Consider the following 57,671-nt stretch of genomic DNA (forward strand, 5'->3'; position numbering starts at 1 on the left):
GCCGTGCCGGTGGTCTCATCGAGGTCGACGCCGCGCCAGGTCAGGGCCTTGATTTCGTGGTGAACCACCCGTCCGAGCCCGTGCACCGCCGCCTGGTGTGGCGCGACCGCATCGCCGCCGTGCACGTCCAGCGCGCCCCGGCTGACCGTCAGCAGGCGGACCGGTCGCGTCCCCGGCAGCGCCTGAACCGTCAGCAGCAGGCTGTCGAAGCCGAGCTCGATCGAGCGCCGCAGTCCGGCATCGTCGGTGGCCGCCGCCCGGGTGCTCCAGGCGTGGACCACGTGCACAGGTCCATCGCCCGGCAGCCCGGCGAAGATTTCTCGGTAGTGCTCGGGCTTCGCGATGTCGATCGTCAGCCGCCGCCCCTCGCGCTTCAGCTCCGCGCCCGGGACCACCTCGACCACCGGCACTCCCGCCGCCTCGGCGAAGTCCGCGAGGCCTTCGTCGCCAGCGAAGACCACCAGCGGGCCGTCCAGCGGAAGTCCGTTCGGCGCCGCGCCGCTGACGTCACGCCGCCAGGCCGGCACGTACGCCAGCTCCGCCGGCCGCGACCGCCGCGGCCGGTCGGCGGGCGCATCAGGGTTCTGTTCCGGCCAGAAAGCCGTGCGCTGGAACGGATACGGCGGCAGGCTGACCGTGCGTCCGCCCGCGGGCCACACCACCGGCAGGCCCTGCTCCCACAGCCGGGCCCGCGTCCCGGCCATGTGGAGCCGCACCTCCGGCGCACCGGCGGCGCCGGTCCACGCGGCGGGCAGTGTCCCGACCACCGCCGCGCCGCCGGCCCCGGTGAGGTTCTGGCGCACCAGGCCGCCAAGCGTGTTACCGGCGCCGAGTTCGACAAAGACGTCGACACCCTGCTCCACGCAGTACCGCACACTGTCGGCGAACCGGATCGGGCTGACCAGGTGGTCGCCCCAGTAGTCGCCCGACGCCGCCTGCTCGGCGGTCAGCGCGGTCCCGGTGGTGTTCGACACGATCGTGGTCACCGGGACGGCGCGCGGCACCGAATCCAGCAATGCGGCCAGCTTGTCGCGCACCGGGGCCAGCAGCGAGGAGTGGAACGCGTGCTCACTCCGCAGCGGACGGCACGCCACCCCCGCCCCGCGCAACGCCTCGGCGAGCACCTCGACCTGGTCCTCGGTCCCGCTGACCACGGTCATCGTCGGCCCGGTCAGCGCGGCCACGTCGACCCGCGCCCCGCTGTCGGCCAGAGCGGTCCGCACGCGCGTCTCGTCGGCGGCCACCGCCAGCATCCGGCCGGCCCGCGCCGTCGCGATCAGGCGCGCACGCTCGACCACCACATGCAGCGTGTCCTCGAGGGTCAGCACCCCGGCCAGGCACGCCGCGACGTACTCGCCGAGGCTGTATCCGACCAGCACGTCCGGCCGCACGCCCCAGTCCTGGAGCAGCTTCGCTAGCGCGTATTCGACGGCGAACAGGTAGGGGTGCGAGAGCTCGGCGTGTGCGAGCGGGTCGGGGGCCTCGGCATCGGCATCGGCATCGGTGGCACGGCCGAGCAGCGCAGCCAGGTCGTTGGACGCGGCGGCCGAGGAAGCCTCGGAGAACATCAGCGGGCGAAGATCGACCCCGCAGCGCTCCTCGGCGATGGCAAGGCACTCATCAATCGCAGCGGCGTAGACGGGCTCTGATTCATAGAGGTCGCGACCGAGTCCCGCGTACTGATCTCCGGTACCGGGCAGCAGGAAAGCGACCTTGGGCCGACGCTTGGATTCGACGCCGACAGTGAGAGCCGACAGCTGCCGGATCGCGTCCTCGCGATCCAGCGCGACGATCCCGCTCCGGTGATCGAGCCCGGCCCGGCCGTGCTGCAAAGTGTGCGCCACATCGGCCAGCTCCAGGTCCGGCCGTTCAGCGAGAAACGCCGCCAGACCACCAGCACGCTCGGCCAAGGCAGCCGCACTCGCCGCCGACATCGGCAGGGTCACCACACCCTGACTGGTTGCGCGCGCCGGCAGCGGGTCCGCAGGTCGACCGTCAGCCCCCTGACCGTCCGCCTCCCCCGCCGCCGGCGCCGTCTCCACCACCACGTGGGCGTTCGTCCCGGACCAGCCGAACGAACTCACCCCGGCCACCACCCGCCCCTCGGGCAGTGCCACGGCCGCGGCCAGCGGCCGCACCGTTCCGTCCCCCGGGATGGCGTCCGAGGGATCGTCCATGTTGCGGTTCGCGGGTGCGGTGCCGTTCTCCAGCACCAGCACCGTCTTGATCAGTCCGGCGACACCCGCCGCCGACTGCGTGTGGCCGATGTTCGTCTTCACCGCGCCGACCAGCAGCGGCTGCTCGGCGTCGCGCGAGGCCGCGAACACGTCGTGCAGCGCCGACAGCTCGATCGCGTCGCCGAGCTTCGTGCCGGAGCCGTGTGCCTCCACGTAGGCCACCTCGGCCGGGGCGACGCCGGCCGCCGCCTGCGCGCGCCGGATCACGTCGACCTGCGCGCCCCGGTTCGGCGCTGTCAGACCATTGCTACGCCCGTCCTGGTTGACCGCCGAACCGCGCAGGACGGCGCGGATCCGGCGGCCGTTGGCCAGCGCCGTGGACAGCCGTTCCAGGACGACCAGGCCGCCGCCTTCGCCGAGCACGTAGCCGTCGGCGGAGGCGTCGAACGTCTTGCAGCGTCCGTCCACCGCGAGCATCGAGGTGGCGCAGCCCTGCACGAAGGTGTCGGGTCGGATCACCAGGTACGCGCCGGCGGCGACCGCCGTGTCGCACTCGCCGCGGCGCAGCGCCTCGCTGGCCAGGTGTACGCCGACCAGCGAGGAGGAGCACGCCGTGTCGATGGTCAGCGTCGGGCCGCGCAGGTCGTACTGGTAGGCCAGCCGCCCGGCCGCGACGGAGGTCGAAACCCCTTGCCCGAACAGCGGATCGGCGGCGACCGCGGGCCCGGTCCGCTCCATCTCCAGCCGGCCGTACTGCACGGTGTCCATCAGCCCGACCATCACCCCGGTCCGGCTCCCGGCCAGGGCCGCCGGGGTGGTCCCGGCGTCCTCCAGCCCTTCCCACATCAGCTCCATCAGCAGGCGCTGCTGCGGGTCCATCCGGAACGCCTCCTGCGGAGACAGCCCGAAGAAGCCGGCGTCGAAGCCCGCGATGTCGTCCAGGAAGGCGCCCTGCTTGGTGTAGACGCCGCCGACCGTGCTGCGGTCGGGGTCGTAGTACTCCTCGATGTCCCAGCGCGCCTCCGGCACGTCCGAAACGGTGTCCCGGCCCTGGCTGAGCAGGGACCAGAAATCGTCGGGCGTCCGCACGCCGCCGGGATACCGGCAGGCCATCCCGATCACGGCGATCGGCTCGTGCCGATCGCCGTCCGCCTCGGCCAGGCGGCGGCGCGCCTCGGCGAGGTCGACGGTGACGCGCTTGAGATAGGCGCGCAGTCTGTCCTCGGTCACGGTGCTGGGGCCTTTCCGATCGCGGGCAAGGAAGTCGGGGCGGGCAGGGGATTCCGGGCGCGCAGGGGATTCGGGGCGGGCAGGGGATTCCGGTCGGCGGCGGCCATCACAGCTGGCTGTCGATGAAGGCGAAGAGCTCGTCGTCCGAGGCCGCGTCCATCGCGATCTTGTCCGGGGCGGCCTCGCCGCCCTCGGCGCCGGATCCGAGCCGGTTCAGCGCGCTGTGCAGGATGGCGGTCACCTTGGCGCGCATCGCGTCGTCGTGACCGACCAGCGAGCGCTGCACCTCGTCCAGGGCCGCGCGCAGGGTGTCGTCGGGCGACGGCGCGGCCGGGGCGAGCTTGCCGTGCAGGAAGTCGGCCAGGGCGTTGACCGTCGGGTGGTCGAACGCCAGCGTCGCCGGCAGCCGCAGCCCGGTGGCGCCGCCGAGGCGGTTGCGCAGCTCGACCGCGGTCATCGAGTCGAAGCCGAGTTCGCTGAACGGCCGGTCCGGGTCCACGGCCTGCGGTCCGGGCGCGGCCAGCACCGCGGCCACGTGCGAGCGGGCCAGATCGGCCAGGAACTGCCGCCCCTCCTCCGCGCCCATCCCGGCCAGCCGCGCGGTGAGCCCGCCGGCCGCCGCCGAGGGACCCGCCGCCGCGGCCCGACGACTCGCGGGCACCAGAGCCCGAAGCACAGCGGGCAGGACGCCGTCGGCCTGGCTCGCGCGGAGCCCGGCGGCGTTCCACACCGCGGCCACGGCCAGCGGATCGGCCGCCGACAGCGCCGCGTCAAACAACTCAAGACCCTGATCGCCGGTCAGCGGCGCCACCCCGGAGCGGGCCAGCCGGGCCAGTTCGGCCTCGGTCAGCTCGCCGGTCATCCCGGTCGCCGTGCCCCACAGGCCCCAGGCCACCGACACGGCCGGGAGCGCGACGGCGCGGCGCTGCGCGGCCAGGGCGTCCAGGACCACGTTGGCCGCCGCGTAGTTCGCCTGCCCCGCATTGCCGAGCACACCGGCCAAGGAGGAGAACAGGACGAACGCCTGGACCGGCAAGTCGGCGGTGAGCTCGTGCAGGTTCCACGCCGCGTCCACCTTCGGACGGAAGACACGGTCCACGCCTTCGGCCTTCAGGGCTTCCAGCCGCGCGTCGTCCAGGACGCCCGCGGCGTGCACGACGCCGGTCAGCGGCGCCTCGGCCGGGATCGCGGCCAGGACGGCGGCCAGCGCCTCGCGGTCGGCGGCATCGCAGGCCACGATCTCGGCCTCGGCGCCGGCCGCCGCCAGCCGCTCAACCAGTTCCGCCGCGCCGGGGGCCTCCAGGCCGCGCCGCGAGGTGAGGATCAGGCGGCGGACCCCGTGCCTGGACACCAGGTGCTCGGCGACCAGGGCGCCGAGACCGCCGGTGCCGCCAGTGATCAGGACACTGCCAGAGCCGAAGGCATGCTCGACAGCGGTCTCGGAAGTCCGGGGCGCCACGCGCGGCACCAGCAGCTCGCCGTCGCGCACCGCGATCTGCGGCTCGTCGGCGGCGATCGCGGCGGCGAGCAGACCCCAGCCGGAGAAGCCCTGCGGGACGTCGGCCAGGACGAATCGGCCCGGGTGCTCGGACTGCGCGGCGCGGACCAGGCCCCACACCGCACTGCCAGCGATGTCAGCGGCCTGCGGTCCGACCGCCTCGGAAGTGACGACGACCAGCCGGGTGTCGGCGAACAGCTCGTTCTCGCTGCGCGTCAGCCAATCGCGCAGGATGTCGAGGGCGTGCAGGGTGTGGGCCCGGGCGGCATCGGGAAGCGTCCGGCCGCCCCCGGCGATGCGCACGGCCACGAAGTCCGGTGCCTCGGTCGCGCCGTCCAGCTCGGCCAGGTCGTCCACCACGCGCCAGCCGAGGCTGTCGTCGGCGCTGACCGCCAGCGGCGTCCAGTCCACCCCCGACAGCGCCACCCGGTTCTCAGACCGGGTCCGCAGCGCCTCGGCCGCGATCTTGCGCACCCGCAGCGACTTCACGGCGAACACCGGCCGGCCCTCGGGGTCGGCCGCCGCGATCTCGATGTCGTCGCCGGCGACCGTGAGCCGTACCCGCAGCGCGGACGCCCCGGCGGCGTACAGACGCACGTCACGGAAGATGAACGGGAGCATCAGCTCACTGAATCCGCCAGTCAGCGGCACCGGCTGCAAGGCGGAGTCCAGCACCGCCGGGTGGATGCCGAAGCCGGAGACGTCCAGCTCCTCCGGTGCGGCAAGCTCGGCGAAGATCTCGTCGCCCTGCCGCCACACCGCGGTCACACCGGCGAACGCGGGCCCGTATTCGTAGCCCGCCGAGACGAGATCGGTGTAGCGCTGCGCGACATCCATGCCCGAACCGGACGCGGACGGCGGCCACTGCGCGGCCCACGTCCAGCCGCCGACCGCCGCGATGCCGCTCCCGACCGAGCCGACGGCGCACCGCTCCCACTCCGAACCGGACAGCGCGTATATACCGACACTGCGATGCCCATCGGCGTCTGCGGTGCCGACCACCACCTGCAGATCCACACCCCCCGAATCGGGCAGGATCAGCGGGTTCTCCAGGGTCAGCTCCTCCAGATGCCCGCAGCCCGCCGCGGCAGCCGCTTCCAGGGCGAGCTCGACGAAACCGGCGCCCGGGAACAACGCCGCGCCCTCGACCACGTGGTCGTTCAGCCACGGAGCCGCGGTGCGCGAGAGCCGTCCGGTCAAGAGCAGGCCGCCGTCGGCCAGGGAGACCACCGACGTGAACAACGGATGCGCGGAGGCGCTCATGCCGGCGCCGGACGCGGCCCGCTCCGTGCTCTCGATCCAGTAACGCTGGCGGTCGAAGGCGTAGGTCGGCAGATCGACCCGGCGCCGCACCGGCCCCAGCAGATCGGTCCACGCCACCGGCGCGCCAAGCACGTAGGCCCCGGCGGCGGCGAGCAGGAAGCGCTGCCAGCCGCCTTCGTCGCGGCGCAGCGAACCGGTCGCCGCGCCGGCCGCGCCGGCGTCCTCCAGGATGTCGGCGATGTCGCCGACCAGCACCGGATGCGGGCTGGCCTCGACGAACAGCGGCGTCCCGAAGTCCTTGAAGGCCGCGACGGCGTCGCGGAAGCGGACCGGGTTGCTCAGGTTCTCGTACCAGTACGCGGCGTCCAGGCGCGCGGTGTCGATGAACTCCGCGAACAGCGAGGAGCACATCGCGATGTCCGTGGACACCGGCGCGGTTCCGGCGAGCACTGTCAGAAGTTCGTCGTGCAGAGCCTCGACGTGCGGGGTGTGCGAGGCGTAGTCCACGCCGACCCGGCGGGTGCGGATGCTCTCGCCGCAGGCCTCGACGAACTCGTCCAGCGCGTCCGGGTCGCCGGCGACCACGCCGCTGGCCGGACCGGCGTACACGGCCAGCCACAGGCGGCCGTCGAACGCCTCCAGACGCTTGACGATCTCCTCCGGCGGCAGCGCGACGGCGAGCATCCCGCCGGTCCCGCTGAGCCGCAGCAGCGAACGGCTGCGCAGCGCCACGACGCGCGCCGCGTCCTCCAGCGACAGCGCGCCGCAGACCGCGGCGGCCGCGATCTCGCCCTGCGAATGCCCGATCACCGCGGCCGGCTCCACGCCGATCGACCGCCACAGCCCGGCCAGCGACACCATCACGGCGAACAGCGCGGGCTGGATGACTTCGGTGCCGTCCAGTGTCTGGGCGCCTTCGGCGCCGCGCAGCACGTCCACCACCGACCAGCCGGTGTGCGGGGCCAGCGCGGTGTCGCAGCGCGTCATCCAGTCCTCGAAGACCGGGTTCGCGGCCATCAGTTCCACGGCCATGCCGGCCCACTGCGAGCCCTGGCCGGGGAAGGTGAACACCGGGCGGACGTCGGCGGCGGCCAGCCCGACGGCCAGCGCCGGGTGCGGGGCGCCGTCGGCGAGCGCCGCGAGCGCGGCGGTCAGCTCTTCGCGGTCGGCGGCGACCACGACGGCGCGGTGTTCCAGGGTGGTGCGGCGGGCCAGGGCCGGGCCGGCGGCGGCCAGGTCGGTGGCGTCGGCGGCGCGGGAGAAGACTTCCAGGCGTCCGGCTTGGGCGCGCAACGACTTCTCGGTGCGGGCCGACAGGACCCAGACATACGGGTCCTGCTTCTCGACGGTCGCCGTCCCGGTCTCAGGGTCGGCGTTCGCCTCCGCCGGTTCGGCGTCGCTGGGCTGCGGGGCCTGCTCGATGATGACGTGCGCGTTGGTGCCGCTGATGCCGAAGCCGGACACCGCCGCGCGCACCGGCCGGTCCACGGCCGGCCAGGGCCGGGCCGCGTCCAGCAGCCGCACCGCGCCGCTGTCCCAGTCGATCTGCGAGGAGGGGTTCTCGGCGAACAGCGACGGCGGCAGTTCGCCGTGCCGCATCGCCATGACCATCTTGATGATGCCGGCGACCCCGGCGGCGGCCTGGGTGTGGCCGAAGTTGGCCTTGGCCGAGCCGAGCAGCAGCGGTTCGCCGTCGCCGCGGTTCTGGCCGTAGGTGGCCAGCAGGGCGCGGGCCTCGATCGGGTCGCCGAGCGGAGTGCCGGTGCCGTGCGCCTCGACGACGTCGACGTCGCGGGCGTCCAGGCGGGCATCGGCCAGCGCCTCCCAGATCAGGCGCTCCTGGGCCGGGCCGCTCGGGGCGGTGAGGCCGTTGCTGCGGCCGTCCTGGTTGACCGCCGAGCCGCGGATGACGGCCAGGATGGCGTGGCCGTTGCGCTCGGCGTCGGACAGCCGCTCCAGGATCAGGACACCGACGCCCTCGGCCCACGCCGCACCGGTGGCGCCCTCGGCGAACGGCTTGCAGCGGCCGTCGGGGGCCAGCGCGCCCTGGCGGCTGAACTCGACGAAGGAGTCCGGCGTGGCCATCACGGTGGCGCCGCCGGCCAGCGCCATCGTGCACTCGCGATTGCGCAGCGCCTGCGCGGCCAAGTGGACGGCGACCAGCGAGGAGGAGCAGGCGGTGTCCAGACTGACGGCGGGGCCGTGCAGGCCGAGGGTGTAGGAGATGCGGCCGGCCAGCACGCTGGGCAGCGCGGAGGTGAACAGCGACGCCTCGACTTCCTGCGGCACCGCGCCGAGGAAGCGGGTGCAGTAGAAGTCGAACATGACCCCGGCGAACACGCCGGTCCGCGAACCCCGCAGCGCCATCGGGTCGATCCCGGCGCGCTCGCAGGCCTCCCAGACCGTCTCCAGCATCAGCCGCTGCTGCGGGTCACTGGTCAGCGCGGCGCCGGGGCTCATGCCGAACAGGCCGGCGTCGAAGTCGGCGGCGTCGTAGAGGAAGCCGCCATTGCGGGTGTAGGACTTGCCGAAGGCGTCGCGGTCGGGATCGTAGAGCCCTTCGACGTCCCAGCCCCGGTCGGCCGGGAACTCGCCGATCGCGTGCCGGCCGGTGGAGACGACGTCCCACAGGTCCTCGGGCCCGGCGACTCCGCCGGGGTAGCGGCAGCCCATGCCGATGATCGCGATCGGCTCGTGCCGCGCGCGCTCGGCGTCGACTCGCTGCTGCTCGGTCTCCGCGAGCCGCCGACGGGTGTCGGTGAGGTCGCGCGTGACCCGCTTCAGGTAGTTGCGGAGCTCTTCCTCTGTGGCCATGTGACCGGACCTTTCGAAGGCTGCGGATGCTTAGAGTTCGTTGTCGATGAAGGCGAAGATCTCTTCATCGCTGGCGTCGTTGATGCGCTGTTCGACGCTGTCGGTGCCCGGGCCGGCGATGAGGCGCGTCAGCGTGGCGCTGACCAGCTCGGTGAGCGCCGGATCGGGCTCGGGCTGCGCGAGCAGAAGCGCCTCGACACCGGCGAGTGCGGTACGCAGTGCGTGGTGCGGATCGGGCGCGGCCGGCGCGAGCTCGGTGAGCAGGTGCGCACCGACGGCGGCGACGGTCGGATGGTCGAAGGCCAAAGCCGGCGGCAGGCTCAGGCCGGTCTCGGCCTCGAGCCGGTTGCGCAGCTCGACGGCGGTCAGCGAGTCGAAGCCGAGCTCGACGAAGGCCCGATCGGGATCGACGGACGCCGGTCCGGCGTAGCCCAGGACGGCGGCGACGTGCGAGCGGACGAGGTCGACGAGCGCCTGCGCGGCCTGCGCCTCGGGAAGCGCGGCGAGGCGGGTGCGGAGGTCGGTGGGCGAGGCGGTCGCGGTGGCGGCAGCGGCTTTGCGGCGGGCCGGAACCAGGGACTGCAGGATCGGGGGCAGGGTGCCGGATTCGGCACGGGCGCGGAGGCCGGGGAGGTGGAAGGCGGCGGCCACGAGATCAGATGTCTTGAATGCACCGGAGTCAGAGGTGACCTCAGCGAGTGCGGCGTCGAGGAGCGCCAGACCATCTGTGGTGCTGAGCGGGGCCAGGCCCGCGCGGCCGAGCCGCTCCACATCGAGCGTGCCGGTCATGCCGGTGGTGTTGTCCCACAGACCCCAGGCGACCGATATCGCCAGGAGTCCTTGGGCGCGCCGGTGGGTTGCGAGTGCGTCGAGGGCTGCGTTGGCGGCGGCGTAGTTGGCCTGGCCGGCGTTGCCGAGCACGCCCGCCAGCGAGGAGAACAGCACCAGTGGTGTGTGCGGCGCGAGCTCGTGCAGGTGCCAGGCTGCGTCGAGTTTCGGGCGGAGCACCGTGTCGATGCGGGCGGGGGTCATGGCGGCGAGGGTGGCGTCGTCGAGGGTGCCTGCCGTGTGGATGATCGCTGCCGGGTGCGGGTGGTCGGCCAGCAGTGCGGCGACGGCTTCGCGGTCGGCGACGTCGCACGCGGCGATGGTCACCTTGGCGCCGAGCTCGCGCAGCTCGGCGGCGCTCGGTGCGTCGGCGCCGCGGCGCGAGACCAGGATCAGTTCGCTGACGCCGTGCCGCTCGACCAGGCGGCGGGCGACCAGGGCGCCGAGGCCGCCGGTGCCGCCGGTGATCAGGACCGGGCCGGCCAGCGCCACCGTGGCTGCGGATCGCGTCTGCCGGACCAGGCGCGGGACCGAGACTCGGCCGTCGGCGACGCGCAGCTGCGGCTCCTCGCACGCGGCGAGCAGACCCCAATCCGCGAAGCCCTCCGGCACGTCGGCCACGACGAACCGGCCCGGATTCTCCGCCTGCGCCGCACGGACCAAGCCCCACACCGCGCCACCGGCCAACGAGCCGTCGAAGGCCCCATGCGTCAGGAACACCACGCGGCCACCGGACTCCGCAGCCTGGTGGATCGCCGCGAGCGCCGAAGAGGTGGCCTCGCGGACAGCGGTCAGAGGCTCGGCGATGGACATCGGCAGCTCTACTGCCACACAAGTAGCGTCGAAGTCGCCGCGAGCACTCGGCGTGGCGTCAATCCACTCCACGCCGTACGCCGTCGTACCAACAGCCATCGCGCCGGCCGGCACCGCGCGGACCACCACGGCGTCGATCCCGAACACCGGATTGCCCGCCGGATCCGCCACCGCGACCTGGACCTCGTCGCCGCTCACCGCGAGCCGCACCCGCAGCCCCGACGCGCCCGCACCCGAAGCCGCCAGACGCGCGCCCCGGAACAGGAACGGCACACGCGGCTCGGCCTCATCGGCGGTCAGCAGCATCGCGTGGAACGCCGCGTCCAGCAGCGCCGGATGCAGCCCGAAGCCACTCAGGTCCAGGCCCTCGGGCGCCGCGATCTCGGCGAACAGCTCGTTGTCCGCGCGCCACACCCGTGCTGCACCCCGGAACGCCGGTCCGTACTCGTACCCGAGGTCGGCCAACCGGTCGTAGCCGCTCTCGACGTCGATCTCCGACGCCCCGGCCGGCGGCCAGGAAACGGCCCATTCGCAGGACCCTGTGGAGCTGGAGGCACCGGAGCCCAGCCGTCCGCTGGCCCGCCGCGTCCACACCTCGTCGTCGGCATCGCGTGTGTACACCCGGACAACGCGTTCGGCGTCCACCGCGACCTGCACGAACAAGACCCCGGACGCCGGCAGCATGATCGGCGCCTCGAACACCAACTCCTCGACGCCCTCACACCCCGCACGCTCGGCAGCCACCAACACCGCGTCCAGCACCGCCGTACCCGGCACCAGCTCGCTCCCGGCCACCCGGTGGTCGGCCAGCCACGGCAGGTCCGCCACGGCCAGACGCCCGGTCAACACCAGCGCGCCGTCATCCCCGACCTCGACCGCCGCGCCGAGCAGCGGATGCGTCAGGGCCCGCTGGCCGACCGACTCCACCTCCGCCTCGCGCGGACGCGGCGGCAGCCAGTACCGGGTGCGGTCGAAGGCATAGAGCGGCAGGTCGAACGCCGGAACTCCGGCAACGGATCCGAGCAGAGCGGTCCATTCGACCCCGAGGCCTGCCACGCACCCCTGCGCCAACGCACCGACCAGCGCCTCGACCTCCGCACGCTTCCGATGCTGCACCGCCACTACCGGCACCCCGGCCGCGCTGGGACACCCCTGCGCGAGCCCGGCCAGCACCGCGTCCGGCCCGACCTCCACCAGCACGCCGGCGCCCTGCGCGACCAACCCGTCCACGGTCCCCTCGAACCGGACGGTCTCGCGCACCTGCCGCACCCAGTACTCGGGTTCGTCCCACCCCGGCCCGTCAGGGCCCAGATTCGTCGCGTGCGCCAACCGGGGCGCGGCGAACGCGACCCGGGCCAGCTCCCGCCGGAACGCCTCGAGCATCGGCGCCATCAGCGGCGAGTGGAACGCGTGGCTGACCGCCAGCCGCCGCGTCCGCCGCCCCGCCGCCGACCACTGCTCGGCCAGCCGCAGGCACGCCTTCTCCGCACCGGACAGCACCACCGAGACCGGACCGTTGACGGCGGCCACGGCCACCGCGTCCTCCAGCCCGTCCAGCGTCGGCGCCACCTCGTCGTACGAAGCTTCGACCGCGACCATCGCGCCGGGCTCATCAAGGCCCTGCATCAGAGCCGCGCGCACCACGACCAACCGCGCCGCGTCCGCCAAGGAGAACACTCCGGCCACGTACGCGGCCGCGAACTCCCCGATCGAGTGCCCGGCCACGAAATCCGGCGTGACACCGAAGGACTCCAGCAGCCGGAAGGCGGCGAACTCGTACGCGAACAAGGCCGGCTGCGTGTACCGCGTCTGATCGATCAGCGCGGCTTCGGGGCTGTCCGGGGCGGCGAAGACCACATCCTTCAGCCGACGGTCGAGATGCGGATCCAAGGCATCGCAGACCTCGTCGAAGGCCCGAGCGAAAGCCGGGAACGCCGCGTAGAGCTCGCGCCCCATCCCCGCACGCTGCCCGCCCTGGCCGGTGAACAGAAACGCCGCCGGCGCATGGTCCGGCGCGAGCCCGGTGACCACGTCCCGGTTCGGCCGCCCCGCCAGGTGGTCGTCGAGCGCCGCGAGCAGCGCGTCGCGGTCGTCGCCGAGCACCACGGTGCGGTGCGGGAAAAGTGTGCGCGTCGAGACCAAAGCCCGCGCGACGTCGCCGGCGTCATGAGGCTCCGCCTCGAACGCACGCAGCCGCTCGGCCTGTGCCCGCAAGGCGCCGGAGCTTCGAGCACTGATGACCCATGCCAGCGGACGCGTGTGTCCCGGCACCGGCCCCTCACCGCCCGAAGGCTCCGGCGCGTCCGCCGCATCCGGTGCCTCCTCCAGCACCACATGCGCGTTCGTCCCGCTCAGCCCGAACGCCGAGACCGCGCACCGGCGGGGGCCACCCCGCCGCGTCCACTCCTGCTCGGCGGTGACCAGGCTGAGCGCCTCCGACTCCCAGTCCACATGCGGGCTGAGCACGTCGGCGTGCAGCGTCGGCGGCAGCACCCCGTGCCGCATCGCCATGACCATCTTCAGGATCCCGGCGAGACCGGCGGCGGCCTGGGTGTGTCCGAAGATGGACTTCGAGGCTCCCAGCCACAGCGGATCGTCCGCCTTGCGTCCCCGGCCGTACGTCGCGGCCAGCGCGCTCGCCTCGATCGGATCGCCCAGCGGCGTGCCCGTGCCGTGCGCCTCGACGGCGTCCACGTCGGCGGTGTCCAGGCCCGCGTCCGCCAGCGCCGCCAGGATGACGCGCTCCTGCGCGGGGCCGTTCGGCGCGGTCATCCCGTTGCTGCGGCCGTCCTGGTTGACCGCGCTGCCCCGGATCACCGCAAGGATCCGGCGGTTGTTGCGCTGCGCGTCCGAGAGCCGTTCCAACAGCAGCACGCCGACGCCCTCGGACCACGCGGCACCGGCGGCGTCGGCGGAGAACGGCCGACATCGGCCGTCCGCGGACAGGGCGCGCTGCCGGCAGAACTCGATGAACGAATCAGTGGTCGACATCACGGTGGAGCCGCCGGCCAGCGCCAGCGAGCACTCGCCGTCGCGCAGCGCCCGCATCGCCAGGTGGACCGCGACCAGCGAGGAGGAACAGGCGGTGTCCAGCGTCAGCGCGGGGCCCTCCAGCCCGAAGGTGTAGGAGAGCCGGCCGGCCAGCACGCTCGGTGCGTTGGCCAGCAGGAACGCCCCCTCGAGCTCAGCCGGGGCGGCGTTGATGTAGCGCATCGCGTAGTCGTTGTGCATGGTCCCGGCGAAGACGCCGGTCTTGCTGCCGCGCAGCGCTCCCGGCACGATCCCGGCCCGCTCGAAGGACTCCCAGGCCGTCTCCAGGAACAGCCGGTGCTGCGGGTCGGTGGCCAGCGCGCTGCGCGGGTTCATGCCGAAGAACTCGGCGTCGAAGTCCGCGGCGTCGTGCAGGAACCCGCCGTGCCGGGTGTAGGTCCGGCCCTGCGCCTCGGGGTCGGGGTCGTAGAGCCCGTCGGTGTCCCAGCCGCGGTCCGTCGGGAAGCCGGTGATCGTGTCAGTGCCCGAACGCACCGTCTCCCACAGCCCCTCCAGGGTGCTCACCCCACCGGGGAAGCGGCAGCCCGCGCCGATGATCGCGATCGGTTCGCGGCGCGCGTTCTCGGACTCCTCCAGCCGCCGCCGGGCCTCGGTGAGGTCGACGGTGACGCGCTTGAGGTAGTCGCGGAGCTTGTCCTCGGTCGTCGCCATGCGCGTGCCCTTCCGTCAGACCCTGGGCGGTTCGGAGAACTGCCGGTCGATGTACGCGAAGATCTCCTCATCGGTGGCCTCGGCGGCCGGATCCAGGACCGCGTCGGCCGGAGCCGGCGCGGCGGCCTGCTCGCCGGAGCCGGAGCCGGTCGCCGGGCCCAGCCGGTCCAGGCCGCTGCGCAGCAGGGCGACGAGCTTGGTGCGGGTGGCCTCGTCGGTCCCCGGCAGCGCGGCCTGCATCTGTTCCAGCGCCTCGCGCAGCGCGTCCTCCGGCGCGGCCTGGGCCGGGGCGAGCTCGGTGTGCAGGAACGCGGCCAGTGCGGCGACCGTCGGATGGTCGAAGGCCATGGACGCCGGCATCCGCAGACCGGTCTCGGCGTCGACCCGGTTGCGCAGCTCGACGGCGGTCAGCGAGTCGAAGCCGAGTTCGGTGAAGGCGCGGTCGGCGTCCACGGCGTCGGCGGAGGCGTGGCCGAGGACCGCGGCGGCGTGCGCCCGGACCAGGCCGGCCAGCAGCTTGACGCCGTCAGCCTGGGACAGGCCGGCGAGGCGCGACGTCAACGTGTTCTGCGATCCGGTGACGGCACCGGCCGGAGCCGAGGCGGTAGCCGCGGTCCGGTTGGCAGCGGCGGCGGTCGGAGCCGAAACACGGCGAGCGGTGGTGCGGACCAGGCCCTCGAAGACCTCGGGGATCGCGCCGCCGCCGTCGACGCGGGCCCGCAACGCTGCCAGGTCCCAGCGGGCCGCGACGGTCAGCGACGCGTCGGAGCTCAGGGCACTGTCGAAGAACGCGAGCCCCTGATCCGTGGGCAGCGTCGCGACGCCAGTACGGGCCAGGCGGGCCAGATCGGCGTCGGTGAGAGCACCGGTCATGCCGGTGTGGTCGGCCCACAGGCCCCACACGATGGACACCGCAGGTCGGCGCTGGCGCCGGCGCGCGGCGGCAAGGGCGTCCAGGAAGGCGTTGGCCGCCGCGTAGTTGCCCTGCCCCGCGGTGCCTACGGTTCCGGCGACCGAGGAGAAGAGCACGAACAGCGCGTTCGGCGCGGTCTTTTCGGTGAGCTCGTGCAAGTGCCAGGCGCCACCTGCCTTGGCGGCCAGCGCCTCGTCGAGGTGGGCCGTGGACAGTGCGGCGACCGGGGCGTCGTCCAGGACGCCGGCGGTGTGCACGACACAGGCCAGTGGCTGGTCGGCGGGGATCGCATCCAGCAGCGCGGCGACGGCGTGGCGGGAGGAGACATCGCAGGCTGCGATGGTCACCGACGCACCGAGGGCGGTCAGCTCGGATTCCAGCTCGGCGGCGCCCGGGGCGTCGGCACCGCGCCGTGAGGCGAGGAGCAGGTGCCGCACGCCATGCGACTCGACCAGGCGGCGAGCCACGAGAGCGCCGAGGCCGCCGGTGCCGCCGGTGATGAGGACGGTCCCGGTGGTGAGATCGATCGTTGCTTCGGATGGGTCGGTGCGGACCAGGCGCGGGGTGCTCACCACGCCATCACGGACCTTCAGCTGGGTGCGACCGGTAGCCAGAGCTGCGAGGGCCAGCTTCCAGGTCCGCTCATCGGTATCGGCGACATCCACGATCGCGAAGCGCCCGGGATGCTCAGTCTGTGCCGAGCGCACCAGACCCCACAGTGGCGCGGCGGCCAGACCGTCGTCGGTCCCGTCAAGGGCGCCCGAGGTCGTGAAGACCAGCCGGCTGGCGGCGAACCGCTCGTCGGCGACCCAGCCCTGGATCAGGTCCAGGACCTGGTACAGCCCCTCGTGCACCGAGTACGGGAGATCGAAGGGATCCACGTCCGGCCGATAGGACACGAACACCGTCTCAGGGACCTGACCCGCCGTCATGTCCGGCAGCGAGGGCAGGTCGTAGCTGAGCGTCGCCTCGGCGCCGAGCCCGGCCAGCACGGCACGCAGCTCGTCGGCGGCGGCGTCGGCGCCGACAACCGCGACCCGCTGCCCGGCCAGCTCGGACTCCGACACCGTCAGCTCGTTCCACGCCACGGCGTACGAGGCCGGGCCGCTCGCGGTCTGGCGGCGCGGCATCCGGCGCAGCGTCAGCTCCTCGACGCCGAGGACCGGCTGTCCGGCGCCGTCGAAGGCGACCAGCGAGTACCGGTCGGAGCCCAGCTCGGCGACCCGGACGCTCAGCGCCTCGGCGCCCCGCGCCGCCACCCGCACCCCGGCGAACGCGAACGGCAGCAGCAGCATGTCGTCGTCGCCGACGCTGTCGCGGACCAGCGGATGCAGGACCGCGTCGAGCAGCGCCGGATGCACCATGAACCGTCCGGCATCGGCGCGGACCGCTTCAGGGAGCGCGACATCGATGAAGCGCGTGCCCTCGGCCGTGACGACGCGCGACAGGCCCTGGAATGAGGGTCCGTATTCGTAGCCGCGGTCGACGAGCCAGTCGTAGATGCCCTCGAGGTCGGTCTCGGCGGCATCGGCAGCCCGGCCCTCCCAGGACGCCGCCGGCGGCTCGGCAGCGGTATCCGTATCGGCGAGCAGGGTGGCCGTGGCGTTGCGCGTCCACTCGTCCTCGTCGCCGGCGCGCCGCGAATAGACGCCGAGGGTCCGGCGGCCGCGTTCGTCGGCGTCGCCGACCGTCAGCTGAATGTCCACCGCTTCGCCGTCGCTCAGCACCACCGGCGCCTGAAGCATCAGCTCGTCGATCCCGCCGCTGCCCGCCACGTCGGCGGCCTGAAGCGCCAGCTCCACGAAGGCCGTGCCGGGAAGCAGGACGTCGCCGTCCACGGCGTGGTCGGCGAGCCACGGCGTCGCGGCCGTCGAGAGCCGTCCGGCCAGCACCAGTCCGTCGCCCTCGGCCAGGCGCACCGTGGCGTCGATGAGCGGGTGTCCGGCCGGCGGCCGGGTCGGCGAGCCGCCGACCCAGAAACGCCGGCGTTCAAAGGGATACGTCGGCAGCACGACCTGGTGCGACGCCGTCCCCAGCACCGCGCGCCAGTCCACCGGAGCGCCCGCGACGTAGGCCTGTGCGGCCGCCAGCAGGAACCGCCGCGGACCGCCGTCGTCGCGGCGCAGAGTCCCGAACGCGTCCCCGGCCATGCCGGCCGCGCGGAGCGTGTCCTGCACGTTGCCGATCAGCACCGGGTGCGGGCTGGACTCGACGAACAGCGGCGTGCCGTCCCAGTCGGCGAACTGCCGGATGGCCTGTTCGAACTGGACGGGGTTGCGCAGGCCGAGGTACCAGTACTCGGCGGTCAGCGCGTCGGCGGTCACGAACCGGCCCTCGGCCGAGGAGCAGAACGCCACGCCGGTCGCGCGCGACTCGACACCGGCCAGCGCGGCGAGCAGATCCTCGCGCAGCGCCTCGATGTGCGGGGTGTGCGCGGCGTAGTCGATCGCCACGCGCCGGGCCCGCACATCGGCTCCGAGCGCGGCGGCGAACTCCTCGCAGGCGTCCGGATCCCCGCCGACCACGGTGCTGGCGGGGCCGCTGAGGATCGCGACCCACAGCCGGTCCTGCCACGGCTGAAGCAGCTCCCGAACCCGGTCGGCGGGCAGCGGCACGGCCAGCAGCGCGCCGGTCCCGGTCAGCTTCATCAGGGCTTTGCTGCGCAGCGCCACGATCCGCGCGGCATCGGGCAGGTCGAGCGCCCCGGCCACGCACGCGGCGGTGATCTCGCCCTGAGAATGGCCGATGACGGCGGCGGGTTCGACCCCGGCCGACCGCCAGAGCGCGGCCAGCGAGACCATGACCGCGAACAGCGCCGGCTGGATGACGTCGGAGCCTTCGAGCGCGGGCGCCCCGTCCCGGCCCGCCAGGACGTCGGCGACCGACCATCCGGTGTAGGGGGCCAGGGCGGCATCGCAGCGCTCGAAGGCGGCTCGGAAGCCGGCGTGCCAGGCCGACAGTTCGCGGGCCATCCCGGCCCACTGCGAGCCCTGGCCGGGGAAGACGAACACCGGCCGGACGTCGGCGGATGCCGTGCCCTGGACCGCTGCCGGATGCGGACGGCCCTCGGCGAGGGCGGCCAGCGCGGCGAGCAGTTCCTCGCGGTCCTGCGCGACGACCACGGCTCGGTGTTCCATCACGGTCCGCAGGGCCAGGGTCGGACCGGCTGCGGCGAGATCGGCGGCGGAGGCGTCGACGGCGAAGGTGCGCAGCCGCGTGCACTGAGCACGGAGCGCCGAGGCAGTGCGCGCGGAGAAGACCCAGACGAGCGGAATCGCTGTGGCCGTCCCGGATTCGGGAGCCGACGCGCCGGCCATGTCGGCCTCGACAAGAGCCGGCGCCCGCTCGATGATCACATGCGCGTTGGTGCCGCTGATCCCGAACGAGGACACCGCCGCGCGCGCCGTGTGCTGAGCAGGCAGCTCAACCGGCTCCGTCAGCAGCCTGATGGTCCCCGGACTCCAGTCCACATGCGCGGTCGGCTGGTCGGCGTGCAGGGTACGCGGCAGCACCCCGTGCCGCAGCGCCTCGATCATCTTGATGACGCCCGCGGCTCCGGCGGCGGCCTGGGTGTGGCCGATGTTGGTCTTCACCGATCCCAGCCACAGCGGCCGGCCGGCGTCCCGGTCCGCTCCGTACGCGGCGAGCAGCGCCTCGGCCTCGATCGGGTCACCGAGACGGGTTCCGGTGCCGTGTGCCTCGACGGCGTCCACGTCCGCGGCGGCCAGTCCGGCGTCGGCGAGCGCGGCGCGGATCACCCGCTCCTGCGCCGGGCCGCTCGGGGCGGTGAGCCCGTTGCTGCGGCCGTCCTGGTTCACCGCCGAGCCGCGCAGCACCGCGAGCACCGGGTGCCCGGCGCGCCGCGCGTCCGACAGCCGCTCCAGCAGCAGCACGCCGGCGCCCTCGGCCCAGCCGGTGCCGTCGGCGTCGGCGGAGAAGGCCTTGCAGCGGCCGTCCCGGGCCAGCCCGCCCTGGCGGCTGAACTCGACGAACATCCCGGCGGTGGCCATCACGGTGACGCCGCCGGCCAGGGCCATGTCGCACTCGCCCCGGCGCAGCGCCTGCGCGGCCAGGTGCATCGCGACCAGCGAGGAGGAGCACGCGGTGTCGATGGTCAGCGCGGGTCCGATGAGCCCGAGGCTGTAAGCGATCCGGCCGGACACCACGCTCAGCGCGCTTCCGGTCAGCAAGTGTCCGTCCGTGCCGGCGCTGGGCTGGTGCAGCCGGGGCCCGTAGTCCGGGGCCATCGCGCCGACGAAGACGCCGGTGCGGCTGCCGCGCAGCGTGTCGGCGTCCAGTCCGGCGCGCTCGGCCGCCTCCCAGCAGACCTCGAGCATGAGGCGCTGCTGCGGGTCCATGGCCGCGGCCTCGCGCGGGCTGATGCCGAAGAACGCCGTGTCGAACTTGTCCGCGTCGCGCAGGAAGCCGCCGCGGCGGGTGGAGCTGGTCCCTGACGCCTCCTCGCCCTCGGCGAACAAGGCCTCGAAGTCCCAGCCGCGATCGGCCGGGAAGTCGGACACCGCTTCGCCGCCGGCGGCCACCAGGTTCCACAGGTCCTCCGGCGAGGCGATGCCGCCGGGGTAGCGGCAGCCCATGCCGACGACGACCACCGGATCGGCGTCCTCGACGGCGCCTCGGGCACCGGCGTCGGAGCGCTCGTCAGTACCTTGCGACAGCGTCCACATCCGGTCCGCGAGCTGGTCGGGACTGGGGTAGTCGAACAGCACGCCGGTCGGCAGCGCCAGCCCGGTCGCGGCGCGCAGCCGGTTGCGCAGCTGCACCGAGGCCGCGGAGTCCACGCCGAGTTCCTTGAACCGCCAGTCGGGCCGGACGGCGGAGGCGTCGCTGTGGCCGAGGACGTCCGCCGTCGTCGCGACGACGAGATTTCGCAGGGCTCGACGATCGCCGAAGCCGCTCGGTGTCGCGCCGGAAGTCTCGGCAGCCGGCGCCACCGAACGCGGCGCGGCGGATACCGGGGCCGTGGCAGCGCCCTCCGCGATCCAGTACCGCTGACGCTGGAAGGCGTAGGTCGGCAGCTCGGCCAGCTGGTTCGGCCGCACGTCCACCGCACCGGCCCAGTCCACCGGAGCCCCGGCGACGTAGGCCTCGGCCAGCGCCTGCCGGAACCGGTCGGGGCCGCCGACGTTGCGCTGCAACGTCCCGACCACCGCGGCGGTCCGCTCGGCGGCCTCGACCGTCTCCTCGAGCGCGCCGGTCAGCACCGGATGCGCACTGCACTCGACGAACAGCGCCGCGCCGGCTTCGAGCGCGTGGCGTGCGGCGTCGGCGAAGCGCACCGGCAGACGCAGGTTGCGGTACCAGTACTCGGCGTCGAGCTCGGCGGTGTCGATCGGCTCGCCGGTGACGCAGGACACGAACTCGGTCGCGCAGGAGCGCGGGCTGACCGGGGCCAGCACCTCCAGCAGCTCCTCGCGGATCGCCTCGACAGCCTCGGAGTGCGAGGCGTAGTCGACCGGGACCAGCTTCGCGCGGTGGCCGGCGTCCTCGAACTCGGCCTGCAACGCCTCCAACACCCCGACCGGCCCGGACACCACCACCGAGCGCGGCCCGTTGACCGCGGCGACGGTGGCCTCAGGTCCCAGGCCCGCGCGCACCACGTCCAGCGGCGCGGCGACGGACAGCATCCCGCCGGCGCCGGCAAACCGGGTTATCGCTTTGCTGCGCAGGGCGACGACGCGCGCGCCGTCGGCCAGCGACAGGGCGCCGACGACCGTGGCCGCGGCGATCTCGCCCTGCGAGTGGCCGATCACCGCATCGGGCCGCACGCCGCGCGAACACCACAGCTCGGCCAGCGCCACCATCACGGCCCACAGCGCGGGCTGGACGACGTCCACCCGGTCGAAGCCGGGGGCGCCCGGAACGTCCCGCAACACGTCAGTGAGGCTGTAGTCGACGAAGGGGCTCAGGGCCGCCTCGCAGTCGGCGATCCGCGCGGCGAACACCGGCTCGGCGTCTAGCAAACCGACGGCCATGCCGAGCCACTGTGAGCCCTGGCCGGGGAAGACGAACGCGTGCTTGCCCTGGACTGCGGTGCCCAGGGTGACCGAGCCGTCCGGCATGCCGTCGGCAACGGATGTCAGAGCTTTGACGCGCTCCTCGCGTGCGGCGGTGCCGGCGGCGTCGATGACCGCGCGGTACTCGAACCGGCTGCGGGTCCGCAGCAGAGCCAGTGCCGGGTCGGGCCCGTCGGCGGCGGCCGAGGCTACGGCCGAGGCGAGGGTGGCGGCCTGAGCGCGCAAGGCTTCCGGCGACCGTGCGGAGAGCACCCACGGCAGGCCATCAGGGTCCTCAATCGGCTGTGTCGCCTCGTTCGGGGCGGCGCCGAGGACCAGGTGGCAGTTCGTGCCGCCCATGCCGACCGAGCTGACGCCCGCCAGCGCCACCCCATCGGGCGCCGGCCAAGGCGTCGTCTCCCGCACCACCGCCAGGCGCAGCGCTTCCAGCGGGATGTCAGGGTTCGGAGTCTGGTAGTGCAGGCTGGCCGGCAGCTCACGGTGGTGCAGGCTGAGCACCACCTTGACCAGCCCGGCGATCCCCGCCGCGCCCTCCAGGTGCCCGATGTTCGTCTTCACCGAGCCGACCAGCAACGGCCGGTCCGCAGGGCGGTGCGCACCCCCCAGGGCAGCACCGAGCGCGGCGGCCTCGACCGGGTCGCCGACGCGGGTGCCGGTGCCGTGCAGTTCGACGTACTGCACGTCGCCCGGCCGCACCCCGGCCTCGCGGCACGCCGCCTGCACCACGTCGCGCTGGGCCTCGGCACGCGGCACAGTAAGCCCCTCGCCGCCGCCGTCGTTGTTGACCGCGCCGCCGAGGATGACGGCCAGCACCGGATCGCCGTCGCGGCGGGCGGCGGCCAGCGGCTTGAGGACCACGACCGCCCCGCCCTCGCCGCGGACGTAGCCGTCGGCGGCGGCGTCGAAGACCCGGCATCGGCCGGTCGGCGACAGCGCGCCGAACCCGGCGATCACGGCCGTGGTCTCGGCCAGCAGGTTCAGGTTCACGCCGCCGGCCAGCGCCACCGTCGACTCGCCCGCGGCGAGGCTCTGACACGCCTGGCGCACGGCGAGCAGCGAGGAGGACTGGCCGGCGTCCAGCGTCAGGCTCGGGCCGCGCAGCTGGAGCACGTAGGAGACGCGGTTGGCGATCATCGCGCGGTGCGCGCCGGTGTAGGTGTGGGCGCTGTGGGCGGCGGGGTCGGTGCGGCCGGCCAGGACCGCGTAGTCGGAGGCGATCGCGCCGAAAAACACACCGACCGGGGCGCCGGCCAGCTCGCCGGGCACCAGCCGGGCGTGCTCCAGCGCCTCCCAGGCCAGCTCCAGGGCCAGCCGCTGCTGCGGGTCCATGGCCGCGGCCTCGTGCGGGGAGATCCCGAAGAAGGCGGCGTCGAAGCGGTCCACGCCCTCGACGAAGCCGCCGAAGCGGAAGTCCGGCAGCACCGCGCCCGGCCAGCGCTCCTCGGGCGCCTCGATCACCGCGTCGCCGCCGGCGCGCAGCAGCCGCCACAGCGCGGCCGGTCCGTCCGCGCCGGGCAGCCGGCACGCCAGGCCGATCACGGCGACCGGTTCCACAACCACATCTGCCATGCCCACGCCACCTTGGGGGAGGAATCGCGATTCGCCCTCCCGAAAAGGCCGGGGAATGGCCGCGGCACAATCGCCGGTCCGGGAGTTCCGAGAACGAGGATCAATTGGCGACGGGTTCGCAGTCAACGAATACCGGGCCCGGCGGCGATGGCAACTAACGGCCGCCGCATTGTGCCATCGTCATCACCTTGCGATCCTCGTCCGGCCTTGGGGCAATGGGCCCTATGCCGAACACCGTCGCGCCCACGCCGCTCAGCCACGGCCAGCTCTACAGCTGGCGCGAGGTGGAGTCCTACCCGCCGCCGTGGCGGGCCGAGGCGAACCTGTCGGCGACCTGGGATCTGCGGGGCCTGACACCGGAGCGGCTCGCGGCGGCCCTGCGCCGGCTGGTCGAGCTGCACGAGCCTTTGCGCACCAGCTACTCGGTCGGCCCGGACGGCGTCCCGGCGCAGCACGTGTACTCCCTGGACGACGACGGCCCCTGCGGCCTGGACGCGGCCACCGGGCTGCCACGCGCGATCGGGACCGCCGACCGGCGGATCACCGACTTCGCCGACCCGATCCGCACCACCGAGACCCTGGCCGGGCAGGCGATCCCGATGACCGGCGGCCCCTGCTGGCGCGGGTCGCTGGTGACCACCGACGGCGCCCCGATGTTCGTCTCGCTGGCGTTCTCGCACCTGATCCTGGACGTCTGGTCGATGATCGAGCTGGAACGGCGCTTCCGGATCCTGGCCGAGGACCCCGAGGCCGGTCTGGACGCCGGGGCGTCGCAACGGGATCTGTCAGCGGCTCAGCATGCTGAAAAATGGCAGACCAGGCAGGCGGCGGCGGAGAAGTACTGGCGCGGCGTGCTCGCCGAGGCGCCGGCCCGCTTCCGGCTCCGGCAGGCCCTGCCGACGCTGACCACCGGCCAGACCAAGCCGCGCGTGCAGGCCGTCCTGCACTCGCACCGGCTGACCGCACTGGCCGCCGAGGCGGCGCGGCAGCACGCGGTCACCGTGCCGGCCGTGCTGCTCGCGATGGTCACCGCGGCACTCGCGGAGCACCTCGGCACCGAGGGCACCGTCATCAGCCTGATGTCGAACAACCGGTTCGCACCGGACCACCGGCATGTGGTCGGCACGCTGAACCAGCTCATCCCGATCTCGCTGCCGGTGGACCGGGCCGGGACGCTGGCCGAGCACGTGAAGCGGACGCACTGGGCCAGCGCGAAGGCGTACCGGTACTCCTGTTACGACGTCGACCGGATCGCCGCGCAGACCGAGGGATCCGCTGACGGCTGGTACAACCGGCTGTTCCCGGCCTGGTTCAACTACCTGCCGTTCGACGACCGGATCGCCGATCCGGCGGAGTACGCCCCGGCCGAGCTGGTCTGGACGGAGCAGCCGCGCGAGTACGGTCAGCCGTTCGACGTGCGAGTCACGGCGCAGGACGGCCGCACCAGCATCCAGCTGCGCACCGACCCCGAGGTCGTGGACGCCGGAGCGCTGACTGGGATCCTGCGCACCATCGCGTTCGGCGTCCAGCGTGCGGTGTCGGCGCCGGAGAGCGGACTCAAGGAGCTGTGGACGCCCGCTGACCCCGACCCGGCGCTGTTTCCCGCTGTCTAAAAGACCCCTGCCTCGCGCCGATAGTCCGAGGGCGCCATGCCCGTCCACCGCCGGAAGGCCCGGGTGAGCGCCGAGGGCGTCGAGAAGCCGAGCCGGGCCGCGATCGCCGTGACCGCCAGGTCTGGCTGGGACAGGAGCGTCAGTGCGCGCTCCCGCCGGAGGTCGTCGGCCAGGGCGGCGAACGATGTGCCCTCCTGCGTGAGCCTGGTCTGGAGAGTACGGGGGCTGACAGCCAGGGCGCGGGCGGCCGCTGCGAGGCTGGGCTGCGGTGCGTCTCGGAGCAGATCGGTGACAGCCGTCGCCCAAGGCACCCGCTGGTGGGCGATGCGGCGTTCGGCGTAGGGCCGAAGCATCGAGCGCACAACGGTGTCGGCATCCGGGACAGGCATGTGCAACGACTCGCTCGTGAAGACGCAGACATCGGCAGGCTGACCGAACGCGACCGGTCCGGCGAAGGCCCTGTCGTAGTCGCTGATGTCCTCCGGCCGGGCTCGGCGCAGCGCCACACGGGACGGGCCGGCCCCGTCGCCGGCGATGGAGCGGACGATCCGGCACAACAGCGCGAAGCACGCCTCAACCGTGTCGGGGTCCGCGGGCCCGCCATCCGGCGCGCGCAGGGACAGGGACACCGCCTGCGGCCGCCGCGCCAGGAGGATCTGTTCCCGGCCGAACATCGGATGGAAGCGTTCCAGGTCGTCGAGCAGCGAGCCGATGTCGGGGCTGTTGACGGCGATCGGACCGACCAGCCCGCCGAGCACGGTGATCTCGGCCCACGCCGCGAACGCCAGGCCGGGCCGGTCCATACCAGCCGCGCGGAGCACCTCCCACGTCGCCTCCGGGGGTGAGACCGGCGCGCCGTGGATCGCGGCGAACCGGGCGAGGTGGCCCGCGACGGGATCCGCGGGTGAGGACAAGCGGGTTGCGTCCAAGGAGCGGTGTCCCTCCTCCCCGGAACCGAGGATTGCGGCATGGAACTCGACAGGCCGACGAGGCCGCTGCTCACCTACGGTACCTATCCCGCACTCGCTGCCGTCACCGCTGCCGCCCTGTGGGCCGCCCTGCGATGGAATCTGGATCGCGACGCCGTCATCGGCGTGCTGACCGCGGTGACCATCGTCACCGTGTTCACAGTCGAGCGCGTCAATCCCCTCCACGAACGCTGGTCCATGACCAAGGACGGCTTCCTCGGCCGGGACCTGCCGTTCATCGGACTGGCCGTCGTCGTCGAGCAGCTGGCTACCGCCGGTGTGGGCCTGGTCGCGGCGGCGACCATGCCCCGGAACGGCTTCGGCCCCCTCGCCCGGACGCCCCTGCTCGCTCAGGCGGTGTTCGCTCTGGTCGCGCTGGACCTGCTCTGGTACGGCTACCATCGCGCCGCCCACACGATCTCCCGGCTCTGGCGCGTCCACGGCCTGCACCACTCGCCGTCCCAGCTCTATGTCCTGATGCACCAGGTCTTCCACCCGTTCGATCTGCTGGTCTCGCGCTTCGTGATCTCGCTGATCGTCTTCAAGACCACAGGGATCTCGCCGGACGCGGCCTTCATCGCGATCGCCGTGCTCGGCCTGCAACAGACGGTCAGCCACGTGAACAGCGACCTGCGCGTCGGCAAGCTCAACCACGTCCTCATCGGCGCCGAGACGCACCGCTATCACCATGGGGCGCAAGAACGTGGCAACTACGGCTCGGTGGTCGCGATCTGGGACATCGTCTTCGGCACGTTCCTCTACGAGCCGCGCCGCGTTCCGGACGCGTTCGGCTTGGAGGACCCCGGTTCGTTCCCGGATCCGCGCCGCTTCCACGCCGCGTTGGCCTGGCCCTTCACCCCCTAGACAAGCACCTCCACCGGCGCCGGGTGGCTGAGGAAGGCGCTCGGACTGGCCGTCAGACCGTAGGCCCCGGCCTGGAAGAGCACGATCAGATCCCCGACATCCGCCGCTGGCAGCTCGACGTCGTCGCCGAGCAGGTCCAGCGGCGTGCACAGGCAGCCGACCACCGAGACCTTGCCGACAGCCGGCTCGTCGATCCGGTCCGCCACCGCGAGCGGGTAGTTGCGCCGGATCGTCTGCCCGAAGTTCCCCGAGGCGGCCAGCTGGTGGTGCATGCCGCCGTCCACGACCAGGAACACCTTGCCGCGCGACTCCTTGCGGTCCAGCACCCTCGTGACGTAGACACCGGCCTCGCCGACCAGATAGCGGCCCAGCTCGACCGCGATCCGGGCGCCGGGCAGCGCGGCGGCCACCACGTCGGTCAGCTTCGCCAGGTTCTCCCCGATCGGCGCCAGGTCCAGCGCGGCGTCGCGCGCGGTGTAGGGGATGCCGAAGCCGCCGCCGACGTTGACATAGCGCACCGGGGAGGGTGCGTGCTCGGCCAGGGCGAGGACCAGATCGACGGTGCGGCGCTGCGCCTCGCAGATCTCCTCGGCGCGCAGGTTCTGCGAGCCGGCGAAGACGTGGAAGCCCTCGAACTCCAAGTCCCCGCCGCCCATCAGGCCCAGCAGGTCCGGGACGCGCTCGGCGTCCACACCGAACTGCTGCGGGCCGCCGCCCAGGCGCATGCCGGAGCCGCGCACGGCGAAGTCCGGGTTCACCCGGACCGCGACCCGGGCCGTGACACCGAGCTCGGCGGCGGCCGCGCGCACCCGGGCGAGTTCGAGCTCTGACTCCAGCTCCACGGTCACCCCGGCGGCCACGGCCTGGCGCAGTTCGCCGGTGGTCTTGCCGGGGCCGGCGAAGCTCACCTTGGCCGGGCCGACCGAGGTGTCCAGGGCGGCGCGCAGCTCCAGACCGGAGGCCACGTCGAAGCCGTCGACCAGGGTGCTCATGTGGTGCAGCAGCGCCGGCATCGGGTTGGCCTTCACGGCGTAGCTCAGGTGGATCCCGTCCGGCAGCGCGCGCCGGACCCCGGCGACCCGTTCGGAGAGCAGGGCGCGGTCATAGGCGAAGAACGGGGTCGTCACGACGCGGGCGGCCAGCCGCCGCACCGGGACGCCGCCGACGGCCAGCCCGCCGTCGTGCCGGCCGAACCGGGCGGCGAGGTCTTCGGTCAAGGTCATACCGCCCACTGTCCGAATCGCGAAGCCCGCGGTCAATGCGCGCGGATGGCCGGTAACGGCGTCAGGAAGCTGACACCGCGGGGCCGTTGTCCCAGGCCGGGCGGGCGGGGATCGTCTTACCATGCAAGAGCGATACGGGGCCGGCCAGTGACGGGGACGGCTCAGGACACGAAGACCGGCGCGTTGGGACTGGGCCAGCGCTACATCTGGCTGCGGCACCACCAACTGCCCGCCGAGGCGCGCCACGACGCGCACATCGTCACCCGCTTCCCGCTGCCGCCGGGGCTGTCCGTGCCGCAGATCCGGACGGCGCTGGGCCACCTGGTGCGGCGGCACGAGGCGCTGCGGACCACCTACCACCACGACGCGGACGCCGATCCGTGGCAGCGCGTGCATCCGGCCGGGCCGGTGCGGCTGGTCCAGGCCACGGTCGAGCAGGACGGCAGCCCGCCGCCGGCCGCCGTGGTCCAGGAACTGGCCACGGCCCCGTTCGAGCTGGCCGCCGACTGGCCGCTGCGGGCGTGTGTGATCACCGACGGCGGCACGCCGCGCCAGCTGGTGGTCGTCATGAACCACATGGCCTTCGACGCCTGGAGCGTGGACCGCTTCGAGCGGGAGCTGGAGGTGCTGGGCACGGCGCTGGCCACCCGCCGGCCGGCCAGTCTGGAGCCGGTGCGCTACCAGCCGCTGCACTTGGTCGGCCACGAGGGCGAGGCCGCGTTCCAGGACCGGCACGAGCAGGCCGCGGAGTTCTGGCGGGAGCAGGCGGCGCGCCTGAGCTCCGATCTGTTCGCCCGGCGCCGCCGCGGCCCGGCGGACCCGACCGCGGCCACCCTGACCTCCCCCGCGGCCCTTTCCGCCAGTCGGCAGCTGGCGGACCGGGCCGGACTGTGGCCCTCGCTCGTGCACGTCGCGGTGTTCACCGCACTGGCCGCGGCCTACACCGGCGACGGCCTGGTCCCGCACTGGAACTTCCACGGCAACCGCGGCGAGGACGCCTACAGCGATGTGCTGACGTGCCGGTTCTCGCCGCTGCTGCTGATCGTGGACGGCCGGGACGATCCGCCGTTCTCCGAGCTGCTGAAGCGGGTCGCCGAGCAGACCGAAGCGGTCCGCGACCACACCGCGCTCGGCTATGACGAGATGCTGGAGATCCTGGCCTGCGCCGGCGCCATCCGGGGCCGGGATCTGCGGGTCGGCTCGGAACTCAACTTCCTGAGTCACACCGCGCGCACCGCGGGGGTCCGCCGCACGACCTTCGTGCGGAACGCGGCACCGACCGCCTGGGCCGCGTTCGGATCGGACGTGTACCTGCGGGTCACCGAGCTGCGCGACGCGGTCTCGGTGAACCTGCAGGCCTCCGGCGCGGTGATGGACGCCGAGACCGTCGAGCGCTTCCTGCGCGGGTACGAGGCGGTGCTGCTGGCCCTGGCCGAGCCGGACTCGGATCTGCGGATCAGCGAGATCTCGACCCTGGCCGGCTTCGGCGAACCCGCGGCGGCGACTCCAGACCGCACGGTGGCAGGCACCATGGAGACGGCCGGCGCGGAAACCTTGCTGGAGCTGCGCGGCGCCATCGGCCGCGCGATGGACATCTGCGCCGACATGCTCGACCTGGACTCGGCCTATGTGCCGAACGGCGGCCGGGTGCTGCGCCTGCCGCGCGTGCTGGACCTGCTCCACGAGCGCGGCTACGGCGGCCTGACGCTGCACGATCTGGCCGGCGGGACTCCGCTGCGGGTGCTGGCGAATCAGCTTTCGAGGAATCGGTCGCAGAGCTCGAATGGTGTGACCCCGCCAGACACCACAAGCGCCGCCGGATAGCCGGGTGCGGCGGAGAACCACCGGACGGGCAGCTCAGCAGGGAAGCCCGCCGACGGCGCCGACGACCGCGCTGTCGCGCCGTCCACCAGGACGGCGCGCAGCCCGGCGACACCGGCGCCGTCGGCTTTGACGTAGGCCTCTTTGGCGGTCCACAGCCGGAAGAACTCCCGCCGCCGCCACTCCCCCTCCAGCCGGGCCAGGCGCTCGGCTTCGCAGGGCTGGAACATCGTCCGCGCCATGGCCAGGCAGTCCACGTCCCGGCCGTCCCACTCCAGGTCCACGCCGACCCGCCGGCCCGGCGGCGCCACGGCGATCAACGCCCAGCGCCCGGAATGGGACACGTTGAAGTCCGGCGGCGTGCGGCCGTCGCAGGGGTCGATGATCGGCCGTCCACCGTCCTCGGTGGCGATCGCCACCTCGTCCGGGGCCAGGCCGCAGGCCTCCCCCAGCACCGAGCGCAGAACAGCGCGCGCCACCGCGAATCGGCGCCCCTCAGCGGGGCTCGCGTATCGGGCGGCGCGCGCTCGTTCCTCGTGGCTGAGCCACCGGTGCGGATCCCCGTCCTGGTCCAGCGCGGCGCGCCAGACCCGGACCGCGGTCACAGCCACGGGGTCAGGGCCTCCAGCAGGTACTTGTGGGTGATCTGGGCTTGCTCGAACACTGCGAAGTGTCCCTGTCCCACGGTGTGCAGGGCGAAGCCGCCGGCCGCCTGCTCGCGCCAGGCCGCCGTGCCGGCGGCGCCGGCCCGCGGGTCGTCGTCGGCGCCCAGCACGGTCAGCGGCACCTCCAGCGACGCCTCGGCGGTGTAGCGGTAGGTCTCCTTCACCTCCAGGTCCGCGCGGATCGCCGGCAGGATCAGCCCGAGCAGGCCCGGGTCGTCCAGCAGGCTGTCCGGTGTCCCGCCGAGGCGCCGCAGCAGCGCCACGACCTCCTCGTCGGAGGCGTCGTGGACGTTCGGCAGCAGGCTGTCCCGGATCTGCGGCGCCGGGCAGCCGGAGACGAACAGGTGCACCGGCATCGGTATCTGTGCATTCCGGCGGCGGAGCTCGCGGACGGTCTCGAAGGCGGTCAGGGCGCCGAGACTGTGGCCGTAGACCGCGTACGGTCCGTCGGCACTGTCCTGCACCACGTCCGCGATCTCGGCCGCCATGCGCTCCATGGCGCGGATCGGCTCGTCACGGAACCGGGCCTCGCGCGCCGGAGGTTGCAGCGGGCAGACCGCTACGCCGGGCATGGCGCCGATCCAGGGCCGGAAGGACGAGGCGCCGCCGCCGGCGTGCGGGACGCAGTACAACCGGACCTCGCCCGGCGGGCGCGGGAACGGAAGCCAGCGCTCGGTGCTCATGCCCGGTCCGCGGCGCCGGGGCCGAAGACGTGCTCGGTCCCGTCCTCGTCGACGGTCACCAGCTTCACGTACGGAGCCGGCGGCTGGAGCCGCGCCATGTCGGCCTTGAGCACCGCGAGCGTGCCCTCGCGGCTGATCTCGGTGAAGCCGGCGAAGGCGTAGGTGATCTGCATCATCCGGTTCCGGCCGGTCTCGACGAAGTCGGCGTGCAGCTCCGCGCCGGCCTCGAACGCCTGCCCCATGACGTGGTTCAGCAGCACCGAGCCGACGCCGCGGGACATCACCCGGCAGGACATGAGCAGCATCAGCAGCTTCCAGACGCCGTCGTCGCCTTTCTCCACCAGGGTCAGGCCGACCTTGCCGTAGGTGCCGAACTTGTCCTCCAGCGAGGCCACGAGCAGCAGGTGGTTCTTGGACTCGCGCAGCTCGTCGAGCTCGTCGTAGGAGTAGGTGCGGCCGGTGGAGTTGAGCTGGTTGGTGCGGATCGTCAGTTCCTCGGCGCGCTGCAGGTCCTCGGTGCGGGCCGGGGCGATGACGAAGGTCATGTCCAGGCTCGCCAGGAACTCGTCGTTGGTGCCGCTGAAGTCGCGCTCGATATCGTCGCGGGTGGCCTGCGCCAGGTACATCAGGCGGCGCTGGGCCGACTCGTCGGTGACGAAGCGCGGGTGGAACTCCGGCCGGGCCAGCTGCTCGGCCAGGTCGGCGACGTCCACGCAGAGCACGTCGGGGTGCGCGTGCCCGACCTCGGCGAGCTCGAACTCCTGGTCGTCGACGAACGCGAAGGCGTCCAGGCCCAGGTTGAGCGCCTTGGCGATGTAGGCCACCGACTCGGACTTCGCGCCCCAGCCGATCTGCGGGTGCAGGAACATGTCCTGGAGCCCGAACGCCTTCAGCTTGGCCAGCGCGGTCTCGGGATCGTTGCGGCTGGCGACCGAGTGCAGGACGCCGAGGCCGTCGAGCCGGTGGATCTGCGCGACGACGTCCGAGCGCAGGACGACGTTCTCGTCCTCCAGCAGGATCCCGTCCCACAGGGTGTTGTCCAGGTCCCAGACCACGCACTTGATCCGGCCCTGCTTCGGCTTGGTCATCGCCTGCGCGGTCTGCGCCTCGATGCGCTCCGCCGTCGAGACGCCAGCCGTCGAAATCCCGTCTGCGGTCGTGCTCACAACGCCCCTCCTCGGAACGCCTCACCGGCGATGGTGAGCTGCTGGACCTCGGTGGAGCCCTCGATGATCTCCATGACCTTGGCGTCGCGGTAGAAGCGCTCGACCGGGTAGTCGGGGCTGCACCCGTTGGCGCCGTGGACCTGCACCGCCTGGGTGGCGTGGCGGGCCGCGGCGGTGGAGGCGAAGTACTTCGCGATCCAGGTGGCCATGATGGTCGACGGCTCGCCGGCGTCCTTCAGGCGCCCGGCCTCCTGGCACAGCAGCCGCGCCGCGCGGGCGTCGGTGACCATGTCGGAGAGCTTGGCGCGGATCTGCGGCAGCTCGCTGATCGGCGCGCCGTTCACCTTGCGCTTGGCGGCGTAGCCGGCGCAGGCGTCGACGCAGGCCTGGATGATGCCCACCGAGCCGGTCGCCACGCTGTAGCGGCCCAGGTCCAGGGTGCCGGTGAGCACCATGCCGGCGGTGAAGCCGCTGGGCCCGAGCAGGGCGTCCGGGCCGAGTTCGACGTCCTGGAAGGAGATCTCGGCGATCATCGAGGCCCGGGTGCCGAGCATGCCGTCGATCGGCAGCACGCTGACGCCCGGGGTGTCGTGCGGCACCAGGAACGCCGCGATGCCGGTGCCGACGCGGGCGAACACCAGCAGCAGGTCGGCCCGCTGCCCGTTGGTGATCCAGCGCTTCACCCCGGAGATCCGCCAGCCGCCGCGGTGCGGGACCGCGGTGGTGGTGATGCCGGCGGTGTCGCTGCCGGCGCCGGGCTCGGACAGGCAGAACGCGCCGAGCACCGCGCCGCGGCTCATCCCCGGCAGCCAGCGCTCACGCTGCTCGGGGGTGCCCCAGCGGTGCACGGCCCAGGAGGCCATGGTGTGCACCGTCAGCAGGCTGCGCACCGAGGAGCAGCCGCGGCCGACCTCCTCGTGGATCGCGCCGAGCGTGACCATGTCCAGGCCGGCGCCGCCGAACTCGGCGGGCAGGAACGGGGCCCACAGCCCTTCGGCGGCCAGGCGCTCCAGCAGTTCCTCCGGGATGCGGCCGTCCCGGTCCCAGTCGTTGGCGCACGGCACGATCCACCTGTCCACGAACGCCCGCGCCGAGTCCCGGTCGGGCGTCCCGAGCGCGGCGCGTTCGAGATCGGCGACGGTCATGCCAGGACCTTCTGCCGGCCGACCAGGTCCGCCATCAGCTCCACGGTGCGGAAGCTGTCGATCTTCAGCTCGTCGTTGGGGACGGTGATGGAGAAGGTCTTCTCGATGAACATCACCAGTTCCATGGCGAACAGGGAATTCACGAATCCGAGCGCGAAGATGTCGTCGGAGTCGTTGATCTCAGCCTGCGGGAAACGGCCGTGGATGAACTCGGATATCTGCTTCTTGGTCTGGATCGAGTCGGACATTCGCTTTTCTCCTTGCCATTGTTGGCGTCGTTGGCGTCGTGGCGTCGTTTCTCAGTGCGCGGAACCGGCGGCGACCAGCCGGCCGGAGGGGTCGTAGTCGTGGAAGCCGCGGCCGGACTTGCGGCCGTGCAGGCCGGCGTCGGTCATCTGCTTCAGCAGCGGGCAGGGCCGGTACTTGCTGTCCGCGTAGTGCTCGTAGAGCACCTCGACGCTGTACAGGATGGTGTCGACGCCGATCAGGTCGGCGGTCTCCAGCGGGCCCATCGGGTGGCCGAAGCAGCTGCGGAACACCTCGTCCACGTCGGCGGCGCTGGCCACGCCCTCGTGGACCAGATAGGCGGCCTCGTTCACGGTGAGCATCAGCACCCGGTTGGAGACGAACCCGCAGGAGTCCTTCACCTGCACGGCTTTCTTGCCCATGGCGGTCAGCAGGTCGCGGGTGCGCTGCACGGTCTCGGGGCTGGTGTGGAAGCCCGGGATGAGCTCGACCGCCGGCTTGGCCGGGACCGGGTTCATGAAGTGCACGCCGACCACGCGGTCGGGGCGGTTGGTCACCGCGGCCATCTTGGTGATCGGGATCGCGGAGGTATTGACCACGAACACCGTCTCCGGGCCGCAGGCGGCGTCCATCTCCTCATGGACCGCGCGCTTGATGTCCCAGTTCTCGGTCACGTTCTCGATCACGATCTCCGCGCCGGCCACCTGCTTGGCGCCGACCCCGGTGGTGATGCGGGCCAGCACCTCGGCCGCGTCCACCTCCGGGCCGCCCATCAGCCGGCTCATGCGGCAGTTGCGCTCGATCAGGGTCAGAGCCTCGCGCAACGTCTCCTCGTCCTTGTCGACGAGGATCACGTCGTGCCCGGTCTGCGCCAGGTTCTGCGCGACCCCGACGCCCATCACGCCGGCGCCGACGACACCCACCAGAGTCATGTCAGTCCCATCTCGTCATCGGATTCCACTTGCGATATCCGCTCCCGGATCAGGGGGCGGTCGAACTTGCCGTTGGCGGAGCGCGGAAGCCGGTCCAGGAACTCGATCCGCCGCGGCAGCATGTAGGTCGGGATGCGGCCGCGCAGCGCGGCCAGCAGCGGGGCCGGGTCTGTACCGGTGCCCGGAACCGGCGCCGCGATCAGCACGATGTGCTGGCCCAGCGCCTCGTCCGGCACCCCGAAGGCGGCCGCCTCGGCGACCAGCCCGGTGGCGTGCGCCGCCTCCTCCACCTCGGTCGGGCTGACCCGGTAGCCCGAGGTCTTGATCATCTCGTCGGCGCGGCCGCGGAAGTAGAGGAACCCTTCCTCGTCGCGCACCGCGCGGTCCCCGGACCAGACCACGGTCTCGTCACGCGCCGCACCGCCGGCGCGCGGCAGCGGCCGGTAGCGTTCGGCGGTCCGCTCGGGGTCGTTCCAGTAGCCCAGGGCCACCAGCGCGCCGCGGTGCACGATCTCGCCCTCCTCGCCGGCCGCGCAGGGCGTGCCGTCGGGGCGGACCACCAGCACCTCGGCGTTCGGGATCGCCTTGCCGATCGAGTCCGGGCGCCGGTCGACCTCGGCCGGGTCGAGGTAGGTGGAGCGGAAGGCCTCGGTGAGCCCGTACATCAGGAACGGGTCGGCTTTGGGGAAGAGCTCGCGCAGCCGGTCGAGCGTGGCGCGCGGCAGGTGGCCGCCGGTGTTGGCGAAGTAGCGCAGATGGGCCGCGGACTCGGCGGGCCAGTCGGCCTCGGCGAGCTGCATCCACAGCGGGGGTACGCAGGTCAGCGCCGTGACACGGTGCCTGGCGCACAGCTTCGGCACTTCGCGGGCCAACAGGAAGTTGACCAGGACGACGTGCGCGCCGGCGTGCAGCGCGGTGGTCACCTGGCTCAGGCCGGCGTCGAAGCTGAGCGGCAGGACCGACAGGATCACGTCGTCGGCGGTGTGGCCGAGGTAGCCGGCCACGCTCTCGGCGCCGGCGAGCAGGTTGCGGTGCGAGAGCACCACGCCCTTCGGCGTGCCGGTGCTGCCGGAGGTGTAGAGGATCGCGGCGATGTCGGAGTCGACGACCATGACAGGGTTCTGATCCTCGGGCTCTGCCATCTGGCACAGCTCGGTCCAGGCGGTCACCGGGGCCGCGGCGCCGTGGTCGTCGGTCCCGGCCCGGGTGCCGACCACGACGACGTGCGCGACGCTGTCGGGCAGTTCTTCGCGGACGGTCTGCAACCGCTCGGGGCTGGTCAGCACCGCCCGCGCAGTACAGTCCGCGGCGATGAAGGCGACCTGCCCGGCCTTCAGCAGCGGGTTGACCGGCACCACGACCAGCCCGGCGGCGGAGGCCGCGAACAGCGCCACCACCGTCTCCAGCCGCTTCTCCAGATAGACCACGACCCGGTCGCCGCGCTCCAGGCCGAGCGCGCGCAGACCCGCGGCGGCCGCCCCGACCTGCTCGGCCAGCCGGCCGTAGGTCAGGGTGCCGTCCTTGAAGGTGACGGCGGGGCGCTCGGGGGCACCGCGGCGCACCAGGTCGTCAAGCCGCGTCAGCACCGCTACCGACCAGCGCGCTGACGGCCGCCCACAGGGAGCCGACGGTGGCGAACGTGGCCTCGTCCAGGATCTCGTCGGGGAGCTCCACCCCGAACTCGGCCTCGACGTCGGACAGCAGCTGCACCACGGCCATCGAGTCCAGGCCGAGCGCGGCCAGGTCCGCGCCGGCGGCCAGCGGACCGGCCCCGGCGTAGGGCAGGTGGGGCCGCAGCAGCTCCTGGAACGGGAGCGGGATCTCGATCTCATCAAGGGACGTCAACGTGCCACCTCATCTCGGGCGGGGCGCTCGGCACGGCGCCGGCCGCGGGCGGATCGCCCGGCCGCGATCCAGTGTGTGGGGAAAAACCGGGGGCGCCGATGGCCGAACGGTGACAGGTTGTCCCTGCCCGAACCGGTCAGCGCCCGGTTGTCGGGGCGCGAGCATGGAAGGCCCCGCAGGTGTCCGGCGCGGACCCGCGGGGGTCGGGTCCGCGCCGGACGGCTCCGGTCCGGGACGGGGCGCACCGGACCGGAGCAGCCGGTCAGCTCACGCCGCGACGGCGGCGGGAGCTCCCTCCGGCTCGGACACGACCGCCGCCGAGGAGGCGCCGCGCAGCTTGGCCACGACGGCGTCCACGGACAGCGGACCGGCCCCGACGATCGCGATCATCAGGAAGGCCCAGGAGAACAGCGCGGCGGGCTCCCCGCCGTTGGCGATCGGCAGCAGCGCCTTCTCCTGGTGCACGGAGAAGTACGCGTACGCCATCGTCCCGGACAGGACGATCCCGGAGACCCGGGTCCCCACGCCGACCATCACCAGCACCCCGAATACGAACTGCAGCAACGCTGCGACCCCGCCGGGCCACACCGTCGGCGACACCGTGTGACCGCCCATGGCCTTCATCGGCCAGGAGAACAGGCTGCTGGCACCGTGGCAGGCCATGAGGAAGCCCACGACGATCCGAAAGAGCGAGGTGCCGTAATCCGGCACGGACTTCAGGTTGCGCATTCCGTCTCACCACTTCCTGGTAGGTCCGCCGGTCGGTCGCCCGGCGGACAAGTTGGTGTGCGCCCCCGTCCGGCCGCGAAGGGCCGTCCCGGGTAGGGCGTTGTGGCCCCGTTCGAGATGTGGCATGCCGTTCACAGACGCCGTCCCCGCGCAGCTCACAGGCGCGGGGACGGCGCCCGACAGGGACCAAGTCTCGACAAAGAAACGGCCACCGCCGAGAGGCGCGCGGTGACAGGTTGTGGACGTCGGAAGCGGCCAGTGTTCGAGGTCTGATGTAGTGCGCGGAGGTCCGGAACCGGCGGAATACCGGCTGGTGAACGCCGGGCGGCTTGTTCGGCGGGCGTCGGAGCCGGTGCGGGCGCGGAGGGAGTGCCGAACAAATCCGGCGGGCGGGCCCCCGGTGGGGCGCGGGGTGGTGATGAGGCGCGGCGCGGCTCAGATCTGGTTGAGGCGGCTCAGGCGAAGGATCAGGCGGCGGCAGGTCTCCTGCAGGTCCTCGTCGGTGTCGACGCGGTCGAACCGGCCGCCTCGGCGGGCCTTGGCCAGCTCCGCTTCCAGATCCGGCAGCGCCGGTGCCGCGGCGGCCCCCATCCGCTCCAGCGTCGCTGTGACGGCGTTACTCGTGGCCTGATTCTCTCGCCACGCCGACAGCAGCGCGTCCAGCACCAGCTGCGTCGCCGGCTCACCGGCGATCCGCCACAGCGCGTCGGCGGCCTCGACACGGCTCCACTGGTTCCACTCGTCCTGTGCACCGGCCAACTTCTTCAGATACGGCACGGCTTCCGTGGCGTCGGCGCCAATCTGACCCAGGATCTCGGCGACGACGTCGAGGAAGTAGACCGACGGCCCGGCCAGGTGGCCCACCAACAACGGCAACACCTCCTGGACCTCACCGCCGATCGCCCACAACGCGGCCAGTGCCGCGGAGCGGGCTTTGCGGTCCGGGCCGGCCACCGCCGTGCGCAACAAAGGCAAGGCGGCCACGGCTGCCGGCCCGAGCTCGGCGAGCGCCTCGGCGACGGAGGCTGCCGTACTCCAGAGCTCGCGCCGGATCGCGGCATCGAGAACGCGGACCAGCGACTCGGCTGACGCGGGATCAGCAAACCGGCCGACTGCCGTGATCAAAGCCGACGACTTCATATCCACAAACGGATCGATGCCGGCTAGGTCAAGCTTGTCCACGCGCTCGATCAGTCTCGGCAAGAGCTCGGCACGGCTTTGCGGTAGCGATCCCGCGACGGCGACAGCCCTCCATGCGTCCACATCCGAATCGAGACCCGCCAGCAGACTGGGCAACGCCCGAACGTCGCCCAACCGGGCCAACACTTGGACCGCCGTCTGGTGGGCCTCGCGCCGCATCTCATCGGGGGCCGACCACGTGTCCGGCCCGGCCTCCGTCACGCAGTCGGCCACCAATTCACGTGCCGGTTCGGCAATCCGGAAGCAGGTCTGAAGAACGGCTGCGGCTTCCCGGGCGACTTGCGCGTTCTCTGCCGCGAGCTCGCCCGCCACGGCGATAATCAGAGCACTGTGATCCCCGCGCCAGCCAGCGATCAGCGTCCTGGCCATGCGAATCGCGTCGAGGCGGGCGTCGGGATCGGGCGAGCGCAGTTGCTCCGTCAGCAGCGAGGTTCGCTCTGCCAGCCGGTCACCGAGCACCTCGTGAAGCGTGCCGAGGATGGCGGTGGTGGGCGTGGAGGCTCGGGCTGGATGATCAAGCCGTTCGGCAGCCAGCATCCCGATCGCTGCCGAAACCAGCTCGGGCCCCGCTGCTCCGGGCGCACACCGCGCCTGTTGTGCCAGGGCGGCCAGCCGGATCACCGGATCCCTGGTGCCGTCGCCGGCCAACCTGGCGAGCCACGACACCACGGGCCCGACGACTTCCGGAAACCGGAGCGCCAGCGTGCCGGCCGTGCTCAGGACCAGCAACCGGGTAGGAGTACCCGTCTCCCTGGGAGCACGCGCCCGCAAGAGATCCGCGACTCGCGCGGGATCGTCGGGAAACTGCGCGAGCGCCGGAATCGCAGCGCACCGTACCGCCTCGTCGGCGTCCCTGGCCCAACGCTCGAAGTCCTTCGCGAAGCCGCGGACGACCGGCATCAGCTCGGAGAAATCAATGAGATCGCCGCTGGGCGCATACCTCAGCTCGTCATCCGCGAAGTCCACGCAGGACTCGCAGATGCCCGCGAGCAAGCCCACGAAGTCGGCCCTGCTCGGATTTCCACGATCGTCCGCCAGCTCGGCCAGAAACGGCATCGCGGCCACGGTGCACCGATAAACGTCCCCCTGGTGATGCACCCTGCTGTAGAACCGGCGGAGGGCGCGCTCACGTTCCCCCGTGTCCGGTGAGGCCATCGCTGCCAGCAGGCCCGGCACCTCAGCCGCGCCGTCACCGACGCCCAGGGACGACCAGTCGATCCGCGCAAGACCATCAAGCATGGCAAGCATGATGCCCGCTGCGGCTTCGCCGCGTGATCCCGATGAGAACACCCGTTCCCCGGACCCCTATCGTGTGTCGTCACCCGTCCGACAGAACCAAGGGCTTCCATGACCACATCGCGCATCGTCATCGCTTACTGCGAAAGCTGGGATCCGGTGAAGCGGCAAGCCGATTGCCGCATCCCCGCCGCGACCGCGCGCGCCAGGTACGCGGCCGGCGAGCCCTTCGCGGCGGTGATGTCCTTTGCCGGCGTTCCGCAGGCGTACCTCCGGGTCGACAGTGGGCGGGGGTGGCTCGACACCGCCTTCTTCGACGAGGCTGGGCGGCGGGTTGTCGAGATCGGGTATCGCGACTTCGGCGATCATCTGCATCTCAGCACCTTCCGCTTCTGGGCCCATGCGTCGGCCGACGAGCCGGAGTTCCAGGCCGGGACCGTCGTCACGTTCGCTGTCCAGCCAGGCGGCCGGGCGAAGGTCTCGGTCGATTACGGCGGCCTCTTGCAGACCTGGACCACCGTTCCTCCGGCCAGTCGGCGCGTACCGCGTCCGGAGTTCGGTGCCTGGCCGGTCGACAGCACGTTCATCAACATCGGCGAGCCGGCGGAGTTCGTCGAGGCCGACGATCCCGATCCCGCCTCCGGATCCGGTGTCTCGACCTTCCCCTGGCAAGCGCCGAGGCCGCTGTCGCCGAACCATCCGGAAGCGTTGTTCACTGCGGGTGCCCGGTTCCACCACCCGCGCCAGGGCGCCCTCGAGATCCTGGAACCGGAGAAGGCCGGGCTGCTCCACATGCCGAGCGGCCAAGTCATCGTCACTGATCCCGGCACGTTCCACCGCGCCGTCCCGTTCACCATCGAAGTGCCGCCGGGCGACTATCCCGTTCTCGTCGCCGCGATGCGCTGGGTGGAGGCGCCCTGGGGCGAAACGCCGGCCGCGCTGCTGCGGATCAGCGAGAAGCCCACCGCGACGTGGGAGCTGGGCCTTCAGCCGGGGCAGGACGAACGGGAGCTCGGCCCCGACGAGTTCTTCGGCTTCGGCGTCGACAGCGGCACCGGGTCCTTCCTCGACGCGGCCGGTGCCGAGGCACTTCAGCGGATCTTCTCGGAGCGGATCAAGACGGACGGCCCGTCCGCCCTGATGGACTCGCCGGTCGTGGATCCCACGACGGGCGCCAACCTGATCATGTTCATGAGCGGATACGGCGACGGCTCGTACCCCGTGTGGATCGGCCGCGACCAGGACGGCGGCGTGACGTGCCTCGTCGCCGACATGTGTGTGGTGGGACCGGCGGAACTCCTTACGCCAGGGGCCGACGAGACACGCCACGTCCCGGGCCGCGCGGTGCTGACCCCCGAGACCGACGCGCCGCCGGTGCCGGAGCACTTCGATTCCGGCCCGATCCAGGACTTCTTCTTCGCCGAGACGCGCAAGCTCCTCGCGCAAAGGCGGTAAAGCGGTCGCGCTGACAGCGTCGCCACCGTCATCCGCCTGCCGCCGATCACTCCTGAAATAGACTCGCACCACCATGAACATCGGCAGCTACTACGAACCGGCCGGAGAGAACCGCTACAAGCCCACCACGCACGCGGGTGGCGCGTGGGATCCCGATGAGCAGCATTTCAGTCCCCTCGGCGGACTCGTCGTGCACGCCATCGACCGCTTCGCGGCCGGGCGGCCGCGGCCGGATCGCGATCTGCTCCTGTCCCGCGTCAGCTTCGACATCCTGGGACGCCTCGCGCTTGACGAGTGTGAGATCCGGGTGGAGACGCTGCGGCCGGGACGGACGATCGAGTTGGTCGAGGCGGTCGTGCTCATCAGGGATCGGGCGGTGGTGCGGGCCCGGGCCTGGTTGCTGGGCGCCGGCGACACCGCGGCGGTGGCCGGGGGCGGGGGCGACAGGCTCACGCCGCCGGAGGAGCTCGCTTCCTGGCCGATAACCGATGTGTGGCCCGGCGGCTACATCGCCTCCGTGGACATCCGTCCGGTCGCGCCTCCACAGCCGGGCCGGACAGCCGCGTGGGTCGGCACCGACCTCGATCTGGTCGCCGGACAGAGCAGCAGTCGGCTGGCATCCTTCGTCGCGCTCGTCGACACCGCCAACGGCATCGCCGTTCGGGAGTCGCCGGCCGAGTGGATGTTCCCGAACGTCGATCTGACCGTTCATCTGCACCGGCAGCCCGTCGCGGGGCGGTGGACCGGGCTGGACACGACCGTGGCGTTCGGTCCGACCGGTCAGGGCGTGACGTCGACCGTGCTGCACGACGCGGCCGGGCCGGTCGGGTACGCCGAGCAGATCCTCACCGTGCGGCCCCTGACGTAGTTCAGGCCGACGCCCCCGACGCCCCCGACGCCCCCGACACGTTATCCGCCAGCAGGCGGAGCAGGCGCTTGGCGTCGTCGAACTGGCGCGGCGTCAGCCCCATCGCGGCGCCGATCGCGGCCGGTACATCGGCGGCGCGGGTGCGCAGCTCCTCGCCCTCGGCGGTGAGGCTCACGCGGACCGTGCGCTCGTCGTCGGCGGCGCGGTCGCGGCGGACCAGGCCGTTGGTCTCCAGACGCTTGATCAGCGGGGTCAGAGTCCCGTAGTCCAGGTGGAGCGCGCCGCCGATGTCCTTGATGGGGACGGTGCCGTGCTCCCAGAGCACGAGCATCACCAGGTACTGCGGGTAGGTCAGCCCCAGGTCGTCGAGCAGCGGGCGGTAGCGCTGGGTCACGGCGCGCGAGGCCGCGTACAGGGCGAAGCAGAGCTGGTCGTCCAGCAGCATCGAGTAGTCCGCGTCCGGGGCGGGGGCGCCGTTCACGGATCGTGCGGTATCCATGACCACCAGCATAGCCGTGGAGGCGATCCCCTCGTGAGCATTTAACTTGTGCACGATGTAATCGCTCGCTAGTGTTCAACCCGTGAGCTTCCCCGGCTCACCGAACCACGAGGAGCCAGCCATGTCCGAGTACGTGCCCGCCGCCCCCGTCCCCGCTCCCGTCCTGGAGTCGGCCGCCGCCGACTTCGCCGCCGCCACCGCGAACCCGCCGTACCTGTTCGACCTGGGGCCGGTCGAGGGCCGCAAGGCCGTCGACGAGGTGCAGTCCGGCGAGATCGCCAAGCCGGCCGTCGACGAGGAGTGGATCACCGTCCCCGGCGGGCCGACCGGCGAGGTGCGGGCCCGGATCGTCAAGCCCGCCGGGAGCACCGGCACGCTGCCGGTAATCGTCTACATCCACGGCGCGGGCTGGGTCTTCGGCAACGCCCACACCCACGACCGCCTGGTACGCGAACTGGCCGTCGGGGCGCGGGCCGCGGTTGTCTTCCCCGAGTACGACCTGTCGCCGGAGGCACGCTACCCGGTCGCGATCGAGCAGAACTTCGCCGTCGCACGCTGGGTCGTCACCGACGGCGCCGCCAAGGGCCTGGACGCCTCGCGCATAGCGGTGGCCGGCGACAGCGTCGGGGGCAACATGGCCGCGGCGCTGACCCTGATGGCGAAGGAGCGCGGCGGAATCCCGCTGGTGCAGCAGGTGCTGTTCTACCCGGTGACCGACGCGAGCTTCGACACCGCCTCCTACCACCAGTTCGCCGAGGGCTACTTCCTGCGCCGCGACGCGATGCAGTGGTTCTGGGACCAGTACACGACCGACCCGGCCCAGCGCGCCGAGATCACCGCCTCACCGCTGCGCGCGAGCGTCGAGCAGCTGGCGGACCTGCCGCCGGCGCTGGTCATCACCGGCGAGGCCGACGTCCTGCGCGACGAGGGCGAGGCGTACGCGAACAAGCTGCGGCAGGCCGGAGTCCCGGTGACCGCCGTGCGCTACCAGGGCGTCATCCACGACTTCGTCATGCTCAACGCCCTGCGCGAGACGCACGCCGCCGAGGGCGCGATCACCCAGGCGGTCGCGGTGCTGCGGACGGCGCTCGGGACGAACTGAGCCCGCTCCCCCAAAGCCGGCGGGGTCCCGCCGCGAGCCTCCTCCCCCCTCGGGCTCGTGGCGGGGCCTCGCCCTATTTCACGAGCGAGTTCGCAGCGTCCAGCGCGGCCGCCATGCGCTCGGCGTCCGTCCCGCCGAGCTGACCGCCGCGGGCGGTCGCCATGAACAGCGCGGTGAGCGCCAGGCGGCCCTTGAGCCGGCCCTCGACCGAATCGGCCGGGCTGAGCAGTGCGCCGACCTGGTCCATGCGGTACGCGAAGCCGGCCGTGGCGGACAGGTCGCGCATGGCGGCCTCGTTCGCCTGCGCGAAGCGGCTGAACGCGTGCCAGGGTCCTGACATCAGCGCGTGCAGCCGCCGCAGGAGCTCGCGGCGGGTGGCGCGGGCCGCCGGCTGCCCGCCGGCCCACTCCAGCAGCTCGTCGACGGAGGTGGCGAGCTCGTCGTGGACGCTCGCCAGGATGTCCTCCTTGCTGCGGTAGTGGTAGTAGAGCGCGGGCCGGGTCACGCCGAGGCGGTCGGCGATCTCCCGCATCGTGGCGCGCTCGTATCCGTGCTCGGTGAAGACCTCGAGCGCCACCTCGTGGATGCGGACGCGGGTGTCGGTGCGCCGGCCGTCGGGTTGCCCTGCCATGGCGACTACCTTACATTGGCGTCAGGTATTTAGCTGACTCACGTGTAAGTAAGTTGGGAGTGACACGCCATGCGGGACCGCACTCTGTTGATCACCGGCGCGAGCAGCGGCCTGGGCCGGGCGGCCGCGCGCCGCGCTCTGGCTTGCGGGCACACGGTCGTCGGGACGGTCCGCACCTCGGCGGCGGCGGAGGAGTTCGAGGCGCTGGCGCCTGGCCGCTCGTACGCGCGCATCCTGGACGCCGCACGCTTCGACGACGCCCGCGGGGTCGTCGCCGACGCCGAGCGGACCGTGGGCCCGATCGATGTCCTGATAGCCGCCGCCGGCTACGGCCACGAGGGAACCGTCGAGGAATCGACCCTCCAGGAGTGGCGCCGGCAGTTCGACGTCAACGTCTTCGGCGCCGTCGCGGTCATCCAGGCCGTCCTGCCCGGCATGCGGGCCCGGCGCGCGGGACACGTCATCACCGTCACCTCGGTCGGCGGCCTCATCGCGGGCCCCACGCTCGGGGTCTACAACGGCAGCAAGTTCGCACTGGAGGGGATCACGCGCGCCCTGGCCGCCGAGGTGGCGGGGCTCGGAATCCGGGTGACCGCCGTCGAACCGGGCGCGTTCCGCACCGACTGGTCGGGCCGCTCCATGCGGCGCGCGACGCGGAGCATCGACGACTACGACGACCTCGTCGGGCCGATCAGCGCGGCGCGGGCCGGGTTCACCGGGCGGCAGCCCGGCGATCCCGACAAGGCCGCCGACGCGCTCCTGCGCTTGATCGAGCTCGACGATCCGCCGACGCACTTGCTGCTCGGCTCGGACGCCCATCGGGCCGTGACCGGCGCGTTGGCCGCGTTCGGCGCCGAGGTCGAGAAGTGGCGGGAGCTGACGCTCAGCACGGACTTCGCGGGAAGCTGACCGCGGCGGCAGCGCGCATCAGGCGAGTACCGTCCGGATGACCGTCTCAGAGGTCAGCGTCCGATGCACCGGGCACTTGTCGGCGATCTCCAGGAGCCTGGTTCGCTGCTCATCGGTCAGCGGGCCGTCGAGCCGGATCGTCCGATCGATGCGGTCCACGAATCCGTCGGCGCTCTCGCACTCCTCGCAGTCCCTGGCGTGGATCCGGTCGTGGCGCAGGGAGACCGTCACCTTCTCCAACGGCAGGTTCTTGCGGGTCGCGTACATCCGCAGCGTCATCGAGGTGCAGGCGCCGAGGGCGGCCAGCAGGAGGTCATACGGGTTCGGGCCGGTGTCGCCTCCGGTCGGCACCGGCTCGTCGGCGACGAGGTGGTGGCGCCCGGCGGTGATCAATTGCTGGAGCCCGCCGATTCCGGTCCCGGTCTCGGTGACGGTCACCGCGGTGTCCGCGGAGACTTCGGCCGGCAGAGTCGGCGCGGGCGTCGGCTCGGGCGCCGGCTCGGGCAGGTAGCGGCCGGCCCACGCGGCGAGCACCGCGGCCGCGTACTCCGCGTCCGGACGGCGGCTGAGCAGGTGGTCGGCACCGTCCAGTGCCACGAACGACTTGGGGTGGCGGGCTGTGTCGAAGATCCGCCGGGCGTTGTCGATGCCGACCGTCTCGTCCTGCGGGGCGTGCATGACCAGCAGCGCCGCCTTCAGCTCGCGGATGCGCTCGGCCTGCGGCTGGTCGGCGATGTCGGCCAGGAAGCTGCGGCGCACGCAGAAGTCGCGTCCGCCGAGCGACACGGTCGCCTCGCCCTCGCGCTCGATGGTGTCGCGGGCGTCCCGGAGCAGGTGGGCGATGTGCGAGGGGTCCGCCGGGGCGCCGATCACGGCCACGGCGCGGGTCTCGGGGATCCGGTGCCGGGCCGCCAGGACGGCCGCGCCGCCCAGCGAGTGGCCGACGAGCAGTCTCGGCGCGGCGTGCTCGGTACGCAGGTAGTCGGCGGCCGCGACCAGGTCGTCCACGTTGGAGCTGAATCCCGTGTTCCCGAAGTCGCCGCCGGACTGGCCCAGGCCCGTGAAGTCGAAGCGCAGCACCGCGATGCCGTGGTCGGTGAGGGCGCGGGCGATGCGCGAGGCGGCGACGGCGTCCTTGCCGCAGGTGAAGCAGTGGGCGAAGATCGCGTACGCCCGGGGCCCGGTGCCGTCGGGGAGTTCCAGGCGGGCGGCCAGGGCGGCGCCGCCGCCGCCGGTGAAGGTGACCTTGAGGGAGGTGGACATGGGATCAAGCATCCCCGACCGAGCATGTCTGCGCCGATCCGCCCCCGCCTTGCTCGAAGCCTGTGACAGGAGTGACGGGTGGGGCTGAACGGACAGGATAGACGGACCTTTACTCACTCTTGACAACTTTGACCCGCTCATTCCTCGACCGCTCCAGTACCCGGCGCTACCGTCCGTCGCAGTGGGTACAGGGAATTGTTTTCAGGCACCTGACATCAAGCCCCTGGCCCACCGCTCCACCGGGCGGACCATCCCGCTCCGCCCGGATCCCCTTTTAGCCGTCACCATGGCGCGGACCCACCCCTGTCCGTGCCTGTCGGGGGCGGCGGAACGGAGTACGGGAATGAGTGAACGGCATCTCGCCCCGCGCCGGCTGCGCCGGGGCCTGGCCGCGATCGGCGCGCTCGCGCTGGCCGCGGGCCTGGCCGCGATGAGCGGCGGGGCGGCGTCGGCGACGACGCAGGCCGCGCCGCAGGCCAAGCACCACAAGCCGCAGCCGCACGGGCGGTTCGGCATCGTCCCGATGCGGTCGGCGTCGACAGCGGCGACGGCATCGCGGATCCACACCTTCTCGCCGGAGTCCGGCGGCACCGGCGGCCCGCTGAACTACGGCGGCGGCCCGGTCCAGCACAACGTCCAGGTGTACCTCGTCTTCTGGGGTTCCCAGTGGGACAGCGACTCCAACGGCGTCGAGAGCTACATGCAGAACCTGTTCAGCGGCCTGGGCACCGGCTCGGACTCCTGGTCCACCGTCACCAGCCAGTACACCGACAGCTCCGGCTCGGGCCCGACGTTCGGCGGCGCCGTGCTCGCCGGCACCTGGGTGGACGACGGCAGCGCGGCCCCGCAGTCCGCGGCGCAGTCGGACATAGCCGCCGAGGCGGAGAACGGCGTGTCGCACTTCGGGATCAGCCCGACCAACGACACCCAGATCGTGGTGCTGAGCCCGTCCGGGACCAACCCCGACGGGTTCCCGAACTCCGGCTTCTGCGCGTGGCACGACTACGACGGCACGGTGTCCTACACCAACATGCCGTACGTCCTGGACGCCGGCAGCAGCTGCGGCGCGAACAGCGTCAGCAGCCAGCTCGACGGCTTCAGCATCGTGGAGGGCCACGAGTACGCCGAGTCGTTGACCGACCCGCAGCCGTCTTCCGGCTGGGTGGCCGGCGACGGCGAGGAGAACGGCGACCTGTGCGCCTGGTACAACCTGGGCTCCATCAGCCTGTCCACCGGCAGCTTCGCCATGCAGCCGACGTGGAGCAACGCGGCCAACGGCTGCGCGATGTCCGGCTGAGGCAGAAGTGAAGACAGGATCCTGAGATAGGCGGGCCGGCCCTCGCCCGCGCGAGGGCCGGCTCTTGACATCCGTCCCGGAGTACCGTGTGAGCCCTCTTACATAAAAGGGGCGTCGGATGAGCGGCACTGTCGAGGCGTCCCCGGCCTCGCGGTCGGCACCGCGCTACGACGGTCCAGTCCAGGCGAACGGCACCGCGCTGCCTTCGCCGATGCCTCCTTCCCACCGTGACGATGCTGTGGATCTCCACCGACGTCGACGACTTCACCGGCGTCGTCCGCGAGGCGGCCCGCGTGCTGGCCCCGGGCGGACTGCCGGTCCTCGCCGGCGTGCATCCGTGCTTCGTCGGCCCGCATGTCGAGTTCCGCGAAGACGGCGGGCACAGCGTGCATCCGACCTATCGTCTCGCCGAGCCGGAGCGGCTGGTCCCCTTCAGCCTCGCGCTGCGCCTGCGCCGTCCCGCGGCCTCAGCGCACTGACACCAGGCCGCCGTTGGAGGCGATCTTCTGGATCTTCGCTGCCTTGTCCGGCGGGTCGATCGCGGCGACCATCCACACCGCGTCGGCGGTGAACCCGCCGTTGAAGGTGTCGGTGCCGGCGACCTTGGCCCAGCCCTGGTCGCCGAAGGTGAAGGTCCGGCCGGACTGGGAGATGCGCAGGGAAAGCCGCGTCCCGTACAGCGCGAGTTCGCCGCCGTCCTTCAACGGGAGGTACGTCGGCGCCAGGTCGGGTTCGGTGCTCACCGTCAGCGCGGCGGTCGCCGGGGAGACATCGTTGGTCTCCCCCTGGATCCACTTCTGCTCGGCGGTGGTCGGGTCGTCGTTGAGGAAGGGCGAGCCGGGCTGGCCGGCGTTGTCGTCGGCGAGCATGGTCCGGTCCGCGGCCGCCAGGTCCATGGTGTTCAGCGGCAGCTTGTCCTGCTGGGTCGCGCTGTAGTCCAGCAGTCCGTCGGCTCCGACGGCGAAGGCCGGCCACTGCTGGCCCGGGGTGAGGATCACGATGCTGTCCGCCAGCCAGGGCGCGCCGGCGTGGTCCTGGGTGAAGTGCATCAGGAAACTGCTGTTGGGCGAGCCGGACTGCACGGCGTCGGCCGTGACGAAGAAGCCGCGGGGATAGCTCGGCGAGCGCGGGATGAGGAAGACCGGGTTGTTCAGCGCCATCGGCACCTTGGCCTGCTTGGCCCTGTCGCCACCGACCCCCTGGGCGTAAAGCAGACTGGCCTGGTCCAGGGCCAGCAGCGATCCGCTCTCGATCTTGGCCATCTGGGCCGTGTCCAAGGCGGCGTTGGCGGCGTCGTTCTGGGTCTGGTACGCCTTCAGCGCCGCCGCGGCCTGGTCCTGCGTGACGGTGGCGTCCGCGGAGGCCGAGGTGGTCGGCGAGCCCTGCCGCCCCGAGGCGAGCGACTGGTTCGTCGGCAGCGCGGTGCTGGAGTGCCCGCTCGGCGACGGTCTCGCACCCACCGTTCCGGCGCTTGAGCATCCGGCCAGCGCCAACCCCGAAGTCAGGCCCACGGCCAGACCCCATGCCGCTCCCCACCTACGCATGTCTGCCCACCTACACATGTCTGCCCCTGCAACGTGATCACACGGAGAGCGCAGGTTACTGCGGCGGCATGCGCGCCGGGACGGTACTTCCTACGGCACTACCGCCAGGCTGTCCATGGACGCCAGCATTGCCTCCCGCGCGCCGGCGTACTGCGCGCGCACGCCGGCGCCGATGCCGGCCTTGACGTTCGGCGAGTCCTTGAACATGACGGCCTCGTTCCACGTCGGCGGCGCCTTGGGCACCTCGCCGCCGGGGGCCGTGGAGGCGGCCAGCACCCACGCCGCCTGCCGGGCCGCGCCGATCGCCATGATCTCGCTGCCGCCGAGCATCACCGCGCCGGTGGGCCGGCCGGAGCCGGGGCGGGGCACGCCGGTGGCGTCCAGGGCGGCGAACACGCCGGTGGAGGTCAGGCCGCCGCCGGCCCCGTCCTCGAACGAGGCGGACACCGCGACCGCGACCGGGACGCCGAAGATCGCCGGGGCTATCAGCCGCACCGCGTCCAGCCGCGCGCCCTTGCCGGTGAGGATCACCCGCCGCAGCGGCGTGCCCACCGCGGCCATCTGCGCCGCCAGCGCCTCCAGGCCCTCGGCGATCGCGCACAGCATGCCCTCGACCGCGGCCCGCGCCAGGTTCGGCGCGGTCATCCGGGCCAGCCGCAGCCCGGTCAGCGAGCCGGGCTGGCCGGCCATCGGCGGCACCATGACCACGCCCTGCGCCCCGGGCGTGGACTCCAGCGCGAGCCGGGACAGGCCCTGCAGGTCCACGCCGGTCATCTTGGCCGCCGCCTCCAGCGTCGGCATCGCCTCGCCGGTGCGGGCCATGGCCAGGAAGCCGCCGGTGGCGTCGGCGAACCCGGAGACGGTCCCGCCGGGATCGGCCACCGGGCGCTCCAGTCCGCCGGCGAACAGCGTGCCGGTGGCGCCGATGCTGATCACCACGTCGCCGGGCTCGGCGGACAGGCCGAGCACCTGCGCCATCGCCGAACCCGTGCCGGGGGCGACCAGGACGCCGGCGTTGGTGGACCCGGCCGGCTCGACCGGGCCCAGCACCCGCGGCACCGCGACCTCGCGGCCGAAGGCGTGCACCAGCAGGGCCGTGCGGTAGTCGTTGGAGAACGGCGACCAGTAGCCGGTGCCGGAGGCCTCGCCGCGGTCGGTGACCGGCGCCGCGGCGCCGGCGAGCAGCAGCCAGGTGAGCCAGTCGTGCGGCTGGAGCACGGCGGCCACCCGCGCGGCGTTCTCCGGTTCCCGCTGGGCCAGCCAGCGCAGCTTGGCTATCGGGAAGGCCGCGGTCGGCACCGAGCCGACCGCCGAGGCCCAGGCCCCCGGGCCGCCGCCCTCGCCGACCAGATCATCGGCGGAGTTCGCGGCGCGGAAGTCGGTGGACATCAGCGCCGGGCGCACCACGCCCCCGGCGTTGTCCAGCGTCACCAGCGCCTGGCGCTGCCCGGAGACGGCGACCGCCTGGACCCCGTCCAGGATGTCGCCGTCACAGGCCTTGACGAGCGCGTTCCACCACTCGTGCGGGTCGTCGTCCCCGGCCGCGGCGTGGGCCACCGCCGCCTTGCGGATCACCTTCCCGCTGAGGGCATCGCAGACGACAACTCGTGTAGTGCTGGGCGAGGAATCGATACCCGCGACGATCGGCATGACGCCAGATCATGCCCTATGCGCCGCGCGCCGGAAACAGGCCCGCCCAAAGGAGTTCCGGCGCCCGTCGCGCGATTCAGTGTCCTGGTGGTGACCCACCGTCATCGCAGGTAGTCAAGCAGCTGATCGGCGTAGGTGTGACCGCGCAGCTTGGCCAGGGTCTTGGCCTCGATCTGCCGGATCCGCTCGCGCGTGACGCCGAAGGTGCGGCCGATCTCCTCCAGGGTGTGCGGCTGGCCGTCGGTGAGCCCGTAGCGCAGCTGCACCACGCGCTTCTCCCGCTCGCCGAGCGTGGACAGCAGCGCGTCCAGGTGCTCGCGCAGCATCACCACGGCGACGGAATCGGCCGGGGAGACCGCGTCGGCGTCCTCGATGAGGTCGCCGAGCGCCACGTCGTCCTCCTCGCCGACCGGCGCGTGCAGCGACACCGGCTCCTGGGCCAGGCGCAGCACCTCCACGACCCGCTCGCAGGCGACGCCCAGGACCTCGGCGATGTCGTCCGGAGAGGGCTCGACGCCGTTCTCCTGCAACAGCCGGCGCTGCAACCGCACCACGCGGTTCATCAGCTCGACCACGTGCACCGGCACCCGGATGGTGCGGGCCTGGTCGGCCAGCGCCCGGCTCATCGCCTGCCGGATCCACCAGGTCGCGTAGGTGGAGAACTTGTAGCCGCGGGTGTAGTCGAACTTCTCCACCGCGCGGATCAGACCGAGGTTGCCCTCCTGGACCAGGTCCAGGATCGACATGCCGCGACCGAGGTAGCGCTTGGCGATCGAGACCACCAGGCGCAGGTTCGCCTCGATCAGCCGGCGCTTGGCGGCCTGGCCCTCCAGGACCAGGATGGCCAGCTCCCGCCGCAGCTGCGGCTTGAGGTGGGTCTCATAGGTGAGCTTCTCCTCGGCGAACAAGCCGGCCTCGACAGCCTGGGCGAGTTCCACCTCCAGCACCGCGTTCAGCAGCGGTACCCGACCGATCTCCCGCAGATACTGCCGGAACAGGTCGCCGGCCGGTCCGGCGGAGTCGGCCCAGGCGTTGACCTTCGAATCCGCCTCGGCTTCCTTCTCCGGCTCGGTGTCGGCCTCCTCCTCCAGAGCCGCTTCGAGCTCTGCGATTTCCGGCGCGGCGGGGCCGGGGATCCGCAAGGGACTGAGCTCCTCCGGATCGCCCAGACCGACAGCGGTCCGGGCCTCGGCCGCGGACGAAGCAGTGGGGTGGGGGGTCGGCGCGGCGTCGAGGAGGGCTACCGGTCCCTGTGCGACAGCACTGTTCACGACAAGCTCCAAGTGGGGGTTCGCGACGTCTTCGCCACACGCTTACCCCGCGCGCCCCTGAGCTATCCCAGATAACGGAAACTCAACCAAGATCGATATCACCTGGCAGTCACGGAACCGTGACCGTTATGAGACTTCCGCCAGGCCACGCTTGTATTGCTCCAGCGCCACGAGTTCACCGAAGAGTTTGTTGTATTCCTCTTGACCTGTAACCGGATTCAGCCGTTGCAGCTTGGATCTCACGTCCTTGATACGCCGGTCGACAGTGTGGATTCGCACCCTTGTCATGATTTCGGCGACGTAACGCTCGTCGGCCGCGCCGCGGGAATGTACGGGTTCCACGGTGAGTTCGGTGACCAGTCCGCGGATGGCGTCGTCAGGGGCCTGATCCTGCACCCGGCCGGTCCAGTTGTTGTCATTGCCGGTCGCACAGCCGCCGGCCCCGCGCACCGCCGCGCACACCGCGGCATAGGCGGGAACGGTGAACTCCTCCGGCGCCAGGCCGTCGAAGGTCGCGCCCGCCAGTTGCGGGAACTGCAGCGCCATCTTCAGCGCCTCACGCTCGGCGCCGGCCACGGGGTCGCGTTGTCCGGGCACGGTCGCGGCCTCGGCGCCGAACAGGCCGTCCGGCTCCGGCGGGCCGTAGCCGCCGCCGCGATTGCCGTCGTAACCGCCGCCGTATCCGCCGCGATCGCGATCGCCGCGGCCGCCGTAGCCGCCGTAGCCGCCCCGATCATCGCGGCCGCCGCTCCGGCCCGGCCCGCGACCGCCTCCGAAACCGCCCTCTCGGCCCCCGTAGCCGCCGCGCCCGCTGTTCGAGCCCTGATTCCCCCGGCGGTCGTTCCGGTCGCCGCCACGGCCGCCTGAGGGCCCCTGGCCGCCGGAGAGCGGGACCTCCGGCCGGACGCCGGCGGCCGCGAGCAGCCGGCGCACCGCCGACTGCACGTCCCGCTCCTCCAGCCCGAGCCAGCCGGCCAGCCGGCGGGTGTAGTCGTTGCGCAGCGCCGAGTCGCGGATCTTCGCCACGATCGGGGCGGTGGCCCGCAAAGCGTGCACCCGGCCCTCGGACTCGTCCAGGTTCTGCTTGGCCAGCTCGGCGCGGATCACGAACTCGAACAGCCGGGTCCGGGTGGCGACCAGCTCGCGCACGGCCGCATCGCCCTTGGCCAGCCGCAGATCACACGGGTCCATCCCGCTGGGCTCGACGGCGACGAAGGTCTGCGTGACGAACTTGTCCTCGTCCAGATAGGCGCGCATGGCCGCCTTCTGCCCGGCCGAGTCGCCGTCGAAGGTGAAGACCACCTCCACACCGAGGAACTGGTTCCGGTCGGCCAGCAGCCGTCGCAGGATCTTGATGTGCTCCTCGCCGAACGCGGTGCCGCAGGTGGCCACCGCGGTCGGCACGCCGGCCAGGTGGCAGGCCATCACGTCGGTGTAGCCCTCGACCACGACCGCGCGCTCCTGCTTGATGATCTCCTTGCGCGCGAGCTCCAGGCCGTAGAGCACCGAGGACTTCTTGTAGATCGGCGTCTCGGGGCTGTTGAGGTACTTCGGGGTGTCCGGGTCGTCGGTGAGCCGCCGGCCGCCGAACCCGATCACGTCGCCGGACAGGTCGGCGATCGGCCACATCAAGCGGTTGCGGAAGCGGTCCATCGCACCGCGCCGGCCCTCGGAGGCCAGACCGCCGGTCAGGATCTCCTTGTCGGTGAATCCGCGTCCGCGCAGGTGCCGGACCAGCGACTCCCAGGACTCCGGCGCGAAGCCGACGCGGAAATGCTCGATCGCGGACGCGTCGAAGCCACGCGCGCTCAGGATCTCCCGGGCCTTGGCGGCGGCCGGCGTGGCCAGCTGGTCGACGAAGTACTCCGCGGCGGCCCGGTGCGCCTCGATCAGGCGGGTGCGCTCGCTGCGCACACCCTGGTTCGTGTAGCCGCCCTCGGTGTAGCGCAGCTCGATGTTGTACTGCCCGGCCAGCCGCTCGACCGCCTCGGGGAACGAGAGGTGGTCGTACTCCATGACGAACTTCAGGACGTCGCCGCCGACCCCGCAGCCGAAGCAGTGGTAGAAGTTCTTCGACGGGCTGACCTGGAAGGACGGCGACTTCTCGTCGTGGAACGGGCACAGGCCCTTCAGGTTCCCCCCGCCGCCGTTGCGCAGTTGGACCACGGCGCCGACGACATCGACGATCGAGGCCGCCTTGCGTACTCGTTCGATGTCGTCGTCTTTGATCTGGCCGGCCACAACCAGAGTTTAGCTGTGCGGTCAGACGGTACCGAGTCGCCTGCTCAGGGCATACGCGGCGTCGTCGGTGAGGGACGCGACCTGGTCCACCACCACCCGCAGCCGGGTGCAGTCGTCGGTGGCGTCGGCGTACCAGGCGCGGAAGGCCGGCTCCAGGTGGTCCGGCAGCGCGGACAGGCCCTCCACCAGGCTCGTCACCAGCTCCCGTTGCAGGCGGCGGCGCTCGCGCGCGTCGTCGCGCTGCATCACGTAGCGCGCGGTGATCGCCTTCAGCAGCGCGCACTCCAGCCGGGTCTCGCGCGGTACGACCAGGTCGGCGGCGTACCGGGTGAGCGGTCCGGTGACCGCGGCTCTGTCGGCGTCGCCGGCGGCGGCCTCGCGGGTGGCGGCGGCCGCGGACTGGCAGAACCGGCCGATCAGGCTGCTGGTGGCGTTCTTCAGCGCGGCCTGCGCGGCGAACGTGCCGTCGTAGTCGCCGGGCCAGTAGTCCAGGTCCATCAGCCGGGACAGGGCCTCGGACAGCTCGGGGGCGTTGGCGCCCGGGGCATAGCGGATCTCGGCGAGCTCGAACAGCTCGGCCTGCTCGCTCAGCGAGAGCAGAGCCTTGGGGACCAGGTAGCCGGCGTGCAGGGCGTCTTCGAGGTCGTGGACGGAGTAGGCCACGTCGTCGGACCAGTCCATCACCTGCGACTCGAAGCAACCCCGGCCGGGCACCGCGCCGGTGCGCATCCAGTCGAAGACCGGCTCGTCGTCGGCGTAGACGCCGAACTTGCCGGTCCCGCGCGCCTGGCCCTCGGCCCGGGTCCACGGGTACTTCGTCGCGGCGTCCAGCGCGGCCCGGGTCAGGTTCAGCCCGCCGGGCTCGCCGTCCGGACCCAGCGCCTTGGCCTCCAGCCGGACCAGGATCCGGAAGGACTGCGCGTTGCCCTCGAAGCCGCCGCACTCGGCCGCGGCCAGGGCCAGCGCCTCCTCGCCGGTGTGGCCGAACGGCGGGTGCCCCAGGTCGTGGGACAGGCAGGCGGTCTCCATCAGATCGGGGTCGGCGCCGAGCTCCTTGCCCAGTTCCCGGCCGATCTGCGCACATTCCAGGCTGTGCGTGAGCCGGGTGCGCGGGCTGTCCAGATAGGCACCGAACGCCGAGTCGCTCGACCCCGGCGCGACCACCTGGGTCTTGGCCGCCAGCCGGCGCAGCGCCGCGCTGTGCAGCACCCGGGCCCGGTCCCGTTCGAACGCGGTACGCCGCACGTTGCTGGGGTGGTCCGGCAGATGACGCTCCCGGTCGGCGTCGCTGTACGCATCGGCGGGCGTCCTCAGATCAGTCACCGCCCCACGGTAACCCGCGCGGGCCAACAGAAACCGAAGACTCGGCGGCGGAGCTTCACATGGCTCGGACGAGCGGCCGCCCCGGGTCGGGCTCCCGGGACGGCCGCCCTGCTCCTTCTTTTACAGCACGAATCTCTACTGCGGCTCCATGATGAATATGTTGTTTCTAGAGCAGTTCCTCGAAGGGGGCGAGGACCATGCTGCGGACCCCGGCGTACTGCGCCAGGATCTCGACGTCGTCGGCGCACGCCTTGCCTTCCGGCGAGTCGATCCCGGCGCGCAGGTCGTCCATCGAGTCCCAGCGCAGCTCGGCGATCCGGAAGTACGGCTCGCCCCGGACCGGGACCGGGTTGTCGCTGATCGCGTAGGAGCGCAGCAGCGGGATCCGCCGGGCCAGCGGGATGTGTACCTCGCGGTAGTGGCGCTCGAAGGCCTCGGGGTCGGTCGGCCGCTCCCAGAAGACGAGGAAGCGGGCGGGGGTGGTGGTCACGGTGGTTTCCTCTCGGTCGGTGTCTCACCGGTACATACCGGCGGCACCGGCCGGACTCATCGCGGCAGGCCGAAGCTGTCGAACAAGGCCGGATCGGCGAACACCACGTTGGCCGTGACCAGGCCGCCGACGACGGTGAAGACCTGGAGCGTGTGCCGGTGGTGGCCGCCGCCGGGGCTCGGGGCGTAGGCGGCCAGCGCGGGCTGGCCGTTGGCCGAGGTCGGGATGGCGCGCCAGCCGGTGCCGTTCAGCCGGAAGACGCGCTCCATGAACAGGCCGTAGTCCTCGCGACCGCGGTACCAGAGCGGGACCGGCGGCATCTCCATGACGACGTCGTCGGCGAGCAGCCGCACCAGCGCCGGCACGTCGGCGGCCTCGAAGGCGTGGATGTAGCGCTCGATGGTCGCGTGCCGGCCGGGATCGGGCGCCTCGCGCACGTCGGCGGCGTCCCCGAGCCCGGCGACGGCCGCGCGGGCCCGCTGCAGGGCGCTGTTCACCGCCGCGACCGTGGTCCCGAGCTGGTCGGCGACCTCGGCGGCGGAGAAGTCGAGCACGTCGCGCAGCACCAGCGCGGCCCGCTGCCGCGCGGGCAGCTCCTGCACCGCCGCAACCCAGGCCAACCGCAGGTCGGCGCGAGCATCGGCGTCGAAGCGGGCATCGGGGAAGGGCTCGAGCCAGGGGATGTCCAGCGCCGGGCGCAGCGGCGCCTCGGTGTCCCGGCTCGGGGCGCCGAGCCCGGAGGGCAGCGGACGGCGCCCGCGCGATTCGAGCGCGGTCAGGCAGACGTTGGTGGCGATGCGGTAGAGCCAGGTGCGCAGCGAGGCCCGGGCCGGATCGTAGCGTTCGCGGGCCTTCCAGGCGCGGAGCAACGTCTCCTGCACCTGGTCCTCGGCGTCCTGGAACGAGCCGAGCATGCGATAGCAGTAGGCCGTCAGCTCGGCGCGGTGCGCTTCGAGGTCCACGCGCTCGTCCACGGCACCAGGCTAGGCGATCCCTCCGACAACACCACCAGCACCACCAGCACCGTCAACACCGCGGACCGCTAGCGTTGCCGCATGAGCGATCAGGGACCGCCGGCCGTCGTCGCCGGAGAGAAGGAAACCCTCCTGGCCTTCATGCGCTACCTGCGCGAGGCGATCATCCGCAAGGTCGAGGGACTGCCCGACGACATCGCCCGCAAGCCCGCCGTCCCCTCGGGCACCAGCCCGCTCGGCATGCTGAAGCACCTGACCGGCGCGGAATTGGTGTGGCTGGAGTGGGCGTTCCTGGGCCGCGACCCATTCCCGGAGCTGGGGATGGACGTGACCGAGACGGACACGGTCGCCGGATGCGTCGCGGCGTACCGCACGACGGCGGCACGGGCCGACGCAATCTGGGCGACGCTCGACGACCTCGACGCGGTGTCAGCGCGCGAGGACCGGACGCTGCGCTGGATCCTGGTCCACACGGTCGAGGAGCTGGCGCGGCACGCCGGGCACCTGGACATCATGCGGGAGCAGATCGACGGGTCGGTGGGGCGGTAGCCGGGGTCGGCGGCGGCAAGATGAACACGGTGCCGACTGCGGACTGCCGGCTGCCCCCGGATGTGCGGGTCCAGGCGTCAGCGATCGATGGGCGCGGGATGTTCGAGGTCAGGCCGGGGGCGGTGGCGACGCCGGGGACGACTGCCGGGTGGCCCGCCGCCAGGGTGCGAACAGGCCGGGCGCCCTATAAGGACACCCGGCCTGTCAGCGCTCACTCACCTCAGCGCGAATCGCTCCCGGCGGACTCGATCGCCGCGCGCGCCGCCTCCAGCCGGGCCACCGGCACCCGGAACGGGGAGCAGGACACGTAGTCCAGCCCCACCTCGTGGAAGAAGTGCACCGAGTCCGGGTCGCCGCCGTGCTCGCCGCAGACCCCGAGCTTCAGCTCCGGCCGGGTCTTGCGCCCCTCCTCGGCCGCGATGCGTAC

36 protein-coding genes and 1 pseudogene (2 of these 37 cut by a window edge) are annotated in these 57,671 nt (G+C 72.4%); 10 read left to right on the forward strand and 27 right to left on the reverse strand.

The genetic code is table 11. From position 1 onward, the window contains the following. The 4 genes and pseudogenes from ABH926_RS24385 to ABH926_RS24400 all read right to left on the reverse strand — a co-directional run. A protein-coding gene (locus ABH926_RS24385; RefSeq protein WP_370368058.1) for an SDR family NAD(P)-dependent oxidoreductase crosses the window boundary here: on the reverse strand, positions 1 to 3,407 show its 5' portion. Its footprint begins 1,288 nt before the window's first position; the window shows 3,407 of its 4,695 coding nt (coding positions 1-3,407); its start codon is at positions 3,405 to 3,407; its stop codon lies beyond the left edge, outside the window. Positions 3,408 to 3,513: 106 nt separating this feature from the next. Then, positions 3,514 to 8,952 carry a type I polyketide synthase gene (locus tag ABH926_RS24390; RefSeq protein ID WP_370368233.1) on the reverse strand — a complete coding sequence of 1,813 codons (5,439 nt, stop codon included), beginning with the start codon at positions 8,950 to 8,952 and terminating at the stop codon, positions 3,514 to 3,516. Between the two features lie 60 nt (positions 8,953 to 9,012). Then, positions 9,013 to 14,286, reverse strand: a pseudogene (locus tag ABH926_RS24395) (type I polyketide synthase); the annotation flags it as partial. Between the two features lie 54 nt (positions 14,287 to 14,340). Then, entirely contained in the window at positions 14,341 to 22,842 is an 8,502-nt protein-coding gene (locus tag ABH926_RS24400) for an SDR family NAD(P)-dependent oxidoreductase (RefSeq protein WP_370368059.1), read from the reverse strand. 224 nt (positions 22,843 to 23,066) lie between these two features. On the opposite strand from ABH926_RS24400, the gene ABH926_RS24405 reads away from it, so the two are divergent. Further along, on the forward strand, positions 23,067 to 24,455 hold the full coding sequence (locus ABH926_RS24405) for a condensation domain-containing protein (RefSeq protein WP_370368060.1): 1,389 nt from the start codon (positions 23,067 to 23,069) through the stop codon (positions 24,453 to 24,455). Here ABH926_RS24405 and ABH926_RS24410 read toward each other — a convergent pair. After that, entirely contained in the window at positions 24,452 to 25,384 is a 933-nt protein-coding gene (locus tag ABH926_RS24410; protein WP_370368061.1) for a helix-turn-helix domain-containing protein, read from the reverse strand. The genes ABH926_RS24405 and ABH926_RS24410 overlap by 4 nt on opposite strands. A gap of 39 nt (positions 25,385 to 25,423) precedes the next feature. Here ABH926_RS24410 and ABH926_RS24415 point away from each other — a divergent pair, with 39 nt between their 5' ends. Then, positions 25,424 to 26,287, forward strand: a complete 864-nt coding sequence (locus ABH926_RS24415; RefSeq protein WP_370368062.1) for a sterol desaturase family protein — start codon at positions 25,424 to 25,426, stop codon at positions 26,285 to 26,287. Here ABH926_RS24415 and ABH926_RS24420 read toward each other — a convergent pair. Next, complete coding sequence (locus ABH926_RS24420) at positions 26,284 to 27,510, reverse strand: pyridoxal-dependent decarboxylase, exosortase A system-associated (protein ID WP_370368063.1); 1,227 nt, start codon at positions 27,508 to 27,510, stop codon at positions 26,284 to 26,286. The genes ABH926_RS24415 and ABH926_RS24420 overlap by 4 nt on opposite strands. A 147-nt stretch (positions 27,511 to 27,657) precedes the next feature. Between ABH926_RS24420 and ABH926_RS24425 the strand changes: the two genes are divergently transcribed. Then, positions 27,658 to 29,334 (forward strand): condensation domain-containing protein, encoded by a 1,677-nt coding sequence (locus tag ABH926_RS24425; protein ID WP_370368064.1) that lies wholly within the window; start codon positions 27,658 to 27,660, stop codon positions 29,332 to 29,334. On the opposite strand, the gene ABH926_RS24430 is transcribed toward ABH926_RS24425, so the two are convergent. The 10 genes from ABH926_RS24430 to ABH926_RS24475 form a co-directional block, all read right to left on the reverse strand. Beyond that, positions 29,262 to 29,942 carry a 4'-phosphopantetheinyl transferase superfamily protein gene (locus tag ABH926_RS24430; protein WP_370368065.1) on the reverse strand — a complete coding sequence of 227 codons (681 nt, stop codon included), beginning with the start codon at positions 29,940 to 29,942 and terminating at the stop codon, positions 29,262 to 29,264. The two genes, ABH926_RS24425 and ABH926_RS24430, sit on opposite strands and share 73 nt — an antisense overlap. Continuing rightward, entirely contained in the window at positions 29,933 to 30,679 is a 747-nt protein-coding gene (locus ABH926_RS24435; RefSeq protein WP_370368066.1) for a thioesterase II family protein, read from the reverse strand. Before ABH926_RS24435 ends, ABH926_RS24430 begins: the two co-directional genes overlap by 10 nt. Beyond that, the gene (locus tag ABH926_RS24440; RefSeq protein WP_370368234.1) at positions 30,676 to 31,767 is read right to left on the reverse strand and encodes an HAD-IIIC family phosphatase; all 1,092 of its coding nucleotides are present in this window, start codon (positions 31,765 to 31,767) and stop codon (positions 30,676 to 30,678) included. The genes ABH926_RS24435 and ABH926_RS24440 overlap by 4 nt, the downstream gene beginning before the upstream one ends. Positions 31,768 to 31,841: 74 nt before the next feature. Further along, positions 31,842 to 32,990: an acyl-CoA dehydrogenase family protein gene (locus ABH926_RS24445; RefSeq protein WP_370368067.1), complete on the reverse strand. Its 1,149-nt coding sequence runs from the start codon at positions 32,988 to 32,990 to the stop codon at positions 31,842 to 31,844. Next, entirely contained in the window at positions 32,987 to 33,238 is a 252-nt protein-coding gene (locus tag ABH926_RS24450; RefSeq protein WP_370368068.1) for an acyl carrier protein, read from the reverse strand. Before ABH926_RS24450 ends, ABH926_RS24445 begins: the two co-directional genes overlap by 4 nt. A 51-nt stretch (positions 33,239 to 33,289) precedes the next feature. Continuing rightward, positions 33,290 to 34,168, reverse strand: coding sequence for a 3-hydroxyacyl-CoA dehydrogenase family protein (locus ABH926_RS24455; protein WP_370368069.1), 879 nt, complete (start codon positions 34,166 to 34,168; stop codon positions 33,290 to 33,292). Continuing rightward, a complete protein-coding gene (locus ABH926_RS24460; protein ID WP_370368070.1) occupies positions 34,165 to 35,754 on the reverse strand; it encodes an acyl-CoA ligase (AMP-forming), exosortase A system-associated in 1,590 nt (529 codons plus the stop codon). The genes ABH926_RS24455 and ABH926_RS24460 overlap by 4 nt, the downstream gene beginning before the upstream one ends. Beyond that, positions 35,738 to 36,013 carry a phosphopantetheine-binding protein gene (locus ABH926_RS24465; protein WP_370368071.1) on the reverse strand — a complete coding sequence of 92 codons (276 nt, stop codon included), beginning with the start codon at positions 36,011 to 36,013 and terminating at the stop codon, positions 35,738 to 35,740. The genes ABH926_RS24460 and ABH926_RS24465 overlap by 17 nt, the downstream gene beginning before the upstream one ends. Positions 36,014 to 36,280: 267 nt before the next feature. Further along, on the reverse strand, positions 36,281 to 36,742 hold the full coding sequence (locus tag ABH926_RS24470; RefSeq protein ID WP_370368072.1) for a DoxX family protein: 462 nt from the start codon (positions 36,740 to 36,742) through the stop codon (positions 36,281 to 36,283). Positions 36,743 to 37,177: 435 nt separating this feature from the next. Beyond that, positions 37,178 to 39,181: a HEAT repeat domain-containing protein gene (locus ABH926_RS24475; RefSeq protein WP_370368073.1), complete on the reverse strand. Its 2,004-nt coding sequence runs from the start codon at positions 39,179 to 39,181 to the stop codon at positions 37,178 to 37,180. 108 nt (positions 39,182 to 39,289) lie between these two features. On the opposite strand from ABH926_RS24475, the gene ABH926_RS24480 reads away from it, so the two are divergent. Both ABH926_RS24480 and ABH926_RS24485 read left to right on the forward strand, forming a co-directional pair. Next, the gene (locus ABH926_RS24480; protein WP_370368074.1) at positions 39,290 to 40,633 is read left to right on the forward strand and encodes a DUF4241 domain-containing protein; all 1,344 of its coding nucleotides are present in this window, start codon (positions 39,290 to 39,292) and stop codon (positions 40,631 to 40,633) included. A gap of 73 nt (positions 40,634 to 40,706) precedes the next feature. Continuing rightward, entirely contained in the window at positions 40,707 to 41,501 is a 795-nt protein-coding gene (locus ABH926_RS24485; protein ID WP_370368075.1) for a thioesterase family protein, read from the forward strand. Position 41,502: 1 nt separating this feature from the next. Here the strand turns inward: ABH926_RS24485 and ABH926_RS24490 are convergent, their stop codons facing one another. Next, positions 41,503 to 42,000, reverse strand: a complete 498-nt coding sequence (locus tag ABH926_RS24490) for a MarR family winged helix-turn-helix transcriptional regulator (protein ID WP_370368076.1) — start codon at positions 41,998 to 42,000, stop codon at positions 41,503 to 41,505. A 121-nt stretch (positions 42,001 to 42,121) separates the two neighbouring features. Here ABH926_RS24490 and ABH926_RS24495 point away from each other — a divergent pair, with 121 nt between their 5' ends. After that, positions 42,122 to 43,102: an alpha/beta hydrolase gene (locus ABH926_RS24495; protein WP_370368077.1), complete on the forward strand. Its 981-nt coding sequence runs from the start codon at positions 42,122 to 42,124 to the stop codon at positions 43,100 to 43,102. A 73-nt stretch (positions 43,103 to 43,175) separates the two neighbouring features. Here ABH926_RS24495 and ABH926_RS24500 read toward each other — a convergent pair whose 3' ends face one another. Continuing rightward, on the reverse strand, positions 43,176 to 43,733 hold the full coding sequence (locus tag ABH926_RS24500; protein WP_370368078.1) for a TetR/AcrR family transcriptional regulator: 558 nt from the start codon (positions 43,731 to 43,733) through the stop codon (positions 43,176 to 43,178). A gap of 69 nt (positions 43,734 to 43,802) precedes the next feature. On the opposite strand from ABH926_RS24500, the gene ABH926_RS24505 reads away from it, so the two are divergent. Then, positions 43,803 to 44,642: an oxidoreductase gene (locus ABH926_RS24505; protein ID WP_370368079.1), complete on the forward strand. Its 840-nt coding sequence runs from the start codon at positions 43,803 to 43,805 to the stop codon at positions 44,640 to 44,642. Positions 44,643 to 44,660: 18 nt separating this feature from the next. Here the strand turns inward: ABH926_RS24505 and ABH926_RS24510 are convergent, their stop codons facing one another. Beyond that, positions 44,661 to 45,905 (reverse strand): alpha/beta fold hydrolase, encoded by a 1,245-nt coding sequence (locus tag ABH926_RS24510; protein ID WP_370368080.1) that lies wholly within the window; start codon positions 45,903 to 45,905, stop codon positions 44,661 to 44,663. Positions 45,906 to 46,248: 343 nt separating this feature from the next. Between ABH926_RS24510 and ABH926_RS24515 the strand changes: the two genes are divergently transcribed. Further along, complete coding sequence (locus tag ABH926_RS24515) at positions 46,249 to 47,202, forward strand: hypothetical protein (RefSeq protein WP_370368081.1); 954 nt, start codon at positions 46,249 to 46,251, stop codon at positions 47,200 to 47,202. A 227-nt stretch (positions 47,203 to 47,429) separates the two neighbouring features. Next, positions 47,430 to 47,681, forward strand: coding sequence for a hypothetical protein (locus tag ABH926_RS24520; protein WP_370368082.1), 252 nt, complete (start codon positions 47,430 to 47,432; stop codon positions 47,679 to 47,681). Here ABH926_RS24520 and ABH926_RS24525 read toward each other — a convergent pair. From ABH926_RS24525 to ABH926_RS24555, 7 genes are all read right to left on the reverse strand, one after another. Next, on the reverse strand, positions 47,670 to 48,746 hold the full coding sequence (locus tag ABH926_RS24525; protein WP_370368083.1) for a hypothetical protein: 1,077 nt from the start codon (positions 48,744 to 48,746) through the stop codon (positions 47,670 to 47,672). The two genes, ABH926_RS24520 and ABH926_RS24525, sit on opposite strands and share 12 nt — an antisense overlap. 90 nt (positions 48,747 to 48,836) lie before the next feature. Beyond that, on the reverse strand, positions 48,837 to 50,396 hold the full coding sequence (locus ABH926_RS24530; RefSeq protein WP_370368084.1) for an FGGY family carbohydrate kinase: 1,560 nt from the start codon (positions 50,394 to 50,396) through the stop codon (positions 48,837 to 48,839). 101 nt (positions 50,397 to 50,497) lie between these two features. Next, positions 50,498 to 51,667 (reverse strand): RNA polymerase sigma factor, encoded by a 1,170-nt coding sequence (locus ABH926_RS24535; protein WP_370368085.1) that lies wholly within the window; start codon positions 51,665 to 51,667, stop codon positions 50,498 to 50,500. Between the two features lie 126 nt (positions 51,668 to 51,793). Continuing rightward, complete coding sequence (gene dnaG, locus ABH926_RS24540; RefSeq protein WP_370368086.1) at positions 51,794 to 53,908, reverse strand: DNA primase; 2,115 nt, start codon at positions 53,906 to 53,908, stop codon at positions 51,794 to 51,796. 21 nt (positions 53,909 to 53,929) lie between these two features. After that, positions 53,930 to 55,231 (reverse strand): deoxyguanosinetriphosphate triphosphohydrolase, encoded by a 1,302-nt coding sequence (locus ABH926_RS24545; protein ID WP_370368087.1) that lies wholly within the window; start codon positions 55,229 to 55,231, stop codon positions 53,930 to 53,932. A 166-nt stretch (positions 55,232 to 55,397) separates the two neighbouring features. Beyond that, positions 55,398 to 55,721, reverse strand: a complete 324-nt coding sequence (locus tag ABH926_RS24550) for an EthD family reductase (protein WP_370368088.1) — start codon at positions 55,719 to 55,721, stop codon at positions 55,398 to 55,400. A gap of 56 nt (positions 55,722 to 55,777) precedes the next feature. After that, complete coding sequence (locus ABH926_RS24555) at positions 55,778 to 56,683, reverse strand: sigma-70 family RNA polymerase sigma factor (RefSeq protein ID WP_370368235.1); 906 nt, start codon at positions 56,681 to 56,683, stop codon at positions 55,778 to 55,780. Positions 56,684 to 56,776: 93 nt separating this feature from the next. On the opposite strand from ABH926_RS24555, the gene ABH926_RS24560 reads away from it, so the two are divergent. After that, the gene (locus ABH926_RS24560) at positions 56,777 to 57,244 is read left to right on the forward strand and encodes a DinB family protein (RefSeq protein WP_370368089.1); all 468 of its coding nucleotides are present in this window, start codon (positions 56,777 to 56,779) and stop codon (positions 57,242 to 57,244) included. A 220-nt stretch (positions 57,245 to 57,464) separates the two neighbouring features. Here the strand turns inward: ABH926_RS24560 and ppdK are convergent, their stop codons facing one another. Next, positions 57,465 to 57,671: the final stretch of a pyruvate, phosphate dikinase gene (gene ppdK, locus ABH926_RS24565; RefSeq protein WP_370368090.1), read on the reverse strand. The gene runs 2,490 nt beyond the window's last position; the window shows 207 of its 2,697 coding nt (coding positions 2,491-2,697); its start codon lies beyond the right edge, outside the window — the gene reads right to left on this strand; its stop codon occupies positions 57,465 to 57,467.

Source organism: Catenulispora sp. GP43 (genome assembly GCF_041260665.1).
Lineage (GTDB): Bacteria > Actinomycetota > Actinomycetes > Streptomycetales > Catenulisporaceae > Catenulispora.

Coding starts and splice junctions, on each gene's coding strand:
- ABH926_RS24415 (WP_370368062.1), top strand. CDS start 25,424: ATGGAACTCGACAGGCCGACGAGGCCGCTGCTCACCTACGGTACCTAT.
- ABH926_RS24485 (WP_370368075.1), top strand. CDS start 40,707: ATGAACATCGGCAGCTACTACGAACCGGCCGGAGAGAACCGCTACAAG.
- ABH926_RS24495 (WP_370368077.1), top strand. CDS start 42,122: ATGTCCGAGTACGTGCCCGCCGCCCCCGTCCCCGCTCCCGTCCTGGAG.
- ABH926_RS24505 (WP_370368079.1), top strand. CDS start 43,803: ATGCGGGACCGCACTCTGTTGATCACCGGCGCGAGCAGCGGCCTGGGC.
- ABH926_RS24560 (WP_370368089.1), top strand. CDS start 56,777: ATGAGCGATCAGGGACCGCCGGCCGTCGTCGCCGGAGAGAAGGAAACC.
- ABH926_RS24470 (WP_370368072.1), bottom strand. CDS start 36,742: ATGCGCAACCTGAAGTCCGTGCCGGATTACGGCACCTCGCTCTTTCGG.
- ABH926_RS24405 (WP_370368060.1), top strand. CDS start 23,067: ATGCCGAACACCGTCGCGCCCACGCCGCTCAGCCACGGCCAGCTCTAC.
- ABH926_RS24500 (WP_370368078.1), bottom strand. CDS start 43,733: ATGGCAGGGCAACCCGACGGCCGGCGCACCGACACCCGCGTCCGCATC.
- ABH926_RS24480 (WP_370368074.1), top strand. CDS start 39,290: ATGACCACATCGCGCATCGTCATCGCTTACTGCGAAAGCTGGGATCCG.
- ABH926_RS24490 (WP_370368076.1), bottom strand. CDS start 42,000: ATGGATACCGCACGATCCGTGAACGGCGCCCCCGCCCCGGACGCGGAC.
- ABH926_RS24510 (WP_370368080.1), bottom strand. CDS start 45,905: ATGTCCACCTCCCTCAAGGTCACCTTCACCGGCGGCGGCGGCGCCGCC.
- ABH926_RS24420 (WP_370368063.1), bottom strand. CDS start 27,510: ATGACCTTGACCGAAGACCTCGCCGCCCGGTTCGGCCGGCACGACGGC.
- ABH926_RS24515 (WP_370368081.1), top strand. CDS start 46,249: ATGAGTGAACGGCATCTCGCCCCGCGCCGGCTGCGCCGGGGCCTGGCC.
- ABH926_RS24525 (WP_370368083.1), bottom strand. CDS start 48,746: ATGCGTAGGTGGGGAGCGGCATGGGGTCTGGCCGTGGGCCTGACTTCG.
- ABH926_RS24435 (WP_370368066.1), bottom strand. CDS start 30,679: ATGAGCACCGAGCGCTGGCTTCCGTTCCCGCGCCCGCCGGGCGAGGTC.
- ABH926_RS24475 (WP_370368073.1), bottom strand. CDS start 39,181: ATGCTTGATGGTCTTGCGCGGATCGACTGGTCGTCCCTGGGCGTCGGT.
- ABH926_RS24455 (WP_370368069.1), bottom strand. CDS start 34,168: ATGACTCTGGTGGGTGTCGTCGGCGCCGGCGTGATGGGCGTCGGGGTC.
- ABH926_RS24400 (WP_370368059.1), bottom strand. CDS start 22,842: ATGGCAGATGTGGTTGTGGAACCGGTCGCCGTGATCGGCCTGGCGTGC.
- ABH926_RS24445 (WP_370368067.1), bottom strand. CDS start 32,990: ATGACCGTCGCCGATCTCGAACGCGCCGCGCTCGGGACGCCCGACCGG.
- ABH926_RS24440 (WP_370368234.1), bottom strand. CDS start 31,767: ATGACCAAGCCGAAGCAGGGCCGGATCAAGTGCGTGGTCTGGGACCTG.
- ABH926_RS24450 (WP_370368068.1), bottom strand. CDS start 33,238: ATGTCCGACTCGATCCAGACCAAGAAGCAGATATCCGAGTTCATCCAC.
- ABH926_RS24530 (WP_370368084.1), bottom strand. CDS start 50,396: ATGCCGATCGTCGCGGGTATCGATTCCTCGCCCAGCACTACACGAGTT.